A 57,671-nucleotide genomic window follows, 5' to 3' on the forward strand; every position below is an offset into this window, starting at 1 on the left:
GAGGTGTACTTCTTATGGGGCACCACCTAATAGGTTCCTTGCTAGGGCACGCAAAGCGGACGGCAAAAGAAGTTGGGTTTTGCGAAGCACGCGACTGTAAAGCCCCAACTATAATTTAAAAATATAAAAAAAAATTTATAAATATTAACAAATTTAGTTTTGAAGCAACTCTATCAATTATAAAAAATAAAAAACACGGCTCTATAAATAAAGCTGTGCATATATTTTTGTGTATAAAATAAGGAGTCAATTATTGTCTTGCTTTACTAAGATATTTATTTTCTATGCCATCAGCAAGTTTATATATTTTTTCTTCATCTATAGTGATGATTTTTCCTTTTTCGACAACAACTTTTCCATTAACAATGGTATAGTCAACAGTATTTTTCCATCCTATAGTACCAAATAAAGATTTAGCATCAAAATTAGCCCCTACCATTTCTAATTTTCTCATATCTATCATGAATAAGTCGCCTGCTTTTCCTATTTCTAAACTTCCTATATCATACCTGCCTAAAACTTTTGCTCCTCCATTTGTAGCTATTTTTAATATATCATAAGCACTAGGAGCTTTATTGCTTGAATTGAGTCTATGAAGTAAATAGCATACTCTCATCTCTTCAAGTAAGCTGGAACCATCATTGCTTGCACTTCCATCAACTGCTAAACCTACAGGTACTCCTAATTCAAGCATTTCAGGTATTTTGCAAATTCCTGAACTTAATTTCATGTTTGATATAGGGCAATGAGCTACACCTGTTTTTGTATCAGCCAAATATTTTAATTCTTTTTCATTAAAATGTATTCCATGAGCATACCATACATCTTCGCCAACCCAGCCAAGAGATTCCATATATTCCAAAGGACGCATATTGAATTTTTCTTTAACAAAAACTTCTTCATCTTTAGTTTCGCATAAATGTGTATGAAGTCTTACCTTCAAATCTCTAGCTAAAATAGCAGACTGTTTTAATAATTCACCTGTAACATTGAAAGGAGCACAAGGAGCTAATGCCACCATGTTCATAGAGTATTTTGAGCTGTCATGATATTTTTCAACCACTCTCTGACAATCTTTTAAAATATCATCTATTGATTGAACCACAGAATCAGGAGGAAGTCCTCCGTCTTTTTTACTTAAATCCATACTTCCTCTTGAAGCATACATTCTTATTCCCAAATCTTTAGCAGCAGCAAACTGAGAATCCAATATTCCTTCTGCATTATTATTAGGAAATAAATAATGATGATCAAAACATGTAGTGCAGCCTGTTTTTAATAATTCTCCCATTGCTGTCATAGAACTATAATACACAACATCGTTATTAAGATTTTTCCATATTTCGTATAGATTAGTAAGCCATTCAAATAATTCCATATTCTGAACCTGAGGCAGATTTCTAGTGAATATTTGAAATAAATGATGATGAGTATTGATAAGTCCCGGATATACAAAACAGCCTGAAGCATCAATTATTTTATCGGCATTTTTTTCTTCTTTTGTTTCTTTACCGATATAAGTTATAACTCCATTTTCTATAAAAATATTGCTGGAATTATAAACCGTATCATTATTATCGCATGTAACTATAGAAGAAGCATTTTTGATAAATAGACTAGACATATATTGATACCTCCGTTAATTAAAATAAGGCACAAAACTTATAGTCAATTATTGAGGTAATTGGTAGAAACGTTCAGCCATATTATGAACTTATATAAGCTGTATAGTTATTGCCTGATAGCATTATAAAATATTTTATTTTTATGTCAATTCATAATCAATTTTTATTTAAATAATGAAAACAATATAGGTATTATAAAACATACTATAAAAGACCAAGCTCCGTAAATATATATATAAAATACTGATTTAGTATCTCCTATGGTGATTTCTTTTATGTTTGGAATACTATCAGGCTTTTTGAATATTATTAGTATAGACTTGATATTAAAAAATGTTATAAAAATCAAATTACCTAGCATAACTAAGTTTGTACCTATCAATGTTATTTTATTTGGGCTTATACCATATTCTATTAATCTGTACAAAGAAGATGTTAACACTAATATATCAAAAATAATTGCTATTAAAGGAAGAACAATATATAAAGCCTTGGTAAATATGCTTGATTTATAATCTATTCTTATAAAGAACATGTTTAATACAATTACAGCAAGCATTATATTATAAAGAATAAAACTTACTCTGTTATCATAAGGACTTATATCAGGCATTAATAAAAGAATCAAAAGTATAAATATAAATAATAAACTAAAAGGCATTAATATTCTTGATAAATAAATGGAAATATTAGTTTTAATATTTCTATAAACTGTATATACCAAAAATGGAAATAATGAAGTAAAAAATGATCCTGATAATACTATTAATTTTATTATAACTTCATCATCTATGCTGCCAATAATATCTTTCATCAAAAATAGAACTATTGCTGCAAATATTCCAAATACTGTTGATACTATGCCTGCTATTAAACCTGCAAATATTGATATATCAGCAGAAAAAGTAAAAAACTCTGAAATACTTTTAGAGTTTAATACTTGAAAACCATTATATGACAAAGCTAATATTATAAAAAATATTATATTATTAAATATATATTTTATAATAGATATTTGTACAAAAAAATCATTATTATCTATAGCAGCACTTTGTATGAAAAAATTAGTGCTTAAATCTACAATTAATATAAAAACAACTGATAGAAATGTTATCAATATATTTTTTAAATTAAAATTTTTATTTATATAAAATATCAAGCTTAAAGAGAAAAAATAAAATAGATGAAAAAATGGAGTGAATAAAGTAAAAATATATTTTGAATCCATAAGGAATCTAGAAATTCTATTATTCATAAAAATAAAAACAGCAATTGTAATAAGAGATGAAGCAATAAGACCTATAAAAATAATTATTAAATTTGATATTAAATTATTTTCTAATATTTTAGCTATTTTGCTGTTTATATCATTAATTGTATTATTTATTTTTTCATTTGTATTGTTATTTTTAATACTATTTTCTTCCATAGTCATAACCTCATAAACCCCATATATGTAAATAGAAATTAAATAATAAAAATCAAGAAAGATTATAAGATAATAAATATAAAAGTCAATTATAAAAACGGATTAATCCCGCCAGAAATACAAAACATTAGACTCTAATAATTCAGCTTTCAATTTATAGTTTATAATTGCAGAAATCTGTTATAAATTTTATATTCTTATTCATATATGCTCCTAATTATTAAATGCATAACAAAATTAATCCACGCTGTATTCTGCCTCACTGTCTCCGCTTATAACAAATCTGTAAGGGTTATTAGGAAGTATTTTTACTAAATAATTATACAATAAAGTAGAGCTTTGAAGTACATTGTTATTCGTATTATAATAAAAATATTTAGGATAATCTAATACATATTTATAATAAGGATTATTTTTTGAACTTACTAATTCTCCTATTTTATTATTAACTTTCCATAGGAAATATACTGACTTATCTGTGAAATAATTTGTATTAGGATCATTAAGTATATAAGAGAAGAAGTCTGATGATTTTAGATAGTCATAATTCTTATATGAATTCATAGCTGCCTTATAATTGTCAAATATATCTTCCATATTCTGAATATTATTTGTCATATATCTTAAATAGCTCCATCCTACTATAGGTCCGTAATAAGTATCATATTTTACTAAAGCCCAATCTTCTCTTGCCCTCTCTTTAGGATTATATACATTTGTCTTATTAAGAACTGTTACAAAATCATAATTATATAATGTATAGAGTTGTTTTTCAGTACCCGGAGTAATTGCAGGTATTCTGTCTCTTATTATGATTCCATTTCCTATAACATAGTATTCTTCTTCAAATTCTGCTTTTATAGCATCTATTCTTTTTTGTACAGTTTCTATAGTGTCTTTATAATTTTTATTTTCAGCAGAAGTTAAAGTAAAAGGCAGATTATCGGGGAAATATGATTGATTATGTAATATGCTGTCTTGAAGTACGCTTGTTCTGTATCTGTCTGAGAATCGTCTTAAATAAGTAATATTTGTAATAAATTTAGCTTTATCATTTTCATTTTGTATGCTGCTGAATCTATGTCTTATGCTGAAGTAGTAAGCAAAATCTTTTAAAGGAAAAACACTTTCTTCATCTTGAAGTATTCTGTCAAATATATATCCATTAAAAGAGTATTGTCCGTCTTTTGTTATTATTCCCATTTGATTGTATATATTTTTTAATGAAGCTTGAAAATTTGTAACCGCTTCATCATCATTATTTTCTTCGCCTTCAACTATACCTTCGGATAATAATTGAGTGTAGAATTCTTCTATATATGCCGGTTCATTTTCTACCATATATATTAATGCCTGTCCTAAAAGATATGATGCCTCGCTTTCATAATAACTTGAAGGGTAGGTGAATAAGAATCTTGCTAAAGTTTCAAAACCTTCTTTATAGCTTGATGATAATATTTGATTTCTTCCTGTGATGAATGTTGTAAGTTCATTGTATGGAGACTGAGCATTTTCTTCTTCTGTTTTTGGCAGAGTTTTTAAAAAGTCTCCTAAAGGTCCGTAATCTTCTGTACTTTCTATATCTTTTAATTTTCTATACTCATTTATTGAATCTGCAGCTTTGCATGAACTAAGGAGTACAGCAGATATTAATATAATTATACTTAGTAATATTTTATTCATATTTAATTTACCTTCATTAATTAATTTTGTATGTTTTTCTTAAAAAATCTTTTAAAATTGACCTTGAAAAATTATTATCGCATTTATCAAGCATTTTATTTACTAAATCTTCGCATTCTTCTATGCTTATGTTTCTAATAATATTTTTTACTTTGGCAATAGATGTTACAGACATTGAAAGCTCTCTTATTCCAAGTCCTAATAGTACAGGAGTATATTCAGGAACACCTCCCATTTCACCGCATAAAGTTACAGGCTTATTATTTTCATTAGCTATTTTTATAACTCTTTTTAATGTCCTAAGAACTGATATATCTATAGGATTATACAAATATATCAGCTTTTCATTAGTTCTGTCGCATGCCATCATATACTGAACTAAATCATTAGAGCCTATGGATAAGAAATCAGCTTCTTTTACTATTAAATCTATTATCGCAGCAGCTGATGGTGTTTCTATTAAAACACCTATTTTTATTTTCTCATTGAAATTTTTATTTTCATCTCTTAATTCTTTTTTGATATCTTCTATGAAATTTTTAGTTTCGATAAATTCTTCTAAAGTGCTTATCATAGGAATCATTATTTCTATATTTCCATAATTAGAAGCTCTAAGCAGTGCTTTTATCTGATCTTTAAATAATTGTTTATTAGATAAGCAGAATCTTATAGCACGCCACCCTAAGAAAGGATTATCTTCTTTGAACTCTAATCCCAAAGCAGGTGATATTTTATCTCCGCCTATATCTAAAGTTCGTATTATTACTTTTCCTTTTATTTTAGAGGCTATAGTTTTATATACTTGAAATTGAGTTTCTTCTGTAGGAAGCTCTGATGCTATTTCCTCATCTGAAAATATATATAAAAATTCTGTTCTATACAAGCCTATAGAATCTATACCAAATTTCAATAAACTTTCTATTTCTTCCGGCATATCTATATTAGCATGTACTTTTATTTCTATATTATCTTTTGTTAATGCTTTTTCTCTAGCATCTGATATTAATTTTTCTTTTAATTTTTTTATATTTTCTGCTAATATAGTATAATTATAAATATCTTTTTCATTTGGATTCATTATAACTATATTGCTTTTGCAGTCTATTATGATTTTTCTTCCGTTTTTTATTTTGCTTGATATGTCGGCTATGTTGAATATAGTTGTTATGCCGAAAGATTTAGCAAGTATCGCAGCATGAGAAGTGTATCCTCCGCTTTCTATTATAAATCCTGCAACTCCTATAGCATTAAATTTCAATACATCGCTAGGTGTAAGTGTTTTTGCTATTACAATACTTTCTCTTGGTGCTTGTGAATAATCTCCTGAATGAGGCTGTATTAAATTTCTTATCAGTCTTGATTTTATATCAACTATATCGCTGCTTCTTTCTGAAAGCATTTTATTATTTATAGATGATAATTTATTAAGATATCCTGATATTATAGTATCGTATACATGTTCTATATTAAGTAATTTTTCTTTAACTTCTTCTTTTACTTGTTTTTCTATTACTCTGTCTTGAAGCATTAATATATGAGTATGTAATATATTTTTGATATTATTGTCTACATGATTTTGTAATAATTCTATTTCATTTATAGATTTTTTGACAGCTTCATCAAATCTTTTATATTCTTCTTCTACATCAGCTTCTTCTATTTTGTATATTGGAGTATTGAGGTATGGAGTATAAAAAAAAGAATTCCCTATAGCTACATCATCGCCAACCCCATTTCCATTTAATATCGTTCTTCTATCAGGCATGTATTCTCCGATATTATGTTAATTAATAGTAAAGATTATATTATAAATCAAAATATTTTCAATAGTAAATTTATTATAAGTAGTAATATTTTTAATATGTATAATATGTATTTATGATAACTATTTAATTTAAAAAATTGTTTGTAAAATGATGCAGCTTATTTTATATATTAATCTGTAAAATAAGATGATTTATAAATACTATATTAGACTTGTTTCAAAACTAAATTTATTAACGTTTATAGTTTTTTAATTTAATATTTTTTGATTATAGTTGGGGCTTTGCTGCGAAGCACACATTCGTGCCAAACCCCACTTCTTTTGGTGACCCAAAGAAGCAAAAAGACTGCATATTTACATACTAAAATAATAGGTTATAAAACATGTAAGACATTATTTTATAATTGACTATTACTAATTTTTTTATATATAATTTTGTCAAGTAGTTTTGAAACAAGTCTATTTATTAGAATATAAAAATGAATGTAATACTTTAATTATAAACAAATAGAGTAGTTTAAAACTTTATATATTTATTTTTTAAACAACTATATTATTTATTTTTTTAATTATTTCATATTCTCAAGCATTTCCACTACTATTTTCATTGAGTTTTGTGCAGATTTTACAACAAATTTAGGGAAATCCACCACAGCATCACTGTCGGCTTTATCAGATAATGATCGTATAACTACAAAAGGAACTTTATACATCAAAGCAGCATGGGCAACAGCAGCACCTTCCATCTCTATAGCACCAGCCTTAAATTTATTATGTATTTGCTTAACTTTTTGATTGTTTCCTACAAACTGATCTCCTGTAGCTATTGTATCAATATATACTTTATTTTCTTTTATCACTTTTTGTGCCGATTCTTTTGCTAATTGTATCAAAGAAGCATCTGCGGGATAGTAATTTTTATCATAGCCTTTAACTAATACAGTAAGTTCTTCTCCATCTAAATCACTTGTATCAAAATCATGTTCTATTAAGTCTTTTGATATAACTATATCAGATATATCATAATCAGGATTTCCTGAACCTGCAACACCTGTAAATATTATTTTTTCTACATTAAATCTTTCTATGGCTATAGTTGTAGCAATAGCAGCATTAACTTTACCGATTCCTGATTTTAATAATACTATATTTTTACCGCATAATGTGCCTTTATAGTAAGTAATATTAGCTATTTCAATTTCTTCTATATTTTCAATCATACCTTTAAAATTGGTAATTTCTGAATCCATAGCACCTATTATTGCAATTCTTTTTGTATCAGACATAAAATAATCCTCCAAATAATAATGATTAGTAAATTATATATTAAAAATCTATTTTTATAAACTATAATATTTTATAATAATAAAATACTTGTAATAAAAATAATTTTAAAAATCAAAAATTGAAGGATCTTCTCCTATTCTGTATCCGTTTTCTAATGAATTTATTTTTTCTATGTCATTTTTGTCCAATTTGAAATCGAATATATTTATATTTTCTTCTATTCTTTCTTTAGTTACAGATTTAGGTATAACAGATATATTATTTTCTATATTCCATCTTAATATTATTTGGGCAGGAGTTTTATTATATTTATTTGCTATATCAATTATAGTTTTATTATCAAATATTTTTCCTCTTGCCAATGGAGACCATGCTTCTACAATGATATTATGATTTTTACAAAATTCTATTAATTCATTTCTTTGCAAATTAGGGTGTCTTTCTATTTGATTTAGTACAGGGGCAATATTACAATGTGCGAATATATCTTTTAAATGCTTTATTTCAAAGTTGCTTAATCCTATAGATTTGGCTTTTTTACTTTGGCATATATTTTCTAATGCTCTGTATGTATCTAAATATCTTTCCTTTTTTTGTCCGGGCCAATGAATAAGCACTAAATCTACATAATCCATATTAAGTTTTTCTAAACTTTCTTCAAATGATTTTCTTGTAGAATTATAACCTTGTTTTGTATTCCATATTTTAGTTGTTATAAATATTTCTTCTCTTTTTATTCCTATTTTTCTTATAGCTTCTCCTAATTCTTTTTCATTATTATAAAATTGGGCAGTATCAAATTTTCTATATCCTGCTTCTATAGCCCATCTTAGTGTATTTTCTAATTCTTTTTTATCTGTTATTTTATATAGTCCAAGCCCTAATATAGGCATTTCTATACCATTATTAAATTTTACATTAATCATAATTTCTTCCTTTTTTTATATTATGGTATTAATTTTATTATATGCTATAATAGATAATATTACAGCTATATTTTTATTGTATTAAAAAATGTTTTATGCTTTTTGTGATTTTCCGATAATGTTTAGTAATTAACATAATAATACAAATGGGGGGAGTAAATTGTCTAGTAATAACGGATATGAAAAATATAAAAAAGTTGATGTGAGTACCGCTTCACAGAATAGACTTATCGTTATGCTTTATGACGGTGCTATCAAGTTTTTAGAAACTGCCTGTGCTGCTATGGATAAAAAACATGGTACTGAAGAGGCACATAATAATATAGTAAAAGCACAGGAAATCATATATGAGCTTTTATCTTCTCTTAATTATGAAGCCGGAGATATAGCACATAGACTTGCTTCTATATATACATATATGAATCAAAAACTTACAGAAGGAAATATATCTAAAACTAAGCCGCCTTTGTTAGAAGTGATAAGGTATCTCAAAGAGCTTAAAACAGCTTGGGAAGGTGTTGAAGAGCAAATGTCTAAAACTAATGTCGAAAGTAAGGCAGCAGCTAATAATAACAAAGATAATTCTTCAAAAAATACTGATAGTAAATTAAATATAACAGGTTGAATAAGCTATGAAAAAAATGTATAAATTAACAATATTGTCTATTATTTTTAGTATAGTCCTTTTATCATGCGGTGAAAAAGATATTGAAACTATAGAGCAGTATGAAGCTAGAATGAATAGGCTTGAAATTTTAAAATATTATAATATACAAGATGTTATGCAGCCTAGAATAGTAAATGACGGAGTATTATTTACTTTTGCTGAGAATTATGATTCTGTAGAAGTATCCGGCGATTTCAATAATTGGGAAGACAGCATACCTCTTATAAAGAGTTCTTATGGTGTTTATTATTATCTTTGGCAGTATCCTCTTAAGGCCGGAAAATATAGTTATAGATACAGAGTTAATGGGGTTTGGATTAATGATCCTGTAAATGCTAATATTGAATATGATAATAATAATCAGGTTGTTAGCTATTTTGTGTTAACTAATGATGTTGGATTTTATGAAAAAAACCCTATTTATAATTCTGATGGTACGGTTACATTCTTTTACAGTAATGATACCGCTAAAGAGGTTATGTTTACTTCTGATAAATTGGGATTTGATAGTTTAAGATATCCTATGACTTATTCTAATAATTTATGGGTTATCACTCTAAGAGCTGAAGCCGGTAATTACTATTATAACTTTGTAGTAGATAGAATATGGGAAGTTGATCCTATTAATATGAATGTTTATAGGGGAAGTGATGGAAGACTTCATTCATATATTCTAATAAATTATAATCAAACTAATAAAAGAATTGTTTATTAATAAATATAAAAAAGGATAGGCTTTTATATTAGTCTATCTTTTTTTATTGCATTTTATTATTTTCATTATCATTATTTATTGTAGGATTTTCTGCATTCAAATCATGAAGTCTTTCTCTAATTTCTGAAGTTGTTTTTAACGGATCTTTTTCTTTCATTTTCGGCTGCTTGAATACGGATAGTGTTTGATTAAAGATATTTTTGAAACTATCATCTACTGTATTATTTTTAGAGTTAATATACATCATTTTTATTTGATCTTTAGTCTCTTTATCTTCTATCTTTGATAATAAATTAATATTATGATCTGAAATAGAGACTATATACATGTCATCTACAATTTCTATAATTGATATATATCTATTTGAAGCAACAGGAGTAGTGGCAAGAACCTTAATAATATCGCTTGATCCTGACACTTTTTTAGACTTATTTTTTAAATATATAAATACCAAATATATGCCAACCAAAGTAACTATAAAACCAATAATAGCTCTTATAAACATCCAGCCGTTACTTACTTCTGCTCTGTTTTGAATATTTCTTATATCCTGAAGTATAGCAGGTTCATTAGCATTGTTCGTATTATCTATAGGGGCATTGAAGAAATTAGTTTCCGGCATTGTATTTTGTATATTTTCTTGAGCAGTTAAATCAGCATTATTGGTATTATTTTGATTTGTAGTATTTTCTTGAGTTAGTGCTATATTGAAAATAATTAAGAATATAAAGAAAAATTTTTTAATCATATATAAACCGATGCGGAGAGAGCGGGATTCGAACCCGCGGTAGGGGTTGCCTACGACAGTTTAGCAAACTGCTCCCTTCGGCCTCTCGGGCATCTCTCCAAAATTATACATTCGCTTAAATAGTTGTATTATGATAACATAAATAGGATTTTTAGTCAAGTTTATATTTAATTAAAGTTTGTTTTTTATTAATTTAGATAAAATATATATAATTTTGACAAATGTGGTGTTTTTAATTATAATATATTATTAAGGATTATATTATGATTAAAGAACTATATTCATATTTAGAAGGCATAAAGAATATAACTGCTGAAGATAAAGAGCATAGTTATAGAGCTTCTTTAGAGAGTTTATTAAATGCTATAAAAAATCATCTTAATTTTAATAAGATAAATATAAAACATGAACCAAATAATGATAAAGAGGGAAGAGGTGCACCTGATTTTTTAGTTACTATTGATTCTCTTGTTTTGGGATACATTGAAAATAAAAGAGTAAATGCCAATCTTGATGAAATTATTAAAAGCGAGCAGATAAAAAAATATCTTCTTTTGAGTGATAACATTATAATTACAGATTATTTGAGATTCATATTAATTGATGAAAACTTAAATATTATTGATGAAGTTAGAATATGCGAATTAAGTGAGATTAAAAATTATAAAAAAATTAAACTTGAAGAAGTAAGTAAAAAACTTTCAGATATATTTAAAATATTTTTCTCAAGAGAGCCTAAACCTATAAATACAGCTTTAGAGTTTGCAGATGCTTTAGCTATGCGTACTAGAATATTAAGGGATGATTTATACGAACTTGAAAATAATAATCATATAGAGCGTTTATATAATATATTTAAAAGTACAATTTATTCTCAAATAGATTTTGCAGACTTTTGTGATAATTTTGCACAGACACTTACATATAGTTTGTTTTTAGCTAGACTAAATACTAATGAAAAAATCGATTTATATAATGTTACTAAGTTTATACCTAAATCATTTCCATTAATAAGGGCTATGAGCAAATTTCTTCAGGATTTGGAAGAGTTAAATATTAATGACTTAAAAACCATAGAATGGCTTTTAAATGAAATAATAAATATAACTAATCATATAAATATTGTATCTATTGTTGAAGAATTAAATAAATATGATAATACAGTTTCGCAGAAAGATCCCTATATGCATTTTTATGAAACTTTTTTGTATAAGTATAATCCAGAGCTTAGAGAGCTTAGAGGCGTTTATTATACTCCTCAAAGCGTGGTTAATTTTATTATTGATTCTATAGATATAGTTTTAAAAGAGTATTTCAATAAAAATAAAGGTTTAGGCGATGCATTAGAAAAAGAAACTAATATAACTCTTTTGGATTTTGCTACAGGAACAGGTACATTTTTACTTGATTCTTTTAGAAAATCTTTATCATATTATCAAAAAAACTCTGTCAAATATAATCCTAAAGAATTAATAAATAAATTTTACGGCTTTGAGTTTATGATAGCACCGTATACAATAGCACATCTTAAAATATCTCAAACACTTAAAGAAGAGTTTAACTATAATTTAGAAGATGACGAGAGATTAAATATATTTTTAACCAACACTTTAGAAAATATAGATTTAGATGAGAGCAAAGGGAAAAACAATATATTTGAAGAGCTTAATGAAGAGATGAACCTTGCTCAGAAAACAAAAGAAAAAGAGATTCTTATAATAACAGGCAATCCTCCATACAGCGGAGCAAGTGCCAATAAAGGTATATTTGAGGAAGAGGTAAGAAAAGAATATAAAGACGGATTAGAATCTCCTCCTTTGGCTATAAGAAGAAACGGAAATGTAGAAAAAGAGAAAAATCCTAAATGGCTTCTTGATGATTATGTGAAGTTTATAAGATTTGCACAGCAGAAAATAGATAATCAAAAGGCAGGCGGAATATTCGGCTTTATTTCTAATAACTCATTTTTAGATAATGCAACTTTCAGAGGTATGCGTTACAGCTTATTAAAAAGTTTTGATGAAATATATATTGTTAATCTTCATGGCAATACCAGAAAAAAGGAAGTATGTCCAGACGGCAGCAAAGATGAAAATGTATTTGACATAATGCAGGGCGTGAGTATAAATATATTTGTAAAACATACTCAAAAAATAAAAGATAAAAGAGTTGAAGATAGCAAATTAAATCCATCATATTATAAGCATGGTAGTGATTATGCTAATGTATATTATTATGATTTGTACGGAAAGAGGGAATATAAATATAATTTTCTTCTTGATAATAATATAAAAAGTATAGAATGGAATAAATTAGCATATAAAGAACCTTTCTTTTTATTTATACCTCAGAATGATGATTTAAGAGAAGAATACGATAAGTTTTACAGTATAAAAGATATTTTCAAAATTTATGGAATTGGTATATGTTCAAAAAGAGATAATATAGTTTTTCAAAGTGATAAGGAAAAACTTATGAAACTTTTGAATGATTTTATAAATAAAGATAAAGAAGAATTATATAAACTATATGATATAGGAGAAGATAGCGGCGGCTGGAAATTAGATTGGGCAATTAAAGCTGTAAAAGAAAATAAAGATAATTTAGATGATTTTATATTAAAATCACATTATCGTCCATTTGATTTTAAATATACATATTATGTTAATAAAAATTGCGGATTTATGGCTAGACCTGTTTATGATATATTCGAGCATTTTTTGAAATACGAAAATAATATTGGATTAATATTTACAAGAAGATTTACATCTTTAGAAAGTGGTTTATGTTTTATTTCTAATTGTATAATTAATTTAAGAACTTGGACTTGTCCAGGTATGGAAGGTGGTGATTGTATAGCTCCTCTATATTTGTACGATACTCCTAATGCAAGAAAAGTTATTCAGGCTGAAAATTATAATGTTGGGGATTTATTTGAAAAATATGAAGAAAACCCTTTTCAAAATGCTGATAAGATAGAAAATTTTACTCGCAATTTTAGAAATTTTCTTGATAAAAAATACGGCTCTCATTTCCAGCCTGAAGAGGTTTTGGGCTATATTTATGCTATACTCTTTCATAAAACTTACAGAACTAAATATATTGATTTCCTAAAAATAGATTTTCCTAAAATTCCTTTTACTTATTCTAAAGATATATTTATAAAATTAAGCTCTCTAGGAACTCAATTATACAATCTTCATTTGATGAAAGATAATGATTTGAATGCCGATATAGGAGAGGGTTTATACAAAGATGACAAAAATAACAAAATAGAAAAACCTACTTATAATGAAAAAGAAAATAAACTATTCATTAATAAAACTCTTTATTTTGATAAAGTTTCAAAAGAAGTTTGGCTATATAAAATAGGAGGCTATCAGGTATTGGATAAATATTTAAAATCTCATAAAGGCGAAGATATTGATTACTCATATTTTCAGAAGATTATACAGATTTTGTATAAATCATTGATTATAGAAAGTGAAATTGCAGGCATTGACTTTTTATAAACATTTTATATAAAATAATACAATTTGACAATATTATATTTTATTATATTATATATATATGAGGGTATGTATTATGAATATTAATAAAGAAAAAAAATTACTTGAAATTACTCTTAAATATAAAAGTAAATTAAGTAGGAAAAAATTTAATTCGATTATAGGAATTTGTTATTCTAATATAATAAATAAACAAATTAATGATGAAATAAATGGTTATATTATACCTACGGTTAATAGCATAGTTAAAAATTATGGACACAAATATGAAAAACAATAAAGAAATTATTGATAATAAGGATAGCAGTAATAATGATAAATTACCGCCTGAAATGATAGAAGAGATTAATGATTTTTTGTCAATTAGTGGTTCTTTTAATCCTTTGGTTAATAAAATTACAGATAAGAATATTAGTGAAATGACAGAACTTCATAATAAACATGATGAAAGAGTTTTTAATGATAAGAAAAATCAGAGGTTTCATAATATATTAATAATGATCGCATTATTAATATTTTTTTTAGTAGTTATGATTTTGTTTAAAAATAATACAGCTTTTTTAGAAAAAATATTACCTCTTATCATTAGTTTTGCCATAGGTTGTTTTGGTGGATATGGATATGGATATTATAAAAAAGATAGAGATTCTAAAAATTAAGTATATCTAATTTTAGAATTGGAATATAATATTATATAGATTTTAAATAAATCATTAAATTTAGAAAATGAAATTGCAGGTATTAATTTTTTGTAAATAAAAGGCTTTAACTAAAATATATTTAATCAAAGCCTTTTTATAAATATTTATATTAAACTTGTTTCAAAAGTAATTTTATTTATAATTTGTGCGGACTATCCCTGCGAAGCATACAGTCGTGCCGTAGGAGGTGTCGGCAGCGAAGGCTATATTTTAGGCTGAATTTAATAATTTATTCTACATGTAAAACATGATTAGTACTATTTTTTAGATTTGCACTTTTTGCAACTTTGACGAAGTCCACCCGTGGTGTGCGGCGGGAAAAAGTTGAATAAAAAATTGACAAACTTAAAAATTTTTAGTATATACATAAACAAATATAATTTGTCAAAAATTAATTTTTTAAATTTAAAATATTTGTGGGGCTTTGCCCCACACCCCAGTTCTTTTATTGGTATAAAAGAACCAAAAAAACTGCATTTTTAGCCTAAATTTAGGGATATACACTACATTTAATACATATATATATAATATAAAGTTCTAGTAATTGCGTTTTTGCAACTTTTTTGTGCTGCAAAAAAGTTGATAATTCTATATAATGTACATCAGTCGACAAAATAAAATCGTTCCAATATATATTACTGCTTTTTATTTTATAACTTAATAATTAAGCATGTGTTACCCATTCATGGTCATAGTCATACTCTTTGTAGTTTCCTTTGAACACAACACCTTTTACTATTAGGTTTTCATCTAGTATCACTAAGTCAGCGATATAACCTTCTTTTATTCTGCCGTATTTGTCATCTATGCCCATAACTTTAGCAGGGTAGAGTGAAGCCATTTTTAAAGCCTCTTCTACAGCAGCACCTACATGATTAACTACATTTCTTACGGATTGACTCATGGTAATTGAAGAGCCTCCCAAAGTGCCGTTATCATCAATAAGTCTGTTGCCGTCTCTATGTATTTTTTTACCAGCCCAAATATATTCTTTTATCTCCGGGGCAGCAGCAGGCGCTATGGCATCAGTAACTATACATATATGACCTGTTTTTAATTTGTATGCAAGTTCTACTGAAGCAAAATCACAATGCACTCCGTCGCATATTAAACCTGCATACATGTCTTTAGTCTCAAGTACCGCTCCGACAGCACCGGGCTCTCTTGAACCCCAAGGACGCATAGCATTAAATAAATGTGTGGCAAAAGTTATTCCGTAAGGTATTTTTTCTTTTATCTCATTGTATGTACCGTTTGTATGTCCTACGGATACTACTTTTCCTCCCATAGCGAATGCTTCTATAACTTCTCCTTTTACCATTTCTGGTGCTACCGTAACCATTACGCATTTTGAGGCATTGATTTTTTTTATCATATCTATATTAGGCTCTCTTATGAACTTTTCATTGTGTATGCCTCTTTTTTCATGCGATATGTAAGGACCTTCAAAATGTATTCCTAGTACTCCCATTACAGATAAATCTTCTATGTTATTAAATAAATCTATAATTTTTATCATGTATTCATCACTGTTTGTAATAATAGTTGGTAAATATGAAGTACAGCCGTATCTCTGACAAACTTCATTCATGTTTTTTAATGTTTCAACAGTAGGAGAGGCATTAATATCATATCCGCCTATACCATTAACCTGCAAGTCTATATACCCAGGTGCTACTATTTTTCCTCCCAAATCTATTCTTGTAATAACAGCATCAACATCTATTTCTTTTTCAACGCTTTTGATAACATTATTTTCTATAACAATACAATGTCCGTCTATAAACTTTTCGCCGTCAAATATTTTAATGTTTGTAAGAGCATAATAAGATTTGTAAAGCCCTTTAATAAGTTCTTTAGGGTGAAGACTTTTGCTCTCTAAACTTTTAGCATATTTATAAGTTTTCACTTTCAAATCGCTGCTGGACTCTTCATCGGCTACAATTATAAGTTTTTTATGTTCCTGAAGTACAGAAGTAGGGTAGAACTGACTTATAGCTCCTTCCACACAATGAGCCAAAGCATCAGACACTTCATATCCGTTTGCCATAACAAGTACATATTTGGCATTAAAAGCCTCTTCAAAACCTAAAGTAAATCCTTCTCTAGGAAACATCTCTATAGGCATATTAAACTTTTTAGATTCATAGCTTCTTATTATCTCACTTATTTTTTTATCTCTTACACTTCCTTCTAATGATGAGCTTGGAGTATTGAGAAGAAAACTTCCGTCCTCTGCTAATGTATCTATTAATAGTGTTATATTGCCTAATTCTTTTATTAAATTAGCCATTCTTTTAGCTTCTTCTTTTCTATTAACTACATTGCTGTCAAATAAATGAACATTTTCTTTAGGTATATCTATAAATTTTAAAAAATTATCTTCTAAATATTTCTGCGATATGTTTGAATCTATATATTCACCAGATGAAACTATATGTATATTTTTAAATGATACTATATTATCATTGTAGAAAGATAATAATTTTTGATAATATGATTTATTGATATATCTTAAAGGAAAAGATAATACAAAAGGTTTTTCTTTATCCGAATAGTCTAATATACATTTTACAGTATAGTAAGCAGCCCATTCATAAACGCTTTCATTTGTAATAATGATTCTCATGTATATTCTCCTTTTTTATTTTATATTTTTTTCTATCTTCATAAATACTGTCTGACTTGATAATCTCAAAGATGATTCATAATCAGCTATCACAGTAACATCACTATGCTTTTGTAATTTACTTAAAGGCGAAGAGTTGCTTATTCCATATTCTAAACAATCTCTTAAAGAGCAGGAATTATTTATTCCAGATGATGTTAATAACACAGTATCAACCATATCTATAAAGCCCATACCCATACTAAATACCGTTGTAGGTACTTTGCTTTCATCTTCAAATTTATATTTAATCTCGCTTATAGAGTGTTCGCTTAAAGTTTTTATTCTAAAGAGTGATGATAATGATGACATTCTTTCATTTCCTGCCGAAGTGGAATCAGCGGTGAGTGAATACCATATAACATCAAATCTTCCTATTTTTTTTATAATTTCAAGCTGTTTATCCATTTGAGATTCATCGCCGTTTCCGTCAAATAAAAATACATTTTCTTCAGGTATATCTATTTTGGAAAGCAGATTTTCTTTTAAAAAGTATGCTTTGCTGTTTTTATCTGTAGGAGAGAGTCCTATATATTCAGACTGCTGAAATATAAATATATTTTTGAAATTAATTTTATAGTTATTAATATTTTCTATTATTTCTCTATAAATATCTTTAGTATCATCTTGACTAGAAACTGAAATATAAAGTTTTTCTTTTTTTTCCTGCTTTTTCTCTAAGAAATTGAGAATATGTTTTGCTGTGAATACAGTATAATCTTGATATGAATCAGCTATATATATATTCATTAATAAGTCCTTTATAATTAATCGGAGCTTATTATAACATTTTCCCTATTTTCTGTATATAGTATATTGTTTATTTTATTTGTATTATCCGAATTGTTTATATAATCTTCTATGTTTATATAGTATTCTTTATTTCCTGCTTTGAAATTTAAATTTGTACTTGTGAAATTTCCTAAGGTGATATTAGGATTTATAATATTTCTTCTCATAGCCTGAGGTACATTATTTTTAGGCATTGTACTTATAATTATCCAAGGTTCAAATTTCTTTACATTCTCTCTTGTTGAAACTTCTGCAGTATATAATTTACTCTGGCCTATATTCGTTTGTATAATATTATATTCTAATTCATTTGAAGATAGTATTTGTATATATGTATAAGAGTATGCCCCTTCTATAACAAATTTATTTGCTTCATTATCAAAAGTTATAGGAAGTTTTGAATTGGCATTCCATTTATATTTATATCCGTAAACATGATATTGTTTTGTTATATCAGGCAATGCTTCAATATCTTCTTTTATTATTAAAATATTAGGTTTTAGATAGTAGAATCTTCTGTCATAGTTTTTAAGATTTACAGAATATGTATATCTTTGATTTGCTTTTGCATAGGCATAGAACATTTTATAATAATTAGTTGTATTTTTTATATAAGAATAGCTTCCCATATTTTCTTCTATCTTATTTCCGTCTATTGATATTCCATTATGAAAATCAGCATCTTTGAAAAGTGTATAATTATTAGAATCAAAGTTGTAACCTAATTCATCTATTATAGAATCTCCGTAATTATAATATACAAAACTCATTCTGTCATTATGATTAAGTCCTAAAGAATCATCAGCATTTCTTCCTTTAGCATATACAGCTAAATAAGGGGCATTTAGAGCTTTTATATTTTCATTATAGATAGCAGTTTGTATTTTTTTTAGCAGTAAAGTTTCATATTGAAAATCAACATTAGAATTAACATTATCCCTAAGATAGTAATTATTCCACATTAAAGCATAAGGGAGATATTTTATTTCAGCAGATTCGCTTTGTGCAAATACAGCATAATTTTTATATAACGGATTAGCATACATTCTGCTTAGAAGCTCCATAACAGCACTTCTAGCACCTGTATCAAATCTTAATTTGCTTCTATTATCTATAGCAGTGTATCCTATAGGTAAAGTATAACCTGAAGGATATCCTACTATGGATAAATATTTTCCTATATTTTTAAATGATTCAAAAGTAAAAGCATCAAATATACCTACATTTTTTAATGATAATGCATAAGTTAATATTGGCATTATAGTATCAAATGCTTCGCTTATTGATGATTTAAAACTTCCGTCATTTTCAAACATAGAAAATACCATGCTGTTTATATAATTCATAGAAAAATAATGCCAATTTCTAATTTGATCCTGATTTACATTTTCATTAAGCATATTAATTGCTATTAGGCCTAATGTTGTAATATATTTTATAGTATTTTTATTTCTGTATTCTGAAGGATTTTCTGTTATATAATTATAAAGTGTTTCTCCGTATTTTATGAATTCCTGCTTCATCAAAACTATTTCTTCAGGAGAAAACTCATCATACATTAAATCAAATGGCATAAGAAGAGAATTAGCTAATATATTAACCGAATCTATAATATTATAATTTTCTATTTTTGCTTCATCTAAATTCACTATGTCTCTTATCATCTGCTTAATTTCATATTTTAATAAATTATTATTAGGTTCAAATGCTGATTTTAATGACATAAGCATAGCATGAGAGGGAAGATTTTCAAAGTATAATTTATTAGTATCATCAGTTAATGAATATGATATATTATTAACAGACCATTTACCCATATTTGCTGAAGTATATGATTTGAATGCATTTATATTTCTTAAAAGTACAGAAGGCTGAAGTCTGTTTGCTTTGTATAGTAAATTATATAATATTTCAAATGTCTGTTTATCTATTAATACAAAAGGTCTCTTTATATTAAAAGTTTTATTTGTTATAGGTATGATTTTTGTACTGCTGTCATCTATAAAGAAATGATAGATTTTTCTTAAGTTTGTATCTCCGTTTTCATCGAAGGCTATATACCATTTGCCGTTTTCTAATGTATTTGTTATTGAGAAGAAGCTGTTATTTCTCAATGTATATTCATAACGAGTTGTAAATGAAAGCTCTTTAGATATTGATATTCTAGTAAGAGTAGTTCTTTTATTAATCATGACAAATGGAGGATTACTCTTTGCTATATGTCCGCTTTCAGGAAGTATCAATGCTATATTTTCTCTTGGTTTTCTTTTATCATCATACTCATTTATTGCTATTTTTACTTTATCTTTTGTATCAATATTTCCAACTGTTTCTATACTTACAGACAGTCTGTCTAATTTATCTTTTTCCAATGGAGGATTAAAATTTGTAGCGTATAATGTGAGATTTATATTTCTATTAACTAATGGATTTTCTATATTAAATGTTTTTATTATATTGTTTTCTTCTACTTCTATATTTAATTGTATTGGTATATTATCAGAATCTATATTATAAGTTAATAATATTCCGTCATTTATTTTTACACTTTTTCCATATTTTAAATTTATAAATTTTGGATATTGTTTATTATATTCAGGATATGTAATAGTATAAGAATTATCTTTTTTATCATAAACAGCTTCTATTTCTCTATCTATTATTCTTTTTGGCGAGCATGATAATATAGGTATTATCAATAGTAGTGATATAATAATCAATTTTTTCATTATTATTTATTATCCTGTTATTTATTCCATTCTAACTCTATGCAATCCTCTTAAATAATAGGTAATATCTTGTATATTTTTATCTATCATTTGTTTATATTCGTCAGGTATATTCTGATCTCTTATAAGTTTGAACATTTCAAGACCTTCCTGCAAATTACCGAATAAACTTATTCTTGCGGCATTTCTTAATATTCTTTTGTATTTAGAATAGTAAGTATTTTCAGGCATATTATCAAAACCATAAGTAATTACAAGTTTCTTTTCATAATCATCTATATCATCTAAGAGCTTCATTCTCATAGTAGGGGTTTCACTTGCTGGTTTTAATTGAGATTCAGGCTTAGCCAATTTAGCACTTTCTTTAGGAGCTTCAACTTTAACTGTGATATTAGGCTGCTGAGTTTGAGGAGCCTGTCCTATTTGCTGAGAAGAATCTGGAGAAGCTACTATAGACTGTCCACCAGGAGGAGGAGTATATCCTTCATTTATTTCCACGCGGCTATTTTCTATTTTATCTATTATAGTGAAAGGTCTTTTATTTAAATTTTCATCTTTAGTGCTGTCAGAGTCTTCGAGTCTGTTTTCAACTAGATTTTCTAATTCTTCAGATGCTCTGTTTAGTCTTTCTTCCCCTTCAGATAAGACTGATACTTCCTCAGATGTTTTTTCAGCTTCTTCTCTTTCTTTTTCTTTCTGCTCTCTGTAATCGTCCATAGCGGCACATAATAAAGTAGCTAATTTTGTAATACCTTCTTCTGTTTTTGCATTCATATTAGAAAGGAAATCACCATTATTAGAATCTTCATCTTCATCATCGTCAGCTACATAGCTTTTTTTCATTGTAGAGGCTATATCTTTAGCGGAACTTTTTATATCCCCTCTTATTTCTTTAAGTTTTTCTTCTTCTTTTTTTAAGAGTTCTCTTTTTTTATCTAATGCTTTTGATTCTTTTTCTATCTGTTTTAATATTTTTAAATTTTCTTTATACTGCTCTTTATCTTCTTTAGACAGCTTATTTGTATTTTTCTTAGCATTTTTTAAATCCGCTACAGCTTCTCTTAATTTTGCTTTTAATTCTTTCTTCTCCTGTTCTGATTCTAATAACTGCTCTTTTAATGCTTTAATTTCTTTTAGAGCTTCTCTGTCTGTTTTAGCAGTTTTTGATGCCGTTTCAGTTTTTGATTTTACAGCTTCTTTTGCTTTTAGTTTAAGTTCTTCATTTTTTAATTCTATTTTTCTTTTTTCTTCTTCAAGCTTTTGATTTGTTTTTTCTAATTTTTCTAATCTTTTTTGAAGTTTATTTATTTCAGCATTACTGCTTTGACTTTTAGCAGGTATAGATTTTTTTGCCTCTAAATCTTCTATTATTTTTTTGTATTTGTCTTCTATTTTCTTTTTTTGTATATCTACTACTTTTTTATATTTTTTATTAAGTTCAGCAATTTTTTCTTCAGACTGCTGCAATTTTAATTTTAATTCTTCAGATAATTCTTTGTATGAAATTCTGCCTGTATTTTTTGCTTCTGATGAAGTTTTTTTAGTATCTGTTTTTTTTACAGCCATTATAAAGTACCTGCCATTATATTATAGTCCTTATTAGTATTAACGGAAAAAATTTAAATTTACTAATAAAAATATTTTTTTATTTACATAATACCATATTTCTGCAATAAAATTAATAGTTTTATGCTTGAAAAATATTTTTTATAATGATATAATTTTCAGCAACAAAATAGTCTTTATGATATAAGAAATTAATTTTAAGGAAAAATATATATGAACGCTTTACTAACTTTAGGAATCATAGTTTATTCTATAATATGTGTACTATTAATATTGATAATCATCATACAAGGCGGTAAAGCTGAAGGTTTATTTTCAAGTGCTCAGGCTAATGTTTTGGGAAGCCAAAGAGGAAATGCCTTAAGTAAGGCTACTACTTTTCTTTCTACTATATTTATAGTAGGTGCTTTACTCATATCTGTTGCTATAAGCACTCAGAAAACTGCTTTTGAAAATGTTGTAAATACTCCTGCTAATAATACAGCAAATACTGCTCAGCAGCAGACAGCATCTCCATTAACAGCACCTACTAATGCTGCTCCAACTATGGAAAATACAAATACTGTTTCTAATTAATAATTAATTTTTTAAAAGTAATTTTTAATACTTTATAGTTAAAGTTTACTGATTTATTTTTATCTTTCTAATATTTATACTGTTAGTTTTGATTAGATTATTATCGAATTGAAGTATTATTTCTAGTTTATTTGCTTCTTTCCAATAATTTTTATCAAAGTTAAGATTAAATCCTATTCTTTGACCTACAGGGAATCTTATATTATTAAAAGAACGATCACCTGAAAATATTAATTTCCTATATTTGTACAATGAAAAAGAAGCTCTTAGTATTTCTATGCTTTCAGAATTAGTATAATTGGAATTTTCAAGTTCTATAGTTGTTACTACAGCATCATTAACATATTCTGCTTTATTAATTTTGACTATTACATCAGTTTTGGGCTTTAAAGCTTCAAATAATGGTATATTATTAAAGAAACCTTTTTTATACAAAAGCATACCAATCACTGCTAATGTTAAAAAAGTACCGTATAAAAACATAAACCATCTTCTTGCAAATATACTTACTTCTCTTTTAGGGGCAGGATGTTTTATATTTCTTTTAGCATAGAATTCTAATTCTTTTTGTTTAGGGTCGTAAACTTCTCTAGGCAAAATTTTATATCCTTTTTAGTATTTTATATGAAATATTTGCTAAATCTTTAGGCTGAATATAGTCATTTCCGAATTTTTTTGATAACATATTAAAAGATTTAGCCTGTATTATCAATGCCAATTTTGATGCATCTAGTATATTTAATTTTCTGGCAAGCAAAGCTCCTATAAATCCTGCAAAAACATCTCCCATACCCGCTTTTCCCATAGATTCTCTAGGATTATAATTTATATATATATCATTTTCATACATTAGGAAACTTACAGCATCTTTTAATACTATTGAAGCATTTGTTTTTTGTCTATATCTAAGTAATGCCTGATACGGATTTTCTAATGCTTCTATATGATTTATTTGTGTAAGTTTTTCAAATTCATATATATGCGGTGTGATTATAAAATTATTTTTAAGTTCATTAAGAGTGCTTTCAAACATTAAATATAAAGCATCAGCATCTATAACAGTAGGTATATTTATTTGCTTTAATATGCTGTTTACAAAAATTTCTGTAGACATATCTCTGCCTATGCCGGAACCTATTATACAAGCGTCGCTTTTATTTATGTCATTTACTATTTCAATGTCATTTTCTGTGAAGAATTTCTGATTTTCTTCTCCAACTCCTATAATAACAATTTCGGGCATAGATGATATTACAGCATCTCTTATATTTTTAACTATACCTTTAGGTACATACAGCCGTATATATCCTACCCCTAATCTATAAGCGGCATTTACAGCTAAAACAGCAGCTCCTATATAATTATTGCTTCCTGCTACTATAGCAAGCATTCCCTGTTCTCTTTTGCTGTATAGTGAGTTTCTATTTATATGTATTTTCTCATTATAATCTATTAATTTAGCCTTATATCCCCAATTATTTAGTATTTCATTAGGGAATATTGATTTTATTATGAATAATTTTCCTATATATTCTCTAGTTCTGTATAAAAAGAAGATATCTTTAGCGAAGCATATTGTGTAAGTTTCATGTGCTTTAAAACAAACATGTACATTGTCATAGTCATTTATTTTTGAGGCTAATCCTGAAGGTATATCTATTGCTATTCTAAGAACATCTAATTTATTTAAACTATCTATAAGTGTTTTTTGTATTCCTTCCAATGGTCTGTTTCCGCCTGTACCGAATAATGAATCCAATACTATAGATTTTCTTTCTATATTTTCGGTAGCTGATATCACATCTTCTTCGCTACCTAAGTAATTAATATCTATATTCATGGATTTTAATATATTGAAATTAGAATATGTATCTTTATTAACTCTGTCAAGATTTCCTGTGATATATATTTTCACTTCATATCCATTTTTTATTAAATACCTAGCTATTGCAAGCCCATCTCCTCCGTTTCCTCCTACAGATGAGAAAATATAAACTGTCTTTTGATATAATAATTTTCTATGTCTTTTTACAAGTAAATAAAATATTTCGCTTGCTACATGCTCCATAAGAAGTATGGATGGTATTTTTTCTATTGTTTTTTTGTCTATATTAATTAGATCTTCTGTCGTTACAACTTTCATTTTTTTATTCCTAGTGATTCCTTTATAATATCAAAAATAGATAAAATTATATTTTCATTTAATTGACCGTATTTAATAAGATCATTATATGTGGTGCTTATTGTGTTGTTATTATTTAATATTTCTGTATATATATCTTTTGGTATGATATTTGAATTGTTTTTAAATACATTCAAATCATAATACGCTGATAATTTTAATGCCCATAAAGCATGATTATGTTTATTGTCATTTGTAAGCACTGGATAAACATATATATAAGACTTTGATAATGTATTGTTTAAATATTTTATATCATTTATAGAATAAAAATCTGGAATATTTCTATATGATATAGTGCTTCCTTTTTTTATAACATTGCTTATTTTGAATTTATCATTATTGTAAGCATATATTAAAGGCCAATATGTGGCATCTCCGTATAAAGTTTTTGCTATATCCCAATAATACATATCTTTTGATGTTATATATGTTAAGTTGGCAGAATCTATTTCATTAAAATATTCATTAACTATATCATAAAGTTTTCTATTTTCTATACTATTATCAGATATTACTTTATTACTGCTGTAATATATTGATGATGCTATACCAAGTATAAATATTATTATTACGATGAGTATTACTCTTATTATACCTACAAGCAGCATATTTTTTCTTTTAACATTGTTTTTATTCATAGTTTTATTTCCTGTTTTTTTAATATTAGTGTTTTGTATTTCTTTATTATTTAATAATTCCTTTTGTATATTTACTTCTAATAAGTTATTTTCTTCTCTATACTCTTTACTGTTTGTATTATCATCATTGTACTCTAAATCCTCTTTCTCAAAATGATTAATATCAAGCAGTTCTTCTTTAGAATATTCTTTCATTTCAGGATAATCATCTTTATTATTATCGGATACATCATTATTATTTTCTTTTTCATCTTCATTTTCTATGTCTTTTTCTTCATTTAGTTTTTTTATCATACTATTTAAATCTATAGAATTATAATTTTTCCATATATTTCCTACAACATTATTATCTATAGATTTATTTTCTTCGTCTTTATTTTCCTCATACTTATTTTCATCTGTAATTTCTATAATTTCTTCAATCTCATCATCATCACTGTTATAACTGAGTTTTTTATTTTTTATTTGACTATCCAATTCATCTAATATGTCTTCTGCTATTTCATTACTATGCAATTCTTTTATTTTATTTTTTAAATGAGTATCAGCTTCAAAGTTTTTATTTGAAAAAGTTCCGAAGTCTTTTATATATACATCTTCTTCTTTTGATATATCAGCTATATTTTTAAATATGCTTTTATATATAGATTTTTCCAAAAAAATGTTTTTTATATTATTATTTGTAACGTTTAAAGATTCCAATGATTCATCAAAGTTTTCATCTTCATTATCTAATATAATATCGTCATTTTCATCTAAACTTAAAATACCAATCTTATAAAGATAAAATCTATTTCCATTTAAAATAGATGATGTTATTTTTGAGAATAATTTTTGAATGATGCTTTCGGATTCATTATTTTCTATATTAAATTCATTTGATATATTTTCTATCAATTTATTATTAGTATTAAGCATATATTATACCTTAAATTTTATAATATAATTGAGAATTATATATCAATTTATAATAAATAAAAGCCTAATTTTTAATAAAATTAGGCTAAAAATAAAATATTTTTCTTTATAGATATTCTTTTAACCAATCTTTTAATTGAGCTTCATTTTTCATTCCTTCAGCTCTTTTAATAAGTTCTCCGCCTTTGAATACCATTAGAGTAGGTATAGACTGCACTCCGTATTTAGCAGCCACTTCTTCAGCAGCATCTACATCAACAGCACCGAAATTCATTTTATCAGAATATTGATCTGCTATTTTATGTAATACAGGAGTCTGCATTTTACAAGGTCCGCACCATTCAGCGAAAAAATCAACTAATATTGCTTTATCTCCAGATATAGCTTCTTGAAAATTATCTGTTTTTAATTCTTGTACTGACATATTTATTTCCCCTCGCTTATATTTATAATTTGTTCAATTAGTATACTCTAACTTTATTAAAAGTCAATACCTTTTTTTATTTTTTTAATATACCTATATGGTGTATATTTTGCTTGACTTATTTTTGTTTTTGTGTATAATAAGCTATCTTATTATAAGAATACTTACTATAAGGATACTTACTATTGGAGAATCTGCATTATTTATTAATGAAAGCCAATTCTATGTTTGCCCGTAAGGTAATGTACGAGGCAAATAAGATAGGGCTTACATCAGGGCAGCCTAAAATATTATATTTTTTATCTCGGTTTGAAGAGGCTGATCAAAAGACTATAGCCAGCTATCTCGAAATAGAGCAGGCAACAGTAGGGAGCATACTGCTTGGTATGGAGAAATCTGGTCTTATAGAGAGAAGACAAAGAGAAGGAAACAGGCGATCTCTTTATGTATCTTTGACAGAAAATGGAAAAGAGGTTTCAAAGAAGATGGAAAAAATATTTGAAGATGCTGAGAATATAGCTACTGATAAATTATCAGAAAAAGATAAAGAAAAATTAAAAAAACTATTGATTGAAATGTGTAATTCATTAAAAGGAGTTTAATTTATGTTTAAGAAAATTTTAGAAAAGCATATTATAGAAAGAACTATAATACTTTTAATAGGACTTTATATTATGTCTTTAGGTATAGCCTTTTCTATTAAAGCGTCGCTTGGTACTTCTCCTATTTCAAGTGTGCCTTATGTTACAAGCTGCATATCAGGGCTTTCTGTGGGAGAAACTACAATTATTATTAATCTTGTATTTATACTAGCACAAATACTTCTTCTTAGGAAAAAATATAATCCATTTCAGCTTTTTCAAATACCGGCACTTGTTCTATTTGGTATAATGATAGATATAAGTGGTTCTTTGATAAAAGATATAACATACAGCAATTATTTTCAGCAGTGGGTATTATGTTTTATTGGGATAATCTTAGTAGGTGTTGGAGTGAGTATAGAAATTATGGCAAAACTTGTAACTACTCCTGGTGAAGGCGTTGTACTTGCTATATGTAAAGTTTTTCCTTTAAAATTCGGCAATACAAAAATTATGTTTGATGTTGTATTAGTATTGATTTCTTTAATAACAGTTTTGGCATTTTTAGGTCATTTAGAAGGGGTTAGGGAAGGTACTATAATAGCTGCAATTTTAGTAGGATTTATAGCAAAACATTTGAGCAAGCCTTTAAAACTTTTAGAGAACAAATATTTACTTAATGAATAAAATGAATAACTAGTAAAAATTTTCATTTATTTTATATGAAAAGCCATGTTTCTATTGGAAGCATGGCTTTTTTATTAATATTATATTTTTTATTCTATAATCTTATGCCATATTAAAATTGGTATATAAATTAAATTGTAATATAAGTGAAATTTATTTGTGAATAATAAAATAGACCTGTTGCAATTTTGTGTTTTTATACAGTTATGATTAAAAATACATAATATAAATTTTATTTATAGTAGTTTTATATATTATTTTTTGTTTTAAATGTAATATAATTTTATACAAATAAGATATAAAAATGCAGTCTTTCGCCGTAGGCGGGCTTTGCCTGCTTCTCACCGAAGGCGTACTTCGTATGTGCCACACCGAAGGCGGACAGCGTCACAAAAGAAGTGGGGTTTGGCACGAATGTGTGCTTCGCAGCAAAGCCCCAATTATTAAAACTATAAATATTATTTTTAAATTTATTATATAATAATATCACTATATGTATGTATAAAATTGCAACAGGTCTAATATTAATTTTGCACAAATAAAAAAGCCCTGTTTCATAAAAAACAGAGCTTATTATTTTTATAATTTTATATTATATTTTTTTGAATACTATAGAAGCATTATGCCCGCCGAAACCGAAAGAATTACTTATAGCATATTCTATTTTGTAATCCTGAGCAGTATTAGCAACAACATCTAAATCGCATTCTGGGTCTTGATCTTCTACATTGATAGTAGGGTGTACTTTACCATTAATCATACTCATAATAGTTGCAATAGCTTCTATACCGCCTGCAGCTCCCAAAGCATGACCTGTCATAGATTTTGTAGAGTTAATTTTTATTTTTTTAGCATGATCTTCGCCTAAAGCCTTTTTAATAGCTTTAATCTCAGCAATATCTCCTACAGGAGTAGAAGTACCATGAGTATTAACATAGCTGATTTTGTCAGGGGATATTTTAGCACTTTCAATAGCTAAAGACATAGCCCTTGCTCCCATAGCACCGTCTTCTAAAGGAGCAGTGATATGATTAGCATCAGCAGTAAATCCATAACCGCAAACTTCAGCAAGTATATTGGCATTTCTTTTTTTGGCATGTTCATACTCTTCAAGTATTAATATACCGGCACCCTCAGCTATAACAAAACCGTCTCTTCCTTTATCGAAAGGTCTTGATGCTTTTGAAGGCTCATCATTTCTAGTAGATAAAGCTCTGGCATTATTAAAACCAGCTATAGTAAGAGGATTAATAGTAGCTTCAGAACCTCCAACTACCATAATATCAGCTTCATTATCTTTAATATGTTTGTATCCTAAACCTATAGAATGATTTGAAGAAGCACAAGCAGTAACTGTACTGTAATTAGGTCCGTTCATACCATATTCCATAGAAATAAGTCCTGGTGTCATATTAATTATTTGCATAGGCACAAAAAAAGGCGATACTCTGCTAGGTCCGTCATTAAGTAAAATTTGATGGTTAGATAAAAGAGTAGTCATACCGCCAATACCGCTGCCAAGAACACAGCCGGCTCTTAAAGGATCAAATCCTGTTTTAGGTTCTATACCAGCCTGCTTAAATGCATGATGAGCGGCATATATTCCAAAATTGATAAAAGGGTCTAGTCTTCTTAACATTTTTTTATCAGAATAATAATCACCTTCTAATGGTAAAGCTTCAGCACCGATTTTGGTAATAAGCTGTTCTTTTTCAGGATCAAAATATTTACTTAATGTTTTTATTCCAGAAACACCATTAAGCAAGTTATCCCAAAATGTTTTTACATCATTTCCAAGAGAACTTACTATACCGAGTCCTGTAATTACAACTCTGCGTTCACTCATATATAAAACTCCTATGATTTTGAACTATATCAAAAAATTTCCCGTAAAAGATATGATTCTATTTACGGGAAATTAAATGGTATAATTATTTTTTATGTTCTTCAATGTATTTAGCAGCATCTGCTACATTTTTAATTTTTTCTTGATCTTCTTGAGGAATTTTGATTTCATAACGTTTTTCTAATTCCATGATTAATTCTACTAAATCAAGTGAATCAGCGTTTAAATCATCTACGAAAGAAGCTGTGTCAGTGATTTTACTTTTGTCTGAGATGTTTAATTGATTAGCAACAACATCTTTAATTTCATCGATTAATGCCATTTTTAATCTCCTTAGTTATTTATATTTATTTATTCTTTTTTTAATAAAGTGCAATAATAAGCACATTATAAGCTTTAATTACATTGACATACCGCCGTCAACCGCTATAACCTCTCCTGTAATATAGCTGCTCATATCAGAAGCTAAAAATAATACCAAATTAGCTACATCTTCAGGTGTGCCTAATCTTTTTAATGGTGTAATATTCATAATACCTTTTACAGTATCTTCCGGTAAAACTCCTGTCATATCTGTTTGTATGAATCCCGGAGCTATAGCATTTACGCATATATTTCTAGGAGCAAATTCTTTAGCCATAGATTTTGTTATTCCTATGATTCCAGCCTTAGCAGCAGAATAATTAACCTGTCCTGCATTTCCCATTTTTCCTATAACGCTTGATATATTAATTATTTTGCCTTTTCTAGCTCTAAGCATATTTTTAGCAGCTTCTCTAGACATATAGAAAGTACCTGAAAGATTTGTAGATATTACATCATTCCAAGCATTATCGTCCATTTGAAGCACTAACATATCTTTAGTGATGCCGGCATTATTTACAAGTATATCAATGGAGCCGAACTTTTCTATTGTTTTAGCAATCACATCTTTACATGATTCGCTGGATTTTGCATCATGCTCAATTGCTAAAGTCTCTACATTGAAAGATGATTTTATTTCATCGGCAACTTGAGAGGCTTTATCAAAGTTTGTAGCAGTGATTACAACATTAACCCCTTCTTTAGCTAGAGTTTCTGCTATTTTTTTACCAATTCCTCTGCTGGAACCTGTTATTATAGCTGTTTTATTTTTAAGATTTAAGTCCATATTTACCCTTTTTGAAGCATATAAAGATATAGATATTTGACAAAAAAATTATTATTCAAATATATGATATATTAAAACAAAATATATTGAATTTGTCAAGCTAAAAATATCATTTTAAAATTTTCGACTTTTTTGGTTTAAAAGTCGAAGTATAAAAAACTTTTGAAAATTATAATTACAGAGTTTTTTATATTTATTAATAATATTATTTTTTAGTTTTTTTACTTACTTCTTTTTTTGTTTTGCTTTCTTTAGCAGGTTTTACAGAAGGTTTTACTCCTTTTATCATATTCATAGCGGCAGTAATTAAATCTTTAGCTTCTTTTTTGCTTTTAGCTTCAGCGATAATTCTTACTATAGGTTCTGTATTTGATGAACGAACATGTAGCCAGCCTTCTTCTAAATCTATTTTTATACCGTCAATAGATGTTATTTTAGCTTTAGGGTACTCTTCTTTAATTTGTTTTAAGAATTTATCTTCATCTATTTTTGAAACTTCCAATTTTTCTTTAACTATCTCATATTTTGGTATTTCATTTACAAGTTCAGTAATAGTTTTACCTGTTTTTGCCATTAATTCTAATATCAATGCTATACCCAAAAGTGAATCTCTTCCCGGAGTAACAGCAGGAACTATTATACCCCCATTACCTTCCCCTCCGAAATATAATTTGTTTTTTACAACATGTGAAGAAACATTAATTTCACCTATCTTTGTTCTATCTACAGAATATCCTTTTTCTTTAGCCAAATCATCTATCATTCTTGAAGTAGATAAGTTTACAGCAGCATTCCCCTTACCTACAAGCCATAAATATTTAGCACATAGAGCTAAAGTATATTCTTCGCTTATTATAGTGCCGTCATCAAGAACTAATGCAAGTCTGTCAGCATCAGGGTCTTGAGTAAATCCTATATTAACTTTATTTTTTTTAACTAAATCAGATAAACTTTTCATACTAGCAGCGGAAGGTTCAGCAACATGTGCAAATTTTCCTGTATGTTCTTTATTTATAGAAATTTCTTTAACTCCCAATGCTTTAAGCAGTGGAGGCGTAGCAAATAAACCTGTTCCATTAACATAATCGCATGCCACTTTAAAATTGGCTTTTTTTATCTTTTCTGCATCTATCCATCTTAATATTCTTTTAATATGTTCTTCTATGGCATTATCTATTTTTTCATAAGTACCTGTTTCAAGTGCTTTAACAAATCTTGATGACTTTTTATCATAAAGCTTCATAAGTTCATTAACTGCTTTTTCATCTAAAAAATGTCCGCCTTTACCTATAAGTTTTAAAGCATTCCATTCTATAGGATTATGGCTTGCAGATATCATTATGCCGCCATGTATTTTAAGTTTCTCTACCATATATAATGCTGTAGGGGTAGGTGTTATTCCTATATCTATTACATTTATACCTGATGCCATTAATGTTGAAGCAACAGCATTTAATATAGATTCTCCTGTTATCCTTGTATCTCTTGCAACTAAAACTTTAGCTTTTTTCGGAAAAAGACATGCAAATGCAGCAGTATAATCCACTACAGCTCTTATATCTAAACCGTCTCCTATTATTCCTCTTATTCCTGATATGCTTGTTTTTAAAGTGGGCATTTAAAACTCCTGAAAAATTATATTGATATATTATAAAACAACTGCATATAAAAGTAAAATATTTTGCTTTTTATTTTATAATTTTTATTGATATTTAGTTATTTAGTACGGCATTCTATATCAAAGATTATATAAATTATACTAACATATTTTAAAAATACATCATACTATGATGATGAGTATTGCTTAGTCTGTTAATACAGTTTCTATATTCTATTATAAGGCTTTTTATATCTGTTATATTAATATATCCGTCCGATCCTACTGATACTCCTCTTACTCTGTTTAATTCTCTTTCTATAAGTTTTACATCTTTTATATCAGTTAAAGTTTTTATATCATTTAATGTATATAACAAATTTATAGAATTAACATCTTCAGGCAATATTTCTGTTTTTAACATATAATAAAGTGTTATAAGCAGTTTTGATAGTAAATCATCTACGCTAAGAACCATTAACTTTAATATTGTATTTCTTATCTTTATGCTTACCATTTTTATATAATAAAGATTAAGTTCAGGATCCTGCTCTGATATATTTATTAATTCATTTCTTGTTACTTTTTTTATAGCAGTGTCTTCTAAAGCAACGGCACAAGTTGAAAGAGGAAGATACTGCAAAACGGGCTTGTATCCGTCTATCATACTATTTTTTGAATAAATGGCTCTTGTCATTTGCTTGGAGTTTATTATATTGTATATTCCAATTACTCCGGATTTTATAATATACAAGGTATTAGTATATTCTAATTCAGTATATAAACAATATCCTTTTTTATAATAAAATATATTATCATCATTCTTTTGAGGCTCTTCTACCGGAGTTATTTCTGATAATTTATCTTTTACATCATCAGCATTCTCTGGAAATAGTTTTATATATTCATCATAAAGTTTATATGCTACATGTTTAAATTCATTTTTATTGTAAATATCTGCCATATTCATTATTTCTTCTTTAGTTCTTATATTAGCAATTTCTTTATTTTCTGAAAGCAGCATATAATATCTTCCAAGCCAAGTTTCAAATGAAGCATCTAAATTGGCGGCTATTTTTACCATTAACTCTTCATTTTTTGTTTTAATTACTTCTGTTATGTCTACTTCTATAGCTTCCACATCTTCCATAGCTTTTACATTAAAGAAATAAGGTTCATTTAATAAAATATTTACTAACCCTAAAATATCTCCTTGATTGAACTCCACATTATAGTTAAAAGTACCATAAGATATGGCTTTGCCCTTTGTTATTATGTAAAAGACATCTTTTGGCATTTGATCTTTAATATAAATTATAGTTGATTTTTTAAAATGTGCTGTATTATATTTGTGCATATATTTTATCCGTATAACAGTTATATTATTTTATTCTAATTCATTATTATTATTAGTCAATATTCAGTTTTTATTTTTTATTCATCGTATCGAGTTTTTTTGTAAAAATCACAGTCTACACAATGATCATTTATTATCCCTATAGCTTCTAAATAGCTGTATATAATAATACTCCCTACAAATTTAAATCCTTTCTTTATCATATCTTTACTTATAGTATCTGATAATTCATTTTTTGCAGGAAGCGGATCTTCATAGCATAATTTATTGTCTATTTGTTTTCCATTAGTAAAAGACCATATATATTTATCGAAACTTCCATATTCTTTTTGTACTTCTATAAATTTATTTGCATTTGTTATAAGGGCATTAATTTTTCTTTTATTTCTTATTATTTCTTTATTATTTAAAAGCTCTTCTATTTTTTTTTCATCGTATTTAGATATTTTTTTGTAATCAAAATTATCAAATGCTTTTCTCATATTTTCTCTTTTTTCTAATATGCATCTCCAGCTAAGACCTGCCTGCATATTTTCTAGTATCAGCATTTCAAATAATTTTTTTTCATCATGGCATATTCGGCACCATTCTTCATTATGGTATTTAATTTCTATTTCGCTTTTAGCCCATTTGCATATTGTCGGCATAATTAAAAACACTTTCCTATTTATAATATTTATTCTATATTTATTGAAACTTCCGCGTCATCAACTTTTATGTTATAACTTCCGTTTTTTAAACTTGAAGAATAATTATCTTTTTGTCCGAATATATTAACTATCTTTTCTCCATTGTATTCCATTACGCACCAATTTTTTATATTGCTTATATTGATATAATATTGATTATTGCTTTTGTATATTTCTATATTTTTATAAACATAAATATCTTTGATTTTACTATCTTCTTCTCCTCTTGAAGATAATGGAGTCAATTTGCTGAAATAAAGCATATAATTAATTATGCTGTCTTTTATATTAATAATTGGCTTTATTTTAACTTCTTTAAGCATATCAGAATCTTCTATATTTTCCATAAGAAATAAATCATTTCTTAGAGAGCTTACTTCTCTTTGTAAGTCAGCATTCAATTCAAGCTCTTTTAGAAAGTCATCAGATACTTTTATGCCATTAACATAGTTTATAATTTCTTCTTTTGTATAATCATATTTGTTCATATTATAAGTCCGATAAATTATTAAAATGCTCTTTTAAACTAGTTTTTATTTTATTTATAATCTTTGTAACTGCATTGTTTGTAATATTTAAAAGTTTTGCTATAAACTCATAAGGTACATTTATTTTTATAGAATGCAGTTTCTTAATATAATTTTGTTTTTTGCTTGCTAAATGTACGGTGAAAAGTCCTCTTTTATTATTGATTTCTATTTGTGCATTTATTTTTGCTATTTTATCCTGCTGCTTTATTATTTCATTATATTTCTTTATGTATGTTGCTCTTGCTTTTTCTATTATAGAATATGCTTCTTCATAATTTATATTAAAATATTTCATTAGAGGCTGTATTATGAGATTTATAAATAACTCTAAATTATGTATAAAAAATGCTATTGAATCTCTCTTGCTGAATTCTTTTTCTATATAATTAAACATATTGAGCGAGAGTTTTTCGATATCGCTTTCATTATAATTATTAGTATACTCATTCATAACATAAGACTTACTGTCATAGAGTACATCATGCAATGTTAATGCCTCTTTTCCGCATAATGGAGCATCTATTGATATTTCTTGTTTTTTGTATTTATCTTTTCTTTTTTTATGATCCAAGAAATTTAAATAATGGCTTCTTAATGTATATGTAAACCAAGTGATAAATTTGGCATCTGTTTCATTATACTTTATTATTATATTGTCTATTCTTTCTATATAATATGAGTAGAATTCTAAAGCATCATCATGAAATACTCCGAAAACTTTTCTAGGATAATTATAAATATAATTAGACAAATGCTCATTAATTTCTTTTAAAGTTTCAATACTTCTAGCAGCTTTATATTCCAGAATCAGCTTCTTTATAAATACATCATTTATCATCATTATCCTCGTATTTTAATATATTAGCAAATATTTCTTTCATTCTCTCATCTTTTATACCAGATTCTTTTATGGTATTTTCTATCCATTCTTTATGTTCTTTTGTTAATTTTTTTTCTTCTTGTTTTTTATCTTTATAATTCGTATTTTCTGTTATTTTATTATTAACTTCCCCAATTCTAGTTTTCAGCTCTACTACTTCTATATTAGTTTCTTTTTTTATATTTTTGAATATATTGTTTCTATTCATAAATATTTCATTAGCCCATACGCTATCAGTTATAGTTACAGTGAGAACGGCATTTCTATAAAATGACGGATAGCATATTTTAGAAAGCACTTCTCCCATAATATCATTCCATTTTTGAGATATTTTTATGTAATTTGCTAAATTAATATTTTGATATAATTTTCTATCTGAATACTCTTCTAATGTCTTTTTTATTGTATGCATTTATAAATCCTTACGATAGATATAATGATACAATAATTTTTTATATAATCAATATCATTAATTATTAGTTTTCTGTGTATTTGTTTGAGAAATTGTGATATTAGTATCTGCAGTATTTGTTGCTGTATCATTTGTATTTATTATTATATTATTGGTATTGATGATATCATTTTTTATTACAGTGTTTGTTGATGATTCCATTATATCCATTTCTATTGGTTTAACTTCCACATCTTCATCGTATGTTATTATTGTATTATTTTGATTTGTATTAAGAGGTTTATTTTCTTCCAATAAATTAGAGATATCATTTGTGTTTCCTGATATTCTAGCTAATATGTTTTTATTTCTATCTATTGAATCTTTTAATCCTCTGTAGTTAGGATTTATTTTATATGCCTCCTGATAAGTATTAAGAGCTGAACTAAAATTTTTATCTCTCTCATAAGTAGCAGCGAGATTTACCATGTATACTACATTATTCGGACTGTAAACTGTAGCTTTTAAAAATGAAGATTCAGCCTGTTTATAATCTTCTACATATAGATATAAAAGACCAAGAAAATTATTCATATAAGCATCATTAGGTTTTAAACTTATAGAATATCTTATAGAATCTATAGCCTTATTTGTATCTCCTAATTTATAAAGAGCATATCCTTTTTGGAAATGCAGTTTAGAGGAAAAACTATTTACTATTATACCGCTTCTTGCCGCCCTAAGCATATTGGTATAATCTTTTAGATTCATATAGGAATTAGCTAAATTTTCAAAATATTCTATTTTAAGAATAGGAGAATATTCTATTTCATATTCAAATAATTCAGCCGCTTTTTTATAATTTTTGGCATTATAATATCTGTATGCATTAGATAAATTTTTCCTATCATATTTAAATACATCATTTGTCTGAGAATATAATGACAATGTAATGAATGTAATTAAAGAAAAAAGTATAAAAATTAACTTATTAACGGCCATCTTTTTTGAAACTTTGCAGTCTGAAATCGTTTATCATAGCATTGGCATAAGCTATAGTTGCATCATACATTTCTTCTTTAGTTTTTCCTTTGAAAAAATTATATACTCTAGGTGATTGTACATTTAAATAATCAGGAAGAACTATTTCTCCATCGCTGCTTGCTTTAAGAGCTAATGGTTTTATGTTGTTCATTTTTTCAATGAATGCATGAAGAAAGAAACCTGATTCTTTAAGTATGAATTGTTCTGCTCTGCTTGAGTTCTCTTTTTTATTTAAAGCAAAAACATAATCAGAAAATATTTGAGGCACTTTACTTTCACCAATAGGGATTATAAATTTTTGGAATTGATTATCATAATCTTTTATAGCAGTTTCTACAACATAATCACTTGCAGGTCCGCATGAAAAATATCTAATAACAGAAAAACAATTATACAATTCTTTGAAAGCTCCGTATAAATGGCAAATTTCCTGATCTGCTTTAGGATGCATGTCTTCTAAAGGATATTTTTCTGTAGCACTTTTAAATTTTTCTATCATGTTATCTACTTTATTCATAAAAGAATTTTCTTTAGCTTTTTCTTCTTCAGCTTTTCTTCTCTGACGCTCTAATTCTCTGTCTCTTAAAGTAGTTTTTATATCCTCTAAAATTTTTATTTCAACAATTAAAAAATTTGATAAATCTTGTCTGTTTTGCAATGCTTCTCTGTATCTGTCATTAAAACTATTTACATTATATATTTTATTACCATATTTTTCAGCACCTTGTTCATATTCAGTTCTTATTTTTGTTAAAGTTGCATTAATTTCTTTATCGCTTAAACTTGCCATTAAAACCTCCCTTATGAAAAGTATTACTTTAGTATGTAAAAATTATTATAAATTATTTGTTATCATAATATATCGAAAAATCTTTACAATAGATTATACAATTTTTTAAAAATAAATCTAGTATAAAAAATATTGCTGTTATTTATTTTAATTAAAAAGTATTTATTAAAAAATAATATTTAATAATAATATTAAGAATTATATTTAATGCTATAGCTTAGAAATTATTATTTACTTATTTATCTATCATTATATTAAGTATTTCTATATCAGTACCTTTCATACCTTCTTTAGCCATTCTTCCTATACTATCAATAGTTTCTTCTATATCATTTTTTACAAGCCCATCTCCAGCTTTAAATACTTTTCCGTCTCTAGCTAAATTGAAAGCTAATATGCCGCAGTCAACGGCTTCAGCAATTTTTGAAGCACATGAAGATTTAGCCCCATCGCAAACCATGCCGCCTATTGTACATAATGCATTTGTTATTGTATTGCAAATAATATTATAATCAGCATCATTAAGATATGCTATTGCAGATGCTGCACCTGTTGCAGCACAAACAACCCCGCAGAATGCAGATAATTTGCCTATATGTTTTTTTTGAAGTATAGCTATTAAATTTGAAAGCACTAAAGCTCTGTATAATTTTTCTTCAGATACTTTCATGTATTCAGCATATTTTATTACAGGGACAGATACAGTTATACCCTGATTTCCGCTTCCGGAATTAGTAACTACAGGCATAGAACAGCCGCCCATTCTGGCATCTGATCCTGCAGAAGCATAAGCCTTAGCTTTATTTTTTATATCATCTCCGTAATATTTCATTAATGTTTTTCCTACACTAGAACCGTAATCATTTTTCAGTCCTTCTTCTGCTATACTGTAATTAAGTTCTATCTGTCTTTTTATAGTATCTTTAATATCATCTATATTAACTTCATTTGCAAAAGTGAGTATATCTTTTATATTTAGAGTTTCTCTTATATCTTCTTCTTTTTTGTTTGAAGAATTATCAGAATTTAATAGTTTTTCACCATTTTTTATGATTTTTGTAATATTAGTATGTGAATTTTTTATTTCTACTAAGGCATTTGTATTTTTATATTCTGCTTCTATTATGATATGGAGGTTTTCATCTCCTTCTATTAATTCACAGGTGCAGAATTTTTTATTTAAAAGTTCTTTTGTTTTATATATATCATCTTGTTTTACAGCAGATAAAACTTCGAGATTTTTACTTGCATCTCCTCCAATTAATCCCAAAATAGCAGCAGTATCTATTCCTTTTAATCCTCCTGAATTTGGTACAGTTACACCTTTTACATTTTTTATAATGTTTCCGCTGCATTTTACTGTTATATGTTCTGGTATATTCCCAATTATTTCTCTGATTTTAGCACCGGCAAAAGCTATTGCTATAGGCTCTGTGCATCCTAGTGCCGGTATTAATTCTTCTTTTAGAATATTAATATAATTATTATATAAAGTTTTATCCATAAAATAAAATCCTGCTGTGTATTTGTACTTTTGTATTTATATTATATTATTGTTTTTTATCAAAATCAATTATTTTAATAATTATTTATTTTAGTTTAAAGAAAAATTTACGATTTATATTCTATATTTTTAAAATAAAATATTATTTTTTTATAATAACTATTATTTATACTATTGATTTTTTTTTATTTTATGATATTTATAACAGATAATTTTTGAGAGACTTAGTATGATACCTAGATTACATTTAAAAATAGTAGCAAGATTTAGAGAAGTTTTTGGGCATAAAGGCGATACAAAGCTTTATTTTGCTCCGGGAAGAGTTACAGTTATAGGAGAGCTTATAGATTATTCAGATGGGGATACTATAACTTCTGCTATAGACAGAGGAACATATATAGTAGCTAGAAAAAGACCTGATAATAAAGTGAATATATATGCCCATTCTTTTAAAGCTAGAAAATCATTTACATTAGATGATTTAGAAAAGAATAAAGAAGATGAGTGGGCTATTTATTTTAAAGGCGTTTATTCTGTACTTTTAGAAAAAGAATATAAAATACATGGTATGGATATATTTGTATATACAGATTTACCTTTTAATACCTCTTTGGCATCATCAAGCTCATTATGTGCTTGTTTAACTTTTGCTGCTTTAGATATAAACAATATTAAAGATGTTGCTCCTATTGAAATGGCAAAATTATCTTATGAAGGCGAAATTAAATATGCATCTCATAGAACATCTTTAAGCGATCATGTTACAATATTTTTAGCCAAAGAGAATACTTTATTTTTCTTTAATATGAAAACACTTAAATATGAATATTTTGATTTCAATTTAGGTGATTACTGTATGGCTGTTATTAATAGTAACAAAAAAAGAACTTCCAGCGATGGGGAGTATAATGCTAGAAAAAGAGAATGTGAAAATGCATTAAAGAAACTAAAAGAAAAGAAAAGTTCTTTAAAATCATTGTCTGATTTGAAAGTTAAAGATGCTGATTTTATTAAAGAAACCTTGCAGAACAAGGAGCAAAGAAGGGCATTATATGTTTCTGCTGAGCAGGATAGGGTTAATCAGGCAGTAAAAGCTATTAAAAAGGGTTCTGTTAAAGATTTAGCTAATTTGATACTTAAAACTCATGACGGTTTGAGTAAATTATATGAAGTTTCCACTGCAGAATTGGACATTTTGGTTGAAGAGGCTATGAATATGGATGGTGTTTTGGGAGCTAGAATGATAGGTACAGGTTTCGGCGGCGGTGTTTTAATGTTTCTCAAAAAGACTGAAGTTGAAAATGTTATAGAAAATTTATATACGCGTTATAAAGAAAGAACTAGAAGAGATGCTGATGTTTATATATTAAAATTATCAAGCGGAACTAGAATTTTACCTACAGAAGAGTAATTTTTAATAAAAAATATTTATTTTAAGTATTATATTTTTTGTAGTGTTATATATTATAAATATAGCATTTTTGTATTATATAGTTAATTTTAATGTATTAATATTTTTATATTGTAAAACAATTAGATATAAACGAGCAGATTATAACTTTAGTTGTAATACATTTTCAGCGAGTTTATATCGTAAAGGGTAGCCGAGATATAAACGGGCAGATTATAACTTTAGTTATAATCTATTTTCAGCGAGTTTATATCGTAAAGAGTAACCGAGATATAAACGGGCAGATTATAATTTTAGTTGTAATACATTTTTAGCGAGTTTATATCGAAACAATAGCCGAGATATAAACGGGCAGATTATAATTTTAGTTGTAATACATTTTTAGCGAGTTTATATCGAAACAATAGCCGAGATATAAACGAGCAGATTATAACTTTAGTTATAATCTATTTTCAGCGAGTTTATATCGAAACAATAGCCGAGATATAAACGAGCAGATTATAACTTTAGTTATAATCTATTTTCAGCGAGTTTATATCGAAACAATAATAGGACATTTTATGACATTATCAGAAATTAAAAGTATAGTATCTAATATTAAAGAACAATCAGAAATATTAAGGGGGTATCTTTGACCCGGATTCTATTTATAAAAGAGTTAAAGAGATAGATGAGATATCAGCCAAAGATGATTTTTGGAATGATAATATATCAGCTCAGAAACTTATGAAGGAGAGAATGCTTCTTCTTGATAAAATAGAGCCTGTTGAAAATTTGATAAAGAATTCCAATAATATATATGAATTGGTAGAAATGGCTATAGAGTCAAATGATACTGAAATGGAAAAAGAATTAGAAGCGGAATGCTTAGAACTGCAGAAAGTTTTTGATGAATTAGAAACAAAGAATTTATTTTCAGGAGAATTTGACAGTAAGAATGCATATTTAACTTTGAATGCAGGTGCCGGCGGTACTGAGAGCTGCGATTGGGCTTCTATGCTTTCAAGAATGTATGTAAGATTCTGCGAAAGACATGGGTTTACTGTTGAAACAACCGATGAACTTCCCGGAGATGAAGCAGGAATAAAACAAATAAGTTTTTATGTTCAGGGGCTTTATGCTTATGGGTATTTGCGTTCAGAGATAGGGGTGCATAGGCTTGTAAGAATATCTCCTTTTGATGCTAATGCTAAAAGACATACTTCATTTGTTGCGGTTAGTGTTATGCCGGATATAGATGAAGATATCGAAGTAGAAATAAATCCTGCTGATTTAAGAATAGATACTTACAGAGCCTCCGGAGCAGGCGGACAGCATGTTAATAAAACTTCATCAGCTATTAGAATAACTCATATACCAACTAATACAGTTGTTCAATGTCAGGCAGAAAGAAGTCAGCATAATAATAAAGATATGGCAATGAAAATGCTTAAAGCTAAACTTTATCAATTAGAAAAAGAAAAATTGGATAAAGAAAAGCAAAAAATAGCAGGTGAGAAAACCGATATAGCTTGGGGAAATCAAATAAGAAGCTATGTTTTCCAACCTTATCAAATGGTAAAAGATTTAAGAACGGGATGTGAAAGCGGAAATATGAACTCTGTAATGGACGGAAATATAGATGAATTCATATCTGCATATCTTAAACAGCAAATAAAAAAATAAAATTATGCTATATTATATAATTTTATAATCATATCATATAAATATGATTATGCTACTTGTTGACATTTTTTTACATAAATAGTATATTGTAAAAAGAAATAATAAAGCGGAGGATATTATGTTAAAAAAGGTTACACTTGTATCTCTTATGATGGCTGTTTTAGTTGTTGCTGTACCTAAGAAAGCTGAAGCTGCTTATTCAGACGGAGCTGCGATAGGAGCTTCTTTATTTTTTGGATATCCAAATCAAGGTTTAACATTAGTAGGTCAATTTGACGGAGTACCTTTGATGTTTGGTGTTCAAGCTGTAGCAAATGTATTTAATGATGGTTATCAATATTTTGGTATTGGTTTAACTATGGATTGGTGGGGACTAAAAATACCTTTGGGTAAAGCAGGGGAATCTGATGTTCATTTCTATTTAGGACCTGGACTTGCTGCTGACACTGCTTTTGGTTCAGATTATTGGTCAATTAATGCTGGTTTAAGAATGCCTATAGGTTTTTCATTCTTAATTAAAAATCAATGGGAGATATTCTTGGAACCTGCTCCAGTGGTTAATGTTTTGCATGCTGATAGTTATGGCGTATCTTTGTTAGGTTTTTATCTAGGAGATACTGATGACAGACATAGAAATCGTTGGAATATAGGACATTTCTTACATTTGACATTCCAAGTTGGATTTAGATATTGGTTCTGATATTATTAGTTTAGAATATTTACAGCTCCGTTATTTTATAGCGGGGCTTTTTATTTTGATTATAATTTTTCACTTTTTTATATTATTTTTTATATTTATATAAAGTAAATAATTAGGTTTTGTTTATATGTTAAAAAGAGTAATAATTTATAGTTTATGTTTTTCGATTTTAATTTCTTTTTTCTCTGCCTCATCTAAACTATATGCAGATTATCCCAATGGTGCTGCGGCAGGATTTTTTTTGAGATTCAGTTTTCCAAGTCAGGCTTCTTTAGGAGTAACAGGTAAAATCGATAATTTTCCATTGATGTTTAGCGGCATATTAAATATAGGAATATCAAGTAAGGGATGGGCTTGGTTTGGTCTTAGTGCCAATGCTGATTGGTGGGCTTTAAAATATAATATAGGAAAAGCAGGTAATTCTGATGCTTGGCTTTATTTTGGTCCTGGAGCTGAGGCTGTTGCAGAGTTTGGAAATAATTATTGGAATTTAGGTTTAGGTTTTAGGCTTCCTTTAGGAGTTTCTTTTATAGTTGATATGGATTGGGAAATATTTTTGCAGGTTTCGCCAGGGCTTAATGTAATATCTATAGGAAGTGACGGCTTTGGAACTTTTGGCTGGTATCCTAGTCATACGGGTTGGACTTTTTCTAAATTCTTCAGATTCTCAGGAGATTTCGGATTTAGATATTGGTTTTGATTAATATATAGAAGGCTATTCTCAAATAATATAAGAATAGCCTTTTACATTATTATTTATTTGATTTTCCTGTTATTAAAGGCATATAATCAAAGAATGAATATATTGTTATTATTGTAACAACTAATAAACTGTAGTATGTTATTTGATCATAAGGAAGAGATATTTCTGTATGTTTTAATATTTTTATGAGAAATATTAAAACTACAGCAGCAGCTCTCGATGCAGTTTTAAGTTTGCCGCTGAATTTAGCAGCAACAGCAAAACCTCTTAATCCGCCTAAAATTCTTATAAACATTGAAAACATATCTCTATAAAGTGAAATTATATACATCCATATAGGCATAGAACCTTCATAAAGAAATATTGTAAACATAGTTATATGAAATACCGTATCAGCAAAAGGGTCAAGCACTTTTCCTAAATCACTAACAATATTAAATTTTCTAGCCATAGCTCCGTCTAAAGCATCTGTGATTTCTAATATTATGAGAAATATCAATGCTAATACTGCACTTATCATGGAATTGTAAAAGTACAGAAATATAACAAGAGGTGATAAAACTATTCTGCTAATGCTTAGTAAATTAGGTATTTGCTTTTTCATAATTTACTCCTGTATTTATTAAAATTTATTGCTGCAAATTTTCATCTAATCTCATGGCATCTTCTTCCATATAAGGATTATTTTCATCATTCATTTCTTTTTCATCATCTTCAGTTTTTATATAATAACTTCTGTCACGCATAGCAGCCGAATATATATTATAGTCTACTTCGTATATTATACCGCTTTTAGGTTTAACATATACTCTGTTATCATTATTATCATATACTAATTGATACTGAGTTTGAGTGTTATCTTCCATGTATATAGTAATAGTTGCATCAGGTATTCTGAATAATCTATTTAAATATTTCAGCATATTCTCATCATATACAAAACCTATAGCTTTAACCAATGATAATGTTTCAAAATCTCTATATGCCTTATTTAAATTGATTTCTTCATCTACTCCATCAACAATCCAATTAGTTCTATTTTCTTTTATGATAGTATTTGTATAATCTCTTATATTGCTCTCTGTTTTTACTACAGAATCAATATAAATAGTTTTATCAAATATTTGCTTATCTCTTAGCATATCAATAGTTTTCTTTAATGCTTCTATATAAACAAGCTCTACACTGAAATATTCATCATTATATTTAACATAATATTTTTCTTCATCTGCAGTTTTATTTCCAACAAGTACTTTATATTCTTTATTGCCTTCCCAAACAGTGAATTCATTGCTTGGATTTTCCAAACCAAATGAATCTAATTCAGCAAGATTTGTTATTGTAGTATCTATATTCAAAGTATTAAAGTTTTTAACATTTGCAAATGCCTCTAACTGATCTATTTTATAATTGTTAGAAGGAGATACAACTTTCCAAGTTTCATCTATTTTTTCTACGATAATAGGTTCTTCGCTATATTTTAATTCATATTTAGTAACATTAGTTTCATTAAGTTCAAAAAGCTGTTTTCTAGGTTTATTTGCCTCTATTTTTTCACGGCTTTTTTTAGTTGTTAGAAATGCTGTAACACTTATTACTGCTAATGCTATAAGTAAAACTATAATTTTTGTAACACTTTTGTTCATTTTATTCATCCTATAAGTTTATAATTTCTTTTAATTTTTAATATCGTAAATTATTTTCTGTTTTCAAGCATAATATTTGCTAAATATATGAATATTACTGTAACTGATAGAAAGTATATAATATCTCTTAAATCTAATACCCCTCTTGCTATATTAGCGAAATGATAATCACCGCTTATTACCTCTATAAAATTAACAGAAGCAGGGAAAAGCAAAGTTAAATATCTTAAAAACATATTTAAAGATATCATAATTGCAAGCCCTACAATTAAAGCCACTATTTGATTTTTTGTAGTGGAAGATGCGAATATTCCTATAGCACATAAAGACATAATAAGAAATACGCTTCCTATATATCCTGCAATAACAGGTCCTATATCTAATCTTCCTAAAAAACTTAATGTAATAGGGTAGAGTATAGTAGGTATTAAAGCGAAAAGCATAAATATCACTGCTGAAAAGAATTTTCCTAGTATAATTTCCAAAGCAGAAACTGACTGAGTGCTTATAAGCTCATAAGAACCGCTTGAAAACTCACTTGATAGTAATCCCATAGTTATAGGAGGAATTATCAAAGAAAGTATTAAAGGCAGAATGCTGAAAAAATCCTGCATGTCATTTTGCTGAAGTATAAAAAATCTTGAGAAGAAATATACTCCGCTCACTATTAAAAATATTGCTGAAAATATATATGCTGTAGGAGAAAAGAAAATATGTCTTAATTCTTTTTTTAATATAACATTAGATTTATTTATAGTATAACTTATTGACTGCACTTATTTATCTCCTTTTGTTAATGTATGGAATACTTCTTCTAAATTTTCTCTTTCTCTAAACATTTCATATATTATCCAATCTGTACTTTTTATGAAAGCATAAATTTTTTCTCTAGGCTCTTCATCATTAGAGTATATTGTAATATCTTTTAAATCTCCGTTATCTTCTGCTTTAACATCATAAACATTTTCTATTTTTTTTAGTTTTTCTATTATTTTACTATCATCATCGCTAGTTTTAATAGATAATTTTATTCTTGAAGATATTTTATTTTCTTTGCCGTTATTTAGAGTTAAATGTTTAGGGTCAGCATCTGCTATAACATTACCCTGATTAATAATAATAGCCCTAGAACAAGTAGCCTCAACTTCACTTAATATATGAGTTGATATAAGAACAGTTTTTTCTTTACCAAGCTCTTTTATAAGCTCTCTTATTTCTACTATTTGATTTGGGTCAAGTCCGTTTGTAGGCTCATCTAATATAAGTATTTTAGGATCATGTATTATAGCTCCTGCAATACCGACTCTCTGTTTATAACCTTTAGAAAGCTCTCCGATTGACTTTGATATAACATCTTTAAGGCTGCATGCCTCTACAACATATTTAAGTCTCTCATTTAATCTGCTTCTTTCAAGCTCCTGAATTTCAGCCATATAAACTAGATAATCAAATACACTCATATCATCATAAAGCGGTGCTGATTCTGGTAAGTATCCTATAACTTTTTTAACTTCTCTTTCATTATTTAATATGCTTTTCCCGTCAATAATTGCATTTCCGCTTGTAGGTGAAAGGTAGCATGTTAGTATTCTTAAAGTAGTGGATTTTCCTGCTCCGTTAGGTCCTAATATTCCTACAATTTCTCCTGCATTTATTTCAAAACTTACGCCTTTTAAAGCATGAAAATCGCCGTAGTATTTGTTTAAATTTTCTACTAATATCATTTTATTCCTTTATATTTTGTATATTGCTAAAAATTAAATCATTATTTAAAATTATAATCTAAAAATATATAAGTAGAAAAACATTATAAGATATATAAAGTAAAAAAACAATTATAATTTATATTATACGGTGAAGATTTATTTATTAAAAAATATAAAAAAATTATATTATTTTATTCATTGAAACCAAGCAATACTATATTTTATATTATATAAATTGCTTATCTTTTATATGAAAAATAATTTTTTAAATATCATATTTTTTAACCCCTTTTATAAGGCTTTTTTCCATATCCATTGTAAATACATTAATTTTATTAACATTAGGTTTCAAAATTATTATTTCATCTTTTTCATACATTCTTTCTGTGTATGATGAATCTTGAGAATATTCTATGCCTGACTGATTAGGAATAATTTCATTATCATTAAAATGCAGTAAATAATTAGTATATTTTCCAAGAAAAGTCTTAGATAAAATTTTAGCTTTCATACCTTCTTCATTTTCAGAATTAATAAAAAATTCTTCAGGTCTTATACCTACAACAACTTCATCACTGTCTTTAACATCTAATAAATTATTCATCTTCAATTTGTATCCGCATCTGAATAAAATATATGTATCATTTCCTTCTATTTTTATGCTGGCATAGAATAAATTTGAATGACCTATAAAGGTAGCAACAAATACATTATAAGGTCTTGTATAAATATTTATAGGACTTCCCACCTGCTGTATAATGCCGTTTTTCATTACAGCTATTCTGTCAGATATGGCAAGTGCTTCTTCCTGATCATGAGTAACATAAATAGTTGTTATGCCTATTTGTCTTTGTATATCTTTTATTGCACTTCTCATTTCTATTCTTAATTTTGCATCTAAATTAGAAAGAGGTTCATCCATAAGTAAAACATTTGGAGTTATAACTATCGCTCTTGCTAAAGCTACTCTCTGCTGCTGTCCTCCTGATAATATTTCAGGAAGTCTGTGCTGATATTCTTCTATTTTTACTGTATGCAGTATTTCATCTACTTTTTTCTTCATAGATTCTTTATTTTCTTTTCTTAGTTTTAATCCGTATTCAACATTCTCTCTGACAGTCATATGAGGAAATATTGCATAGTTTTGAAATACCATACCGATATTTCTTTTATGAGCTGGGATATTATTGATTACATCTTCATCAAATTTTATTATTCCGCCTTCTATTGTATTAAAGCCGGCAATCATACGCAAAAGTGTAGTTTTTCCGCATCCTGAAGGACCAAGTAAAGTAAAAAATTCTCCGTTTTTTACCTCTAATGAAAGATTAGGTATTATTGTAAGCTTATCATAGCGTTTCACTGCATTTTCAATAGATATGGATACACTCATTATAATCTCCTTTCTTATAATGTAACAGCTAGAATACATAATTAACTAAAAGCGAATCAGAATTATATTTTTTAGTTTATATTTACTATAGTATAAAGCATATTCAATAAATTACCATAATATGAAATTATAACTATAGAATTTTTTTAATTAATGACAAATAAATATTCATTTGATAATTTTTTAATTTTATTTATTATTTTTTATATAATAATAAAGATTAATTCTATAAATTAAATTATAAAAAATAATGCAGTTATTTATATTGATTTATTAAAAATATTATATATGATTACTAATCATAATTAGTTTTAGGGTTAATATATGCATTGATAATTTATTTTATTTCATTAATTTCAAACAATATTCAAATACTTTATTCTAAATTTTTTATTTACAGAGGGTTTCAATGTTAAATGTTTTACTTGTTATAATAGGCTCTATTGCTTACGGGTTTTTACCGATTTTTGTTAAAAATATTATAGCATATAATTATTCTTCACTTTCAATAGTTTTTTATAGATATTTTCTTACGGCAATTTTTTTATTTATAATTATTATAGTTTCAAAGAAGAGTTTTAAAATAACAAAAAGACAGTTTATAGAGTTATTAATATTTAGCATTACAGGTCTTGGACTTACATTTTTCTTTTTATCTAAATCATTATTATATATATCTGCGGGTTTAAGCAATATGATACATTTCGGATATCCTGTTATAGTTCTGCTTGTAATGATATTTATGTTTAAAGAAAATGCTAACATATTAAAAATTCTTTCTATAGTATTTGCCGTTATAGGAATAGTAATGCTTACTCAGGTTGTAGAAGTGGAATCGTTTTTGGGAGTAATATATGCATTAATAACTACTGTGACTTATGGTTCTTACATAGTAGCTAATAAGAGATGCAGTTTTTCTGAAGTTGATACCATAGTTTCACTTTTTTATATGTCATTATTTGTGTCTGCATCTTTTTTTATAGCAGGAATGTTTACAGGTTCTTTGCAGGTACTTAATAATTTATATGTGTTTGTAAATTTTGCTGTAATATCTTTAGTATGTACAATATTTTCTCTTGGTCTTTTACTTTATGGAGTTAAAAAATTAGGGTCTTCTCTTGCATCAATACTTAATATGTTTGAACCGACTACTACTGTTATTGCTTCTATTTTTATATATAAAGAAGAGCTGACAGTTAATATTATTATAGGATCTATTTTAATAATACTCTCTACCATAAGTATGGTGATAGGAAGTAAAAATAATTAATAATTTTCTATTTTTTTGTGTAATAAAATAACAAAAATATATTTTCTCTATTGACAATTTTATTTTCAATGTTAGAATATACAAACAATTTGTAAATATATATTAATTTTCTATTTTTGAAAAAGGAGAAAATATGAAATTAACAGAATTAGATATTGAAGAAGGTTTTGTTGTTGATAAAGTAGCCACTGACGGTGAAATTAGACAAAGAATTATAGAAATGGGATTTACTCCGGGAGCAAAGGGTTGGGTTGTTAGAAAAGCACCTTTAGGAGATCCTATACAGGTTCATATTATGGACTATGAAATTTCTCTTAGAAAATCTGAAGCTAATGGTATAGAAGTTGCTAAATCAAATGTTGAAATAAAAAAAGAAAGAGTATTAAAGCCTATAGAACATAAAGAAGTTAAAGATGAAGATGATGCTTTAATAGAAAGTAAAAGGGATATAGAAAAGAAAACAAAAGTTCCTTCTAATAATACCAAATTTAAAATAGCTTTAGCAGGAAATCCAAATTCCGGAAAAACAACTATATTCAATGCACTAACCGGTGCTAATTATAAAGTTGCTAATTACCCAGGTGTAACTGTAGAGAAAAGACAGGCTAATATGCTTTATAATGGCTACACTTATGATTTAATTGATTTACCGGGTGTTTATAGCTTGAGTGCTTATTCTCAAGATGAGGTAGTTGCCTGCGATGTGCTTCTTAATGAAAAACCTGATTTTATAATAAATGTTATAGATTCTACAAATTTGGAAAGGAATCTTTATCTTACATTGCAGCTTGTAGAATTAGGTATTCCTATAGTATGTGTTCTTAATATGTATGAGCATGCTGAAAAAAATGGAGTTCATATAGATGAAAAGAATTTGAGCGAGCTTTTCAAATTTCCTGTGATGAAAGTTCATGGAAATAAATATGAAAGCGTTGTTAGAATATTAGAGAAAATAGAGCAGATGCATACTTCTGGAAATAAGCTTCATAGAGATTCTGCTATAAGATATGGTGAGGAAGTAGAAAACTCTATAAAAAATATTGTAGATACTATGCATGGTGATATAAGCGAGATTCATAAAAGATGGCTTGCTATTAAAACTTTAGAAAAAGACGAAAGAGCTATTCATTCTATAAGAAGAGAATGCAATAACGGCGGAGAGGTAATAGAAGTTTTAAATAAGGAAATAATTAAATTAGAAACTTCTATGAATGCCAAAACAGATTCTATAATGGCTGATAAGAGATATTCATATATAAGAGGAGCTTTGCAGGAGGCTGTTCATAAAGATAATATACAGGCATTCAATTTTACAGAGGCTGCTGATGTAATATTTTTAAATAAATGGCTTGGACTTCCAATATTCTTAGTTGTATTATGGCTGATATTTAAAGTAACATTTACGGTAGGGGCTTATCCTCAAGGCTGGCTTGAAGCTGGAATAGGTGCATTATCTGGTTTTGTAGGCAGTTTGCTTCCTGAGGGCAGTTTGATACAATCTGTTGTTGTTGATGGTATTATAGGCGGAGTAGGTGCGGTATTATCTTTCCTTCCATTAGTATTGATATTATTTACAGGAATTTCATTCTTAGAGGACTGCGGTTATATGGCTAGGGCTGCTTTTCTAATGGATAAAATAATGCATAAATTAGGGCTTCATGGTCAGTCATTTATACCTTTATTTTTAGGTTTTGGATGTACAATTCCCGCAGTTATGGCGGCTAGAACATTAAGGAGTAAAAAAGATAGGGTAGTAACTATATTGATTACTACATTTATGAGCTGCGGTGCAAGACTTCCTGTTTATATATTATTTATTGGTGCTTTCTTTGCTCCTAAAATGGCTGCTTCTGTGATGTTTAGTATATATATGATTGGTGTATTGATGGCTTTTATAATGGCATTTATATTTAGAAAAGCATTTTTCAAAGGAGAGGAAACTCCTTTTGTAATGGAACTTCCTCCATACAGGATACCAAGAGCTAAGGCTGTATTAAGACATATGTTTGACAGAGGCTGGATGTATATTAAAAAAGCTGGTACTTATGTGTTTGCTGCTTCTGTTATAATATGGGCTTTAATGACATTCCCTCAGTACAAACCTACAGATGAAGATAATGCAAGACTTATGCAGGAAGCTAAATCATTGGCTATTAGTCAGGGATTAGATGCCAATGATGAAGAGGTTATTACCGCTGAATATGATAGATTAGTTGCTTCAGAAGGTTTAAGAAATAGTTATGCTGGAAAAATAGGTACATTTATAGAGCCTGTATTAAAGCCTTTAGGTTTTGATTGGAGAATAGGTATCGGACTTGTTGCTGGAGGTGCTGCCAAAGAGGTATTAGTTTCTACTATAGCACAGATTAAATCTATAGAAGACGGAGATGAGGCTGTACTTACAGAATCATTACAGAATGACCCTGTATTTAATCCTATAGTGGCATATACATTACTTCTTTTTGTACTTCTTTATTTCCCTTGTTTTGCTGCAATTGGGGTTATAGGGGCAGAGATTGGTAATAAATGGATTCCTTTCTTAGTAATTTATACTTTGTCTGTTGCTTGGATAGTGAGCTTTGCTTTCTATCAGATTGCAGGAAGAATAGCGGGTATTATATAGTTTTGCTACATTATGATAGTTTTTTAATATAGTGTTTAGTCCAAGGCTTTGTTTAATCAAAGTCTTGGGCGTTTTTTTATGTTAAATTAACAATAATAGTGGAATAATCAATAAAAATATTGTTTACTTAATTTCTTTTACTAGTATAATTATTTAAGAAAAAATTATTTATGAGATTTATTTATGAAAAGGGCTTTATTTGTTATATTATCAATTCTTTTTATTTTAATATTATTTAATACATGCAATAGCCATTTTAATCCTAGATATTATTATCAGGAAATGTCGAGAAATAATAGCACTTCTGACAATACAGCAGAACCTGATATTGGCGGAGAAAGTATTTTAAGTGCAGATGAAGATCCATTTGTTTATGATGCTGTATCAAAAGCTTGGAATGATCCTAATTATAGGGGATTTACTCTTGATCTTGATAATGATTATGTTATAGCTGCTTCTTTCGGATTAAAAAATGAGCCTACATATATGCTTATAAAAGATGATACTTGGAAGATAAATGATCCTTTAAGAAATGAATATTATTATGACGGAACTAATACAAAAGCTGCAGGTTTTACAGTAAGTAAAGTAAAATACTATATGTATAAGAATATGAATCCCACATTCAGTTCTTCAAGTGCATACAATAAAAGCGATAGATTAAAAAGATTTTGGTTTTATAGATTTACAGGAAGTGCAGGACTTGATACTGATAATTATTTAATAGCAATAGACAGCTACTCAAAACTTGTATTTGCATTTGCAGTCCCTACAAAATGGAAAACTATATTTGGAATACCTGCTCCTGTTGAATGGGGAGCTGTTGAATTAGGCTGGGAAGCTAGTGCGGATAGTGTTACTTTAAATAGTCAAGTGAAATTTGCTGTTGATGGTTTTACTTATTTTTATGAATACGATCCTGTAGGAATAGTTCATTCTGACGGTACTATAGAGATATATCCTTGGTGTACTTCATCTATAGCAAATGATAATAGTTATGCCCCTATTGTGGAAGGCGGTAAAATAGATTTATCAAGAAATATTGCTAGTAATGGAAGTCCAGGACGATCTCCTTATATGCCTATAAAAACTGTTAAGAAAAATAAAATAGCTTTGCAGGTTCAGAATTTAGAAATAGAAAATATCAGTGCTAAAAGTTTTAATGACAGAACTATTGGAAGCGATGAATATTTAAATTATGCAGGTTTTAGGTATGATATGAGAATAGCTAATACTATCAATGGTACAGAAACTTTAAATACTATAGCTTCAAAAGATAAGCCTAGTTTATTTTTTGATTCTTTATTTAAAGTAAATATCGGAGAAACTAAAAGTATTCTTTCTACTATTTATACTCTCGATATAGAGTATGAAGATAAAGATAAAAATAGTATTAGTATATCTTTGGATTGTCAAATTTCTATGTATGATAAGAAAGGTATATCTATTGGAACTGAAGCTGTCATAACAGATTATGATTCTCCAAGTATTAATTTTACTTATGACAGTAATCAAGATGCTTTTATTTTTAAGGATATAAATGGAGCTAATAGTACCAAAATTGTAGAATATACTCAAGGGTTTACTTTGAAAAAAGGAGAAACTAAAGTTTTCTATGCTGTAATAGAAGATGCGGGTATTGGTGAGAGTAATGGTGCTGAAGCAAGCGGAAGAATAAAATTAATATATACATTATACTATTGAATTGTATAATTTTTTGTAATAATGATAATTTTTTTAAAAAAGTTATAAAAGTTAAATATATACTGTTTATTTTCTTTAATAAATGGCTTATTTTTTAAAAAGAATTTGTTTAACTAGGGCTATACTATAATTTATTAAGGAAATGTTTATGTATAATGATTTTTATAATGATAATACAAAATTTAGTAATGCCCTAGAAAATACTAATGCAGATATTATCAATGAAAAGCAAATATTAGCTTCAATTATATCGAATGGTATATCTTTAGAAAGGGCTAATACTATAGTAGAAAAACTTTATTATAATTTCTACAATTTGCATAATATTGTCAATGCTTCAGAAGAAGAATTGTCAAAAGTTAAAGGTCTTAATTCAAAAAAGATTAATTTGATAAAAAGTATTCCTTCTATTTTGGAATATTATTTACTTAGCAGTTTAAAAATTGCTTCTCCTCATATAAAGAAAAAAGATTTAATTAATTATCTAATTATAAAATTAGGAAAATTAAAATTTGAAACTTTTTCTCTTATTTGTTTAGATGTGAATAAAAGATTCATATCTATGGAGCATATATTCAGAGGAACAATAGATTCAGCTACTATATATCCAAGAGATTTAGTAGAAAAGTCATTATCATTAGGTGCTAGTTATGTCATAATATCTCATAATCATCCATCAGGTATATCCAAGCCGTCAAAAGAGGATATTGAAATTACAAAGGTTTTATATCAGGCGTTTCTAATGGTAGAAATAAAAATGATAGATCATATTATAGTTGCCGGTAATTCTTTTTATAGTTTTAGGGAAGACGGTATGTTTGACAAATACAAACATAATGCGGAGGTTTGAATATGCTTACAACTAATTTAAAGAAACCTTTTTATAATAATATACTTAGTGACAATAAAGAAGAAGATAATAATAATAATAATAAAGAGATATTGAGAGAAGATGATGAGCTTGTATCTTCTGTTGGAAAGAATATAAGAGCTATAAGAAAATCGCAGACTAAGACTATATCGGAAATAGCAGAAATGTCAGGAATATCTGCTAAATATCTTCAAAGTGTTGAGGTAGGAAAAAGAAATATATCGATAACAAATTTAAATAAAATAGCAAGAGCTTTAAATGTACCTATAGCTATACTATTTAGTTATGATCATATAGAAAAAACTAAGAAACTTTTATATATAGCAAATAAGCTTAAAAATTATTCAGTTTTGCAGTTATCTAATATAGATACTATAATAAAGGACTTGAAAAATATCATAGATTAAATTTTTTATATATTTAAATTAATCCCTTATATTATTAATATAATGAAATATTAAAATATAAGGGATTGACTTATTTTATTGTAAATTTAAAATCTTAATCATTTCAGCTTCTATTGCTTTAATATCGCCTTTTGCCTCCTGAATGGTTTTTATTTCTGCCCTTCTTTGCTCCAATAATTCTTCCTGGCCTTGTTTATCCAAAGTTTCTTTTTTAGCAAAATACGCATCACTTATAAGTTTGTCAGCCATTCTCAAAGTTCTATCGGATACTATTGCCTTGTCGGATGCATTTTCTGCCTTAGACATATCAAAGCTAGCATCTGTTTTTAAAGCTCCTTCTGGCATTCCGTCAAGTATGCTTCCTTTCCATTCCAATTTGGGCTGATAAGTATAAGTAATATAATCAAAATAATCTGCATTCTTTATTTCATTATTATCAATGAATATATCAGATGCTTTATTATAATTTGTATCTAATAAAAATATTTTATTCTTACCATCTTCAGTATATATTTTTTGAATACAGTTTAAATCTTGAAAATCTTTATTATTAATAAGCTTTCCTATTTCTGAATCAAAATCTACTTCCAAATTCTCTTTCAAAAGTAAAGTAAAATTCACTGTACCGCCTCTTCCTCCGCCATAATCATAATCCCCTGAAAGCATTAATTCTTCTTTACCATCATTATTTATGTCGCATAAGAAGAAAGATGGAAAATATATACGCCAACCCATTGTTTCATCTATATAATCCAAATATTTTTCTTCATCAAATTTACCAAAACTTATAAATTTAGAGCCTTTAGTATAATCTTTCAAATCATTTGTAGAAATTGAATTAATTTCAGCAGATTCTACTTTATCTATATCTCCAAGTCTGAAATTATAAGTTTTTATCTCCTCAAATGAAGCATATATATGATCATTCATAAACTCAGGATTATAATAATGCATATTTACTTTTGATTCAATTAA

At 27.3% G+C, this 57,671-nt stretch carries 50 protein-coding genes, 1 tRNA gene and 1 riboswitch (1 of these 52 running past the window's edge); of the genes, 17 read left to right on the forward strand and 34 right to left on the reverse strand.

Annotation, left to right across the window (positions count from 1 at the left end):
• Window positions 1–250 precede the first annotated feature (250 nt).
• From A966_RS07570 to A966_RS07595, 6 genes are all read right to left on the reverse strand, one after another.
• Complete coding sequence (locus A966_RS07570; protein WP_008724248.1) at window positions 251–1,624, reverse strand: 8-oxoguanine deaminase; 1,374 nt, start codon at window positions 1,622–1,624, stop codon at window positions 251–253.
• A 21-nt stretch (window positions 1,625–1,645) separates the two neighbouring features.
• A riboswitch (purine riboswitch) is annotated at window positions 1,646–1,742 on the reverse strand.
• A 46-nt stretch (window positions 1,743–1,788) separates the two neighbouring features.
• Window positions 1,789–3,054 carry a hypothetical protein gene (locus A966_RS07575; protein ID WP_039955722.1) on the reverse strand — a complete coding sequence of 422 codons (1,266 nt, stop codon included), beginning with the start codon at window positions 3,052–3,054 and terminating at the stop codon, window positions 1,789–1,791.
• A gap of 237 nt (window positions 3,055–3,291) precedes the next feature.
• Window positions 3,292–4,737 (reverse strand): tol-pal system YbgF family protein, encoded by a 1,446-nt coding sequence (locus A966_RS07580; RefSeq protein WP_008724251.1) that lies wholly within the window; start codon window positions 4,735–4,737, stop codon window positions 3,292–3,294.
• Window positions 4,738–4,753: 16 nt separating this feature from the next.
• Window positions 4,754–6,502, reverse strand: coding sequence for a phosphoenolpyruvate--protein phosphotransferase (gene ptsP / locus A966_RS07585; RefSeq protein ID WP_008724253.1), 1,749 nt, complete (start codon window positions 6,500–6,502; stop codon window positions 4,754–4,756).
• Between the two features lie 569 nt (window positions 6,503–7,071).
• Entirely contained in the window at window positions 7,072–7,788 is a 717-nt protein-coding gene (locus A966_RS07590; protein ID WP_008724255.1) for a 5'-methylthioadenosine/adenosylhomocysteine nucleosidase, read from the reverse strand.
• Window positions 7,789–7,893: 105 nt separating this feature from the next.
• Entirely contained in the window at window positions 7,894–8,715 is an 822-nt protein-coding gene (locus tag A966_RS07595; RefSeq protein ID WP_008724257.1) for an aldo/keto reductase, read from the reverse strand.
• Between the two features lie 160 nt (window positions 8,716–8,875).
• Here A966_RS07595 and fliS point away from each other — a divergent pair, with 160 nt between their 5' ends.
• Complete coding sequence (gene fliS, locus A966_RS07600; protein WP_008724259.1) at window positions 8,876–9,340, forward strand: flagellar export chaperone FliS; 465 nt, start codon at window positions 8,876–8,878, stop codon at window positions 9,338–9,340.
• Window positions 9,341–9,347: 7 nt separating this feature from the next.
• Entirely contained in the window at window positions 9,348–10,097 is a 750-nt protein-coding gene (locus A966_RS07605) for an AMP-activated protein kinase (AMPK) subunit beta glycogen-binding domain (GBD) (protein WP_008724261.1), read from the forward strand.
• A gap of 43 nt (window positions 10,098–10,140) precedes the next feature.
• Here the strand turns inward: A966_RS07605 and A966_RS07610 are convergent, their stop codons facing one another.
• The gene (locus A966_RS07610) at window positions 10,141–10,845 is read right to left on the reverse strand and encodes a FliO/MopB family protein (protein ID WP_008724263.1); all 705 of its coding nucleotides are present in this window, start codon (window positions 10,843–10,845) and stop codon (window positions 10,141–10,143) included.
• A 13-nt stretch (window positions 10,846–10,858) separates the two neighbouring features.
• Window positions 10,859–10,944, reverse strand: a tRNA-Ser gene (locus A966_RS07615).
• Between the two features lie 164 nt (window positions 10,945–11,108).
• Here A966_RS07615 and A966_RS07620 point away from each other — a divergent pair.
• The 3 genes from A966_RS07620 (at window position 11,109) to A966_RS07630 (ending at window position 15,013) form a co-directional block, all read left to right on the forward strand.
• Window positions 11,109–14,357, forward strand: coding sequence for a type ISP restriction/modification enzyme (locus tag A966_RS07620; protein WP_008724265.1), 3,249 nt, complete (start codon window positions 11,109–11,111; stop codon window positions 14,355–14,357).
• Window positions 14,358–14,430: 73 nt separating this feature from the next.
• Window positions 14,431–14,634, forward strand: coding sequence for a hypothetical protein (locus A966_RS07625; RefSeq protein ID WP_008724267.1), 204 nt, complete (start codon window positions 14,431–14,433; stop codon window positions 14,632–14,634).
• On the forward strand, window positions 14,621–15,013 hold the full coding sequence (locus A966_RS07630; RefSeq protein WP_008724269.1) for a hypothetical protein: 393 nt from the start codon (window positions 14,621–14,623) through the stop codon (window positions 15,011–15,013). Before A966_RS07625 ends, A966_RS07630 begins: the two co-directional genes overlap by 14 nt.
• Before the next feature lie 706 nt (window positions 15,014–15,719).
• On the opposite strand, the gene nagA is transcribed toward A966_RS07630, so the two are convergent.
• From nagA to A966_RS07650, 4 genes are read right to left on the reverse strand one after another with little or no spacing between them, the layout of a single operon-like run.
• Window positions 15,720–17,684: an N-acetylglucosamine-6-phosphate deacetylase gene (gene nagA / locus A966_RS07635; RefSeq protein ID WP_008724271.1), complete on the reverse strand. Its 1,965-nt coding sequence runs from the start codon at window positions 17,682–17,684 to the stop codon at window positions 15,720–15,722.
• A gap of 15 nt (window positions 17,685–17,699) precedes the next feature.
• Window positions 17,700–18,473 carry a sugar phosphate isomerase family gene (locus A966_RS07640; protein WP_008724273.1) on the reverse strand — a complete coding sequence of 258 codons (774 nt, stop codon included), beginning with the start codon at window positions 18,471–18,473 and terminating at the stop codon, window positions 17,700–17,702.
• A 17-nt stretch (window positions 18,474–18,490) separates the two neighbouring features.
• Window positions 18,491–21,244 (reverse strand): hypothetical protein, encoded by a 2,754-nt coding sequence (locus tag A966_RS07645; protein ID WP_008724275.1) that lies wholly within the window; start codon window positions 21,242–21,244, stop codon window positions 18,491–18,493.
• A 21-nt stretch (window positions 21,245–21,265) separates the two neighbouring features.
• The gene (locus tag A966_RS07650) at window positions 21,266–22,810 is read right to left on the reverse strand and encodes a coiled-coil domain-containing protein (RefSeq protein WP_008724277.1); all 1,545 of its coding nucleotides are present in this window, start codon (window positions 22,808–22,810) and stop codon (window positions 21,266–21,268) included.
• Window positions 22,811–23,023: 213 nt separating this feature from the next.
• Here A966_RS07650 and secG point away from each other — a divergent pair, with 213 nt between their 5' ends.
• Complete coding sequence (gene secG / locus A966_RS07655; protein ID WP_008724279.1) at window positions 23,024–23,386, forward strand: preprotein translocase subunit SecG; 363 nt, start codon at window positions 23,024–23,026, stop codon at window positions 23,384–23,386.
• A 45-nt stretch (window positions 23,387–23,431) separates the two neighbouring features.
• Here the strand turns inward: secG and A966_RS07660 are convergent, their stop codons facing one another.
• The 4 genes from A966_RS07660 to trxA all read right to left on the reverse strand — a co-directional run bounded on the left by A966_RS07660 (window position 23,432) and on the right by trxA (window position 27,551).
• Window positions 23,432–23,983, reverse strand: a complete 552-nt coding sequence (locus tag A966_RS07660) for a hypothetical protein (protein WP_008724281.1) — start codon at window positions 23,981–23,983, stop codon at window positions 23,432–23,434.
• 4 nt (window positions 23,984–23,987) lie between these two features.
• Window positions 23,988–25,529, reverse strand: coding sequence for an NAD(P)H-hydrate dehydratase (locus tag A966_RS07665; protein WP_008724283.1), 1,542 nt, complete (start codon window positions 25,527–25,529; stop codon window positions 23,988–23,990).
• Window positions 25,526–27,127: a hypothetical protein gene (locus A966_RS07670; RefSeq protein ID WP_008724285.1), complete on the reverse strand. Its 1,602-nt coding sequence runs from the start codon at window positions 27,125–27,127 to the stop codon at window positions 25,526–25,528. Before A966_RS07670 ends, A966_RS07665 begins: the two co-directional genes overlap by 4 nt.
• A gap of 106 nt (window positions 27,128–27,233) precedes the next feature.
• Complete coding sequence (gene trxA, locus A966_RS07675; RefSeq protein WP_008724287.1) at window positions 27,234–27,551, reverse strand: thioredoxin; 318 nt, start codon at window positions 27,549–27,551, stop codon at window positions 27,234–27,236.
• Window positions 27,552–27,760: 209 nt separating this feature from the next.
• Here trxA and A966_RS07680 point away from each other — a divergent pair, with 209 nt between their 5' ends.
• Together A966_RS07680 and A966_RS07685 are read left to right on the forward strand one after the other, a co-directional pair.
• Complete coding sequence (locus A966_RS07680) at window positions 27,761–28,153, forward strand: MarR family winged helix-turn-helix transcriptional regulator (protein WP_008724289.1); 393 nt, start codon at window positions 27,761–27,763, stop codon at window positions 28,151–28,153.
• Window positions 28,154–28,156: 3 nt separating this feature from the next.
• Window positions 28,157–28,819 (forward strand): YczE/YyaS/YitT family protein, encoded by a 663-nt coding sequence (locus tag A966_RS07685; protein WP_008724291.1) that lies wholly within the window; start codon window positions 28,157–28,159, stop codon window positions 28,817–28,819.
• 592 nt (window positions 28,820–29,411) lie between these two features.
• Here A966_RS07685 and fabF read toward each other — a convergent pair.
• The 12 genes from fabF to A966_RS07745 all read right to left on the reverse strand — a co-directional run bounded on the left by fabF (window position 29,412) and on the right by A966_RS07745 (window position 40,597).
• The gene (gene fabF, locus A966_RS07690) at window positions 29,412–30,665 is read right to left on the reverse strand and encodes a beta-ketoacyl-ACP synthase II (protein WP_008724293.1); all 1,254 of its coding nucleotides are present in this window, start codon (window positions 30,663–30,665) and stop codon (window positions 29,412–29,414) included.
• Between the two features lie 85 nt (window positions 30,666–30,750).
• Window positions 30,751–30,987 carry an acyl carrier protein gene (gene acpP / locus A966_RS07695; protein ID WP_008724300.1) on the reverse strand — a complete coding sequence of 79 codons (237 nt, stop codon included), beginning with the start codon at window positions 30,985–30,987 and terminating at the stop codon, window positions 30,751–30,753.
• Between the two features lie 78 nt (window positions 30,988–31,065).
• Window positions 31,066–31,815: a 3-oxoacyl-[acyl-carrier-protein] reductase gene (gene fabG, locus A966_RS07700; protein WP_008724302.1), complete on the reverse strand. Its 750-nt coding sequence runs from the start codon at window positions 31,813–31,815 to the stop codon at window positions 31,066–31,068.
• A gap of 205 nt (window positions 31,816–32,020) precedes the next feature.
• Entirely contained in the window at window positions 32,021–33,433 is a 1,413-nt protein-coding gene (gene glmM, locus A966_RS07705) for a phosphoglucosamine mutase (RefSeq protein WP_008724304.1), read from the reverse strand.
• Between the two features lie 151 nt (window positions 33,434–33,584).
• The gene (locus tag A966_RS07710) at window positions 33,585–34,769 is read right to left on the reverse strand and encodes a cyclic nucleotide-binding domain-containing protein (protein ID WP_008724305.1); all 1,185 of its coding nucleotides are present in this window, start codon (window positions 34,767–34,769) and stop codon (window positions 33,585–33,587) included.
• A gap of 77 nt (window positions 34,770–34,846) precedes the next feature.
• Entirely contained in the window at window positions 34,847–35,416 is a 570-nt protein-coding gene (locus tag A966_RS07715; protein WP_008724307.1) for a DNA-3-methyladenine glycosylase I, read from the reverse strand.
• Window positions 35,417–35,445: 29 nt separating this feature from the next.
• Window positions 35,446–35,946 carry a hypothetical protein gene (locus A966_RS07720; RefSeq protein ID WP_008724308.1) on the reverse strand — a complete coding sequence of 167 codons (501 nt, stop codon included), beginning with the start codon at window positions 35,944–35,946 and terminating at the stop codon, window positions 35,446–35,448.
• 1 nt (window position 35,947) lies between these two features.
• The gene (locus tag A966_RS07725) at window positions 35,948–36,826 is read right to left on the reverse strand and encodes a sigma-70 family RNA polymerase sigma factor (RefSeq protein ID WP_008724310.1); all 879 of its coding nucleotides are present in this window, start codon (window positions 36,824–36,826) and stop codon (window positions 35,948–35,950) included.
• Complete coding sequence (locus A966_RS07730; RefSeq protein WP_008724312.1) at window positions 36,816–37,280, reverse strand: DUF721 domain-containing protein; 465 nt, start codon at window positions 37,278–37,280, stop codon at window positions 36,816–36,818. Before A966_RS07730 ends, A966_RS07725 begins: the two co-directional genes overlap by 11 nt.
• 57 nt (window positions 37,281–37,337) lie before the next feature.
• On the reverse strand, window positions 37,338–38,261 hold the full coding sequence (locus A966_RS07735; protein ID WP_008724314.1) for a tetratricopeptide repeat protein: 924 nt from the start codon (window positions 38,259–38,261) through the stop codon (window positions 37,338–37,340).
• On the reverse strand, window positions 38,251–39,093 hold the full coding sequence (locus A966_RS07740) for a hypothetical protein (protein WP_008724316.1): 843 nt from the start codon (window positions 39,091–39,093) through the stop codon (window positions 38,251–38,253). The genes A966_RS07735 and A966_RS07740 overlap by 11 nt, the downstream gene beginning before the upstream one ends.
• Window positions 39,094–39,328: 235 nt before the next feature.
• The gene (locus tag A966_RS07745) at window positions 39,329–40,597 is read right to left on the reverse strand and encodes an L-cysteine desulfidase family protein (protein ID WP_008724318.1); all 1,269 of its coding nucleotides are present in this window, start codon (window positions 40,595–40,597) and stop codon (window positions 39,329–39,331) included.
• Window positions 40,598–40,826: 229 nt separating this feature from the next.
• Here A966_RS07745 and galK point away from each other — a divergent pair, with 229 nt between their 5' ends.
• From galK to A966_RS07765, 4 genes are all read left to right on the forward strand, one after another.
• The gene (galK, locus tag A966_RS07750; RefSeq protein WP_008724320.1) at window positions 40,827–42,008 is read left to right on the forward strand and encodes a galactokinase; all 1,182 of its coding nucleotides are present in this window, start codon (window positions 40,827–40,829) and stop codon (window positions 42,006–42,008) included.
• 560 nt (window positions 42,009–42,568) lie between these two features.
• A protein-coding gene (prfB, locus tag A966_RS07755) for a peptide chain release factor 2 (protein WP_141709348.1) occupies window positions 42,569–43,673 on the forward strand; the annotation gives its coding sequence in 2 pieces (ribosomal slippage) (window positions 42,569–42,640 and window positions 42,642–43,673; 1,104 coding nt in all).
• Window positions 43,674–43,791: 118 nt separating this feature from the next.
• Window positions 43,792–44,373 (forward strand): hypothetical protein, encoded by a 582-nt coding sequence (locus A966_RS07760; protein ID WP_008724323.1) that lies wholly within the window; start codon window positions 43,792–43,794, stop codon window positions 44,371–44,373.
• Between the two features lie 127 nt (window positions 44,374–44,500).
• Entirely contained in the window at window positions 44,501–45,073 is a 573-nt protein-coding gene (locus tag A966_RS07765) for a hypothetical protein (protein WP_008724325.1), read from the forward strand.
• 52 nt (window positions 45,074–45,125) lie between these two features.
• Here A966_RS07765 and pgsA read toward each other — a convergent pair whose 3' ends face one another.
• The 5 genes from pgsA to A966_RS07790 form a co-directional block, all read right to left on the reverse strand.
• A complete protein-coding gene (gene pgsA / locus A966_RS07770; RefSeq protein ID WP_008724327.1) occupies window positions 45,126–45,680 on the reverse strand; it encodes a CDP-diacylglycerol--glycerol-3-phosphate 3-phosphatidyltransferase in 555 nt (184 codons plus the stop codon).
• A gap of 25 nt (window positions 45,681–45,705) precedes the next feature.
• Window positions 45,706–46,722, reverse strand: a complete 1,017-nt coding sequence (locus A966_RS07775) for a DUF4340 domain-containing protein (protein WP_008724330.1) — start codon at window positions 46,720–46,722, stop codon at window positions 45,706–45,708.
• Between the two features lie 50 nt (window positions 46,723–46,772).
• The gene (locus A966_RS07780; RefSeq protein ID WP_008724331.1) at window positions 46,773–47,498 is read right to left on the reverse strand and encodes an ABC-2 transporter permease; all 726 of its coding nucleotides are present in this window, start codon (window positions 47,496–47,498) and stop codon (window positions 46,773–46,775) included.
• Window positions 47,499–48,446, reverse strand: a complete 948-nt coding sequence (locus tag A966_RS07785; RefSeq protein ID WP_008724333.1) for an ABC transporter ATP-binding protein — start codon at window positions 48,444–48,446, stop codon at window positions 47,499–47,501.
• A gap of 247 nt (window positions 48,447–48,693) precedes the next feature.
• Window positions 48,694–49,821: an ABC transporter ATP-binding protein gene (locus A966_RS07790; RefSeq protein ID WP_008724335.1), complete on the reverse strand. Its 1,128-nt coding sequence runs from the start codon at window positions 49,819–49,821 to the stop codon at window positions 48,694–48,696.
• Window positions 49,822–50,230: 409 nt separating this feature from the next.
• Between A966_RS07790 and A966_RS07795 the strand changes: the two genes are divergently transcribed.
• From A966_RS07795 to A966_RS07815, 5 genes are all read left to right on the forward strand, one after another.
• Window positions 50,231–51,091: a DMT family transporter gene (locus tag A966_RS07795; RefSeq protein WP_008724337.1), complete on the forward strand. Its 861-nt coding sequence runs from the start codon at window positions 50,231–50,233 to the stop codon at window positions 51,089–51,091.
• 133 nt (window positions 51,092–51,224) lie between these two features.
• Window positions 51,225–53,714 (forward strand): ferrous iron transport protein B, encoded by a 2,490-nt coding sequence (gene feoB, locus A966_RS07800; RefSeq protein WP_008724339.1) that lies wholly within the window; start codon window positions 51,225–51,227, stop codon window positions 53,712–53,714.
• A gap of 183 nt (window positions 53,715–53,897) precedes the next feature.
• On the forward strand, window positions 53,898–55,418 hold the full coding sequence (locus tag A966_RS07805; RefSeq protein WP_008724342.1) for a hypothetical protein: 1,521 nt from the start codon (window positions 53,898–53,900) through the stop codon (window positions 55,416–55,418).
• Between the two features lie 148 nt (window positions 55,419–55,566).
• Window positions 55,567–56,268: a JAB domain-containing protein gene (locus A966_RS07810; RefSeq protein WP_008724344.1), complete on the forward strand. Its 702-nt coding sequence runs from the start codon at window positions 55,567–55,569 to the stop codon at window positions 56,266–56,268.
• Window positions 56,269–56,270: 2 nt separating this feature from the next.
• A complete protein-coding gene (locus tag A966_RS07815) occupies window positions 56,271–56,696 on the forward strand; it encodes a helix-turn-helix domain-containing protein (protein WP_008724346.1) in 426 nt (141 codons plus the stop codon).
• A 75-nt stretch (window positions 56,697–56,771) separates the two neighbouring features.
• Here the strand turns inward: A966_RS07815 and A966_RS07820 are convergent, their stop codons facing one another.
• A protein-coding gene (locus A966_RS07820; RefSeq protein ID WP_008724348.1) for a lysozyme inhibitor LprI family protein crosses the window boundary here: on the reverse strand, window positions 56,772–57,671 show its 3' portion. Its footprint extends 1,029 nt past the window's final position; 900 of the gene's 1,929 nt are visible here — the last part of the coding sequence; its start codon lies beyond the right edge, outside the window; the stop codon is at window positions 56,772–56,774.

It is taken from the genome of Brachyspira hampsonii 30446 (assembly GCF_000316195.1).
In the GTDB taxonomy this organism is placed as follows: domain Bacteria; phylum Spirochaetota; class Brachyspiria; order Brachyspirales; family Brachyspiraceae; genus Brachyspira; species Brachyspira hampsonii_C.

Excerpts from the sequence above, each read along its gene's own strand:
- A966_RS07685 (WP_008724291.1), top strand. The coding sequence starts at position 28,157 with ATGTTTAAGAAAATTTTAGAAAAGCATATTATAGAAAGAACTATAATA.
- A966_RS07710 (WP_008724305.1), bottom strand. The coding sequence starts at position 34,769 with ATGCACAAATATAATACAGCACATTTTAAAAAATCAACTATAATTTAT.
- A966_RS07805 (WP_008724342.1), top strand. The coding sequence starts at position 53,898 with ATGAAAAGGGCTTTATTTGTTATATTATCAATTCTTTTTATTTTAATA.
- A966_RS07590 (WP_008724255.1), bottom strand. The coding sequence starts at position 7,788 with ATGTCTGATACAAAAAGAATTGCAATAATAGGTGCTATGGATTCAGAA.
- A966_RS07775 (WP_008724330.1), bottom strand. The coding sequence starts at position 46,722 with ATGAACAAAAGTGTTACAAAAATTATAGTTTTACTTATAGCATTAGCA.
- A966_RS07680 (WP_008724289.1), top strand. The coding sequence starts at position 27,761 with ATGAAAGCCAATTCTATGTTTGCCCGTAAGGTAATGTACGAGGCAAAT.
- A966_RS07735 (WP_008724314.1), bottom strand. The coding sequence starts at position 38,261 with ATGGCCGTTAATAAGTTAATTTTTATACTTTTTTCTTTAATTACATTC.
- A966_RS07815 (WP_008724346.1), top strand. The coding sequence starts at position 56,271 with ATGCTTACAACTAATTTAAAGAAACCTTTTTATAATAATATACTTAGT.
- A966_RS07670 (WP_008724285.1), bottom strand. The coding sequence starts at position 27,127 with ATGCTTAATACTAATAATAAATTGATAGAAAATATATCAAATGAATTT.
- A966_RS07580 (WP_008724251.1), bottom strand. The coding sequence starts at position 4,737 with ATGAATAAAATATTACTAAGTATAATTATATTAATATCTGCTGTACTC.
- A966_RS07620 (WP_008724265.1), top strand. The coding sequence starts at position 11,109 with ATGATTAAAGAACTATATTCATATTTAGAAGGCATAAAGAATATAACT.
- ptsP (WP_008724253.1), bottom strand. The coding sequence starts at position 6,502 with ATGCCTGATAGAAGAACGATATTAAATGGAAATGGGGTTGGCGATGAT.
- A966_RS07625 (WP_008724267.1), top strand. The coding sequence starts at position 14,431 with ATGAATATTAATAAAGAAAAAAAATTACTTGAAATTACTCTTAAATAT.
- trxA (WP_008724287.1), bottom strand. The coding sequence starts at position 27,551 with ATGTCAGTACAAGAATTAAAAACAGATAATTTTCAAGAAGCTATATCT.
- A966_RS07570 (WP_008724248.1), bottom strand. The coding sequence starts at position 1,624 with ATGTCTAGTCTATTTATCAAAAATGCTTCTTCTATAGTTACATGCGAT.
- A966_RS07605 (WP_008724261.1), top strand. The coding sequence starts at position 9,348 with ATGAAAAAAATGTATAAATTAACAATATTGTCTATTATTTTTAGTATA.
- feoB (WP_008724339.1), top strand. The coding sequence starts at position 51,225 with ATGAAATTAACAGAATTAGATATTGAAGAAGGTTTTGTTGTTGATAAA.
- fabG (WP_008724302.1), bottom strand. The coding sequence starts at position 31,815 with ATGGACTTAAATCTTAAAAATAAAACAGCTATAATAACAGGTTCCAGC.
- A966_RS07650 (WP_008724277.1), bottom strand. The coding sequence starts at position 22,810 with ATGGCTGTAAAAAAAACAGATACTAAAAAAACTTCATCAGAAGCAAAA.
- secG (WP_008724279.1), top strand. The coding sequence starts at position 23,024 with ATGAACGCTTTACTAACTTTAGGAATCATAGTTTATTCTATAATATGT.
- A966_RS07785 (WP_008724333.1), bottom strand. The coding sequence starts at position 48,446 with ATGATATTAGTAGAAAATTTAAACAAATACTACGGCGATTTTCATGCT.
- A966_RS07795 (WP_008724337.1), top strand. The coding sequence starts at position 50,231 with ATGTTAAATGTTTTACTTGTTATAATAGGCTCTATTGCTTACGGGTTT.
- A966_RS07645 (WP_008724275.1), bottom strand. The coding sequence starts at position 21,244 with ATGAAAAAATTGATTATTATATCACTACTATTGATAATACCTATATTA.
- A966_RS07730 (WP_008724312.1), bottom strand. The coding sequence starts at position 37,280 with ATGCATACAATAAAAAAGACATTAGAAGAGTATTCAGATAGAAAATTA.
- A966_RS07745 (WP_008724318.1), bottom strand. The coding sequence starts at position 40,597 with ATGGATAAAACTTTATATAATAATTATATTAATATTCTAAAAGAAGAA.
- A966_RS07725 (WP_008724310.1), bottom strand. The coding sequence starts at position 36,826 with ATGATAAATGATGTATTTATAAAGAAGCTGATTCTGGAATATAAAGCT.
- A966_RS07760 (WP_008724323.1), top strand. The coding sequence starts at position 43,792 with ATGTTAAAAAAGGTTACACTTGTATCTCTTATGATGGCTGTTTTAGTT.
- A966_RS07595 (WP_008724257.1), bottom strand. The coding sequence starts at position 8,715 with ATGATTAATGTAAAATTTAATAATGGTATAGAAATGCCTATATTAGGG.
- A966_RS07715 (WP_008724307.1), bottom strand. The coding sequence starts at position 35,416 with ATGCCGACAATATGCAAATGGGCTAAAAGCGAAATAGAAATTAAATAC.
- fabF (WP_008724293.1), bottom strand. The coding sequence starts at position 30,665 with ATGAGTGAACGCAGAGTTGTAATTACAGGACTCGGTATAGTAAGTTCT.
- pgsA (WP_008724327.1), bottom strand. The coding sequence starts at position 45,680 with ATGAAAAAGCAAATACCTAATTTACTAAGCATTAGCAGAATAGTTTTA.
- A966_RS07630 (WP_008724269.1), top strand. The coding sequence starts at position 14,621 with ATGAAAAACAATAAAGAAATTATTGATAATAAGGATAGCAGTAATAAT.
- A966_RS07640 (WP_008724273.1), bottom strand. The coding sequence starts at position 18,473 with ATGAATATATATATAGCTGATTCATATCAAGATTATACTGTATTCACA.
- A966_RS07765 (WP_008724325.1), top strand. The coding sequence starts at position 44,501 with ATGTTAAAAAGAGTAATAATTTATAGTTTATGTTTTTCGATTTTAATT.
- A966_RS07810 (WP_008724344.1), top strand. The coding sequence starts at position 55,567 with ATGTATAATGATTTTTATAATGATAATACAAAATTTAGTAATGCCCTA.
- A966_RS07610 (WP_008724263.1), bottom strand. The coding sequence starts at position 10,845 with ATGATTAAAAAATTTTTCTTTATATTCTTAATTATTTTCAATATAGCA.
- A966_RS07720 (WP_008724308.1), bottom strand. The coding sequence starts at position 35,946 with ATGAACAAATATGATTATACAAAAGAAGAAATTATAAACTATGTTAAT.
- A966_RS07575 (WP_039955722.1), bottom strand. The coding sequence starts at position 3,054 with ATGGAAGAAAATAGTATTAAAAATAACAATACAAATGAAAAAATAAAT.
- A966_RS07740 (WP_008724316.1), bottom strand. The coding sequence starts at position 39,093 with ATGGCAAGTTTAAGCGATAAAGAAATTAATGCAACTTTAACAAAAATA.
- glmM (WP_008724304.1), bottom strand. The coding sequence starts at position 33,433 with ATGCCCACTTTAAAAACAAGCATATCAGGAATAAGAGGAATAATAGGA.
- nagA (WP_008724271.1), bottom strand. The coding sequence starts at position 17,684 with ATGAGAATCATTATTACAAATGAAAGCGTTTATGAATGGGCTGCTTAC.
- galK (WP_008724320.1), top strand. The coding sequence starts at position 40,827 with ATGATACCTAGATTACATTTAAAAATAGTAGCAAGATTTAGAGAAGTT.
- A966_RS07790 (WP_008724335.1), bottom strand. The coding sequence starts at position 49,821 with ATGAGTGTATCCATATCTATTGAAAATGCAGTGAAACGCTATGATAAG.
- acpP (WP_008724300.1), bottom strand. The coding sequence starts at position 30,987 with ATGGCATTAATCGATGAAATTAAAGATGTTGTTGCTAATCAATTAAAC.
- A966_RS07665 (WP_008724283.1), bottom strand. The coding sequence starts at position 25,529 with ATGAAAGTTGTAACGACAGAAGATCTAATTAATATAGACAAAAAAACA.